The following is a 57,671-nucleotide window of genomic DNA, read 5'->3' on the forward strand; positions in this document are numbered from 1 at the left end:
ATGGCCAGGACACCGGCCACAGCCACGGCCATGCCGCCCCGGCGCCGACGCCCAGCACCGGGCAGACCGCCGCGGCCCAGCCGGACAAGGTCGTGGCCTCCGATGACGGCGGCGAGATCGCCAAGCCCGTCGCCGAACGCGATGACGCCGGCACCGTGGTCGGCGCGATGCAGAGCTCCAACGCCGTGCATGCCGAACAGGCGGTGGCGGTGGGCGGAGTGAAGGCCGTACCGGCCGTGCGCGCCACCGCGCGCAAGCTCGGCGTGGACCTCACCCGCGTGCGTGCCACCGGCAGCGATGGCGCAGTGACCATGGCCGACGTCAAGCAGGCCGCCGCCGATGGCAGCGCGAAGGTCGGCGCTGCGCCGGCAGCGGTTGCCGCTGCACCTGTTGCAGCCGCTGCCCCCGTGGCCGCTGCTGCGCCGGTGGCCCGTACCGCCGACGCCCGGGCGCCGTTGTCGGCCGCTGGCAAGCCGATGCGCACCCAGCCGCCCGGCGTGGTCGCCAAGGGCCAGCCGGAACCGCTGAAGGGCGTGCGTCGCAACATGGCGCGGGTGATGGCCGACGCGCACAGCAAGGTCGTGCCGACCACGCTGAACGACGATGCCGACATCCACGCCTGGGTGCCGGGCAACGACGTCACCGCCCGCCTGGTGCGTGCCATCGTGGTCGGCTGCCAGAAGGTGCCCGCCTTGAATGCGTGGTTCGACGGTGACGCGCTGACCCGTACGCTGCACGCGCACGTGGACGTGGGCATTGCCGTGGACACCGACGACGGCCTGTTCGTGCCCGCCCTGCGCAACGCCGACGTGCTCGATGCGCGTGGCATCCGCGAGGGCGTCAACCGCCTGCGTGAGCAGGTCGAATCGCGTGCGATCGCGGCGTCCGAACTCAGCGGCTACACCATCTCGCTGTCCAACTTCGGCATGTTCGCCGGCCGCTACGCGACCCCGGTCGTGGTGCCGCCGTGCGTGGCCATCGTCGGTGCCGGCCGTGCCCGCCACCAGATGACCCCGGTGATGGGCGGCGTGGAAGCGCACAAGGTGATTCCGCTGTCGGTCACGTTCGACCACCGCGCCGCCACCGGCGGCGAAGCCGCACGCTTCCTGCGCGCGATGCTGGATGACCTGGCGCTGGCCGTGTAGGTGTCGACCGTTGGTCGGCACGCCGATTGATGTAGCAACAACGGCCACCTCACGGTGGCCGTTGTTCGTTGAGCATCGGGCGGTGATGCTAGGGATTGGTGCAGCACACCCCACAACCGCAGCATTTCGTCGGCTTGTTGCCACAGCAGGTCAGCGTTTGGCCCGCGTCACCGCTGTCACTGCTACACAGCCGACCGCAACACGTATGGTTGGCGACTCCCGGCATCGAGGCAGGGTTGGCACTGTTCTCCCCCTCGCAGGATCGCGAGAGCCCAAGGTGATCCGCAGAAGGCCACTCCAGCGCGTGTGAGATCAGCTCTACCGAGGCACCCGTTGTCTGTTGCCCGGTGGAACCTGCGTCGCCATTGGGGGTCAGCAGGATCACCCGATCCAGCAAGCGCGATCCCGATCCAACCGCCCCCCGCCACAGAACAACCTGCATTGCCGCCGCATCGGCAGACATGGCGTCTGAACGCTCCAGAATGTCCAGTTCAAGCGTGTATGCGTCCTGCTCAGTACCAATCGAGAGCTGGACCGGCCCCTCAGCTGTCATCTGTACCGACGGTGCCATCACCTCCCGGCCCTCATCCATGACACGCAACGACAGGTGATGAACACCTGGGCCGGAGCTCGACTCCGCCTGGGCCGGGCTGACTGCGCCCACCGCGAGCAGGAGGAAGGCACCCGCCATCATTCGCACGTACGTTCCGAGCATATGTGAATCCTCGCTTGTTCATGACAAGCAACGAGGCTAGAGATTCACAATCGTGCTCGTCTCTGGGAATCCTCCGAATCTGTGCTTGGGATTTCCCTAAGGCGTCTCGAGCTGGCCAAGGAGCCGGTAGAGCCACCCCATGGGTGGCTGCTCTTGGATCCGGGACCGCGCAGCCACGCAGGGCGTAGCTCTACCGGGGGTGTCGGGCCCGTGGAGCGGCCCGGCGTCAGACCAGCTCGGCGGATCCGATCACGTGCACACCCGGGCGCGGCACCAGCGCCGCGTCCACCATCGCGGCGGCGATGCGCCCGGCCGGATTGATCCGCCAGGCGCGTGGCAGCACCGGACCCAACGCGCCCAGTACCAGGCTGGCCAGGTGCTCGCCGGTGCGCCGCTTGGCACGTTCACCACCAATCAGCCCCGGCCGCACCAGCGTCAGCGAGGGATAGCCCAGCGCGCGCAGGTCCTGCTCGAGCCGACCCTTGACCTGGTTGTAGAAGAGCCGCGATCCGGCATCCGCACCCATCGCCGAATTCAGCACGAACGCATGCGCACCATGGGCCCTGGCCTGCCCGGCCACCCGCAGCGGGTAGTCGTGGTCGATGCGGGCGAAGGACTCGCGGCTGCCGGCCTGCTTGATCGTACTGCCCAGCGCGCAGATCACCGCGTCCACCGCCCACCAGGCGGCATCGGCCGGCAGCTGTTCGAAGTCCACGACCGGGTTGAGCAGGGCGGGGTTGGCCAGGCCCAACGCGCGCCGCGTCGGCGCTACCACCGCGTCGCAGCGCACGTCGTCGAGCAGCTGCTGCAGTACCTGCCCGCCGACCAGCCCGGTCGCGCCCACCAGCATCACCTTCATCGCATACTCCAGCCGTCGGTTTGCCTACCATCGTGGCACAGCGCCGGGTTCAAGCCGGCGACCGCGGCGCCGATACTGTTCCAACGCTTCCACCCGTCCGGCCGCCCTGGCCGGTGCCCCGCCCAGGACCCGCCGCATGAAGGACCCGCACGACGCTTCTCCCAGCCCCGGTACTGCCGTGGGCCGGCTCCTGTCGCGGCGACAGGCGGCCAGTACCGTCGTGGACGCGGTGGTGGAGGCTCCCGGCCCCAAGGGCGGCAGCAGCGCCATGCTGCAGCGTCTGTTTGCCGGGGCCGAGCAGCCCGAACCGCTGCTGGCCGCCTTCGCCCACGGCATGTCCACCCTGCCCGGCGAACTGGGCGACATGGGCCAGCGCCTGCAGTCGGCGCAGCGCAGCGCCGACTGGGTCAGCTATGGCCGCGCGATGCGCCAGCTGATCGACAAGTACATCCGCACCATCGAGCAGGACAGCCCCGATGGCCAGCCCGACAGCCTGCGCCTGCGCGAATTGCTGCGCCACACCCTCGGCGTCACCGTGGCCAGCCTGCTGCAGAACATGCCCGAGCTGAAGGACGAGCCGGTGCAGATCGCCGCCGAGCTGCGCCAGTGGCACCCGGGCCAGCCGCTGCAGCCGCTGGAACTGCGGCTGCGCGAGCTGACCCACCAGATCGGCGTGCGCAGCGATGGCTGGCAGGAACAGCAGGAACTGCTGCTGAGCCTGTTTGACCTGCTGCTGGACAACATCGGCGAGCTGCTGGACGACAGCAGCTGGCTGCACGGCCAGGTACATGCGGTACGGTCACTGATCAGCGGTCCGCTGGATCGGGATTCGGTGGAACAGGCACGCGCCAACCTGCGCGAGGTGATCTACAAGCAGGGACTGCTCAAGCAGGGCATCTCCGACTCCAAGGTCGCCATGAAGAGCCTGATGGGCGGCTTCATCGAGCGCCTGGATGGCATGGCGGTCAGCACCGGCGAGTACCACGACCGCATCAGCAGCTACGCGCTGGCCTTGAAAGAGGCGCGCAGCATCGCCGACCTCAACCAGCTGCTGCAGGATGTGCTGCAGGACACCGGGCGCGTGCAGGAACAGGCGCTGCAGGCGCGCGACCACCTGGGCAACGCGCGCCGCGAAGTCGAACAGGCGGAGGCGCGCATCGCCGTGCTGGAACAGGAACTGCGCGATGTGTCCGGGCTGGTCCGCACCGATCCGCTGACCGGGGCGCTCAACCGGCGCGGCTTCGACGAACTGCTCGACCGCGAACTGGCCCGCGCCACCCGGCACGGGCATCCGCTGGCGCTGGCGTTGCTGGACCTGGATGACTTCCACCAGACCAACAGCAGCTACGGCCACCCGGGTGGCGACGCCGTGCTGCGTCACCTGGTCACGGTGTGCCAGCTGCTGCTGCGCAGTACCGACACCATCGCCCGCATCGGTGGCGACGAGTTCGTGCTGCTCATGCCGGAAACCCCGGGCGCGGACAGCATGTCCACCCTGCTGCGGCTGCAACGCTCGCTGGCGCAGCGCCCGCTGCAGCTCGACGGACAGCGCGTACCGGTGCATTTCAGTGCGGGGTTGAGCCAGTGGGTGCCGGGGGAAGACGCCGAGACCCTGCTCAAGCGCGCCGACGCGGCGTTGTATGCGGCCAAGCGGGTGGGCAAGAACCGCGTACAGGCCGGGTAGAGCCACGCCCTGCGTGGTGGAAAGGCCGCCGCCGAACGAACGCCAGCCACGCAGGGCATGGCATCAATGCGCGGCGGGTTTCCCGCGCAGTTTCTGGAACCCGGTGACCGCTGCCAGCACCACCGCACCGGCGATCACGCCGACGACGAGGTTCGCGCCCGCTTCCACCAGCCAGCCCCACGGCGCCACCTTGCCGGCGAGGTCCAGCACGAGGTGATGCACCACCGGCACGTTGTGCACCAGGATGCCGCCGCCGACCAGGAACATGGCCAGGGTGCCCGCCACCGACAGGAACTTCATCAACCACGGTGCCGACACCAGCAGCCCGCGACCCACGGCGGCCAGCGCCGCGCCCTTGCGCGACAGATACAGACCCGCGTCATCCAGCTTCACGATGCCCGCCACCAGCCCGTAAACGAACACGGTCATCCCCAGCGCGATAACCACCAGCGCGGTGACCTGGTTGAGGAACGGCGCGGCCGCGACCACACCCAGCGACAGCACGATGATTTCGGCCGACAGGATGAAGTCGGTGCGGATCGCACCCTTCACCTTGTCCTTCTCCCACGCCACCATGTCGACCTTCTCGTCAGCCAGCGCCTTGACCCGCGCCGCCTTCTGCTGTTCGTCCTCTTCCTTCGAATGCAGGAACCGGTGCGCCAGCTTCTCCACGCCTTCGTAGCAGAGGAAGGCACCACCGATCATCATCAGCGGCACCACGATCGGCACCGGGTAGCCCTTGGCTTTCAGCCATGCTTCCAGCGCGCTGATCGCCAGCGCCGCCGGCACCAGGATCGCCTTGTTGACCAGCGAGCCCTTGGCCACCGCCCACACCACCGGCAATTCACGGTTGGCGTTGACCCCGGTCACCTGCTGCGCGTTCAGCGCCAGGTCGTCGCCGAGCACGCCGGCGGTCTTCTTGGCCGCCACCTTGGTCAATACCGAAACGTCATCGAGCAGGGCGGCGATATCGTCAAGCAACGCAAACAGGCTGGCACCGGCCATGGCATTCCAGAAATCAAGGGGAGGCGCCGATTCTGACCGATCCGGGCACGTTCGTGGAAGATCACCCGGGTTCACCGCTCCACCACCGGCCTGCGGCGACACTGCGGATCAGTCCCGCCCCGGAGCCCTGCTTGAATACCACGCCTGTCGTCCCTGGTTCGCCGTCGCTGGTCAAGGGCATGAACCGCCGCAGCCAGATCCTGCGCCTGCTGCTGCGCTACCGCCATTCCGGGGTGTTCTCGGGCATGAACCTGGACGCCCGCGCGATCCACGACCTGCCGCCGGAAGGCAACCCGGAGCAGTTCGTCACCGACCTGGAGTCGCTGGGGCCCACCTTCGTCAAGCTCGGGCAGATGCTTTCCACGCGCCCGGACATGGTGCCGGTGGAATTCGCCACCGCGCTGGAGCGCATGCAGGAGAAGGTGGCACCGATCCCGGTGGAGCGCATCTGCGCCATCATCGAACAGGAGCTCGGTGCGCCGGTGTCCAAGCTGTTCTCCAGCTTCGATCCGGTGCCACTGGGCTGTGCGTCCATCGCCCAGGTGCACCGCGCGCAGCTGCACGACGGCCGCGACGTGGCGGTCAAGGTGCAGAAGCCGGAAGTCGCGGCGCAGCTGCGCTCGGACCTGGAAGTACTGCGCAGCTTCGCCCTGGCCGCCGACCACCTGACCCAGGTGGGTCGTCGCGTACGCCTGCGCGACTGGCTCAACGAATTCGCCAAGACCTTGATGCAGGAGCTCGACTACCAGGCCGAGGCCGAAAACCTGCAGCGCTTCGGCCAGCATCTCAAGCCGTTCAAGCCGCTGTGGGTGCCGCAGCCGATCTGGGACTACTGCAGCCACCGCGTGCTGACCATGGAACTCGCACAGGGCGTGCGCGTGGACATGATTCCCGACGTGCGCCGCACCGAGGAACCGATGGCGCCGCTGGCCGCCGCGCTGATCCGCGGCTACATCGACCAGATCTTCGTGCATGGCGAAATCCACGCCGACCCCCATCCCGGCAACCTGCGTGTCACCCCTGAGGGCCGCCTGGCGATCTTCGACCTGGGAATGGTCGCGCACATGCCGCCGCGCCTGCGCGAGCGCCTCTTGAAGCTGTTGTTCGCCGCGGTGGATGGGCGCGGGGAGGAGGTGGCCGACGAGATCATCGGCATCAGCACGCGGCTGGAATCATTCGACGAGGAACGCTACCTGCGCGAGACCGGCCAGGTCATCGCGCGCTACGCCGCCAGCGGCACCTTCTCCGAGGGCCGCGTAGTGCTGGACCTGGTCCGCATCGCCACCGCCAGCGGCCTGCGTACACCGCCCGAGCTCAGCCTGCTCGGCAAGGCGCTGCTCAATCTGGAAACCGTGTGCCGGCTGCTCTCGCCGGATCTCGACACCCGGCGCATCGTCGAGAAACAGCTCCAGCACGTGATGCGTGCGCGCCTGAAGAAGTCGCTGTCGGCCGCCAACCTGGCGAGCGAGGCGATGGAGGTGCAGCAGCTGCTGCGCGAGGGCCCGCGCAAGATGTCCGACATCCTTGCGCTGCTGGCAGAGAACCGCCTGCAGATGAAAGTGACCGGGCTGGAGGAATCGCGGTTGATGGAAAACCTGCAGAAGATTGCCAACCGCGTGTCGGCCGGCATCGTCACCGCCGCGTTGATACTGGCGGCGGCGATGATGATGAAGGTCGATACCGGCTGGCATCTGTTCGGTTATCCGGCGATTGCGTTCACGTTGATGTTGATCGGCGTGGTGCTGGGACTGGGCATCATCCTCAGTGCGTTGATTTTCGATCGGCGGGCAGGTTCGAAGGAAGAGCGCGGGCACAGGTAACGACGCAACGCCGACGGTGTCGGCGTTGCGTCTTCACGCATGATTTACACCTTGAGGCGCGATGCGTTGTAGCGCACCACGTGTGTCGCGCAACAAACATTTCAGTCAGGTTCGTGCAGGCATGATCCAGTCATCGGTCTGTCATGCAGGTGTGGTTGGGCAGCCGGTCGGATGGGAATACGCATTCATGCGTCCATCACCACCTGTCTCCGCTGCCGATACCGCCTATGCTCTGGATCCTGCTGCTGTCGCTGTTGCTGCTCACCTGCCTGTTGCTCGCATCCGGTCGTTGGGTGTGGTGGAAGGCCAGCCTGATGTCGCTGCTGCTGTTGACGCTCAGTGCGTGGTGGTTGATCAACAAACTCTCCGGCGATGGCCTGAATGCGGCCACGCTGTATCACCTGGGCGCCGACATGGAAGGCGCAGGTGTCGCAGACTTCAAGGGCTATATCGCCGGCTTCATCGGGCTGGCGCTGCTGTCGCTGCTGCCGCTGCTGGCCCCCCGCATCAAACGCTGGCATCGCACGGCGCATGGCCGTGGTGTATTCGCCGGGTTCATGGCCATCTGGGTGCTCGCCATCGGCGCCAGCCCGCTCTACCGCGATGGCCACCGCCTGTACCAGCAGATGCGGCCGGTCGACTACAGCATGGTCGCACCGGAATACCGCGTGCCGCAGCAGCCGCTGCGCAAGCCACGCAACATCGTGTGGATCTACGGCGAAAGCCTGGAGCGCACCTACCTGGATGAAACCGCCTTCCCGGGCCTGATGCCCAACCTCAACCGCTTGGCCGCGCAGTCGCTGGATGTGCGCGGGCTGGTGTCGGCCGAGGGTGGTGGCTGGACCATCGCGGGGCTGGTGTCGTCGATGTGCGGCGTTCCGCTGACCACCGCCCAGGGCGACGAGAACAGCATGGACCGCATGGGCAGCTTCCTGCCTGAAGCGGTGTGCCTGGGCGACTATCTCAAGCAGCAGGGCTATACCAACCACTACATGGGCGGTGCCAACGGGTTGTTTGCCGGCAAGGGGCAGTTCCTGGCCACGCACGGCTTCGACGCGGTCGATGACCTGGCCTGGTTCAAGCAGCAGAAGATCGGACGCTCGCATTTCTCCACCTGGGGCGTGCACGACGACGTGCTGCTCGACAAGGCCTACGATCGATTCGTGCAGCTCTCCAAGGCGGGCCAGCCGTTCATGCTGACCACGCTGACGATGGACACCCACCATCCCGCCGGTCATCTGCCGGTGGCGTGCAAGCGCACCCGCTACACGAGCGAGTACGGCAACATCGGCCTGCTCAACGCGCTCAAGTGCACCGACGGGCTGATCTCCAAGCTGGTCGATCGCATCCAGGCCAGCCCGTATGGCGAAGACACGCTGATCGTGATCGCCTCCGATCACCTGGCCATGCCCAACGACCTGAGCCAGGTGCTGGCCAAGCAGACGCGCGAGAACCTGCTGCTCTTCCTTGGCAAGGACATCGCCCCGCGCCAGCTGACAGCCACCACCGGTTCCACCCTCGATTCCGGCGCAACGCTGCTGAGCCTGATCGAGCCGGGCATCGACGCCATCGGTTTCGGTCGCTCGCTGCTGCATCCGGAGCGTTCGAACAGCGCCAGCGCCGCCGCGTTCCGCGACGATGGCAAGGACTTCCCGCGCTACCTCGCCTTCTCGCGCTCGCTGTGGCTGGGCGACAAGACCCGGCAGCTGCGCATCGACGACGACAACCAGGTGGTGATCGGGCTGCAGCACGTGCAGCCGCCGGTGCTGCTGGAGTACGACAAGCAGTGGGAGCTGAAATCGGTCTACCTGGAGAACACCTCCAAGCAGTTCGACCAGGCCGACCCGACCAACACCCTGGCCTATGTGGATCGCTGCACGGCGTTCGAGGATGGCTCGGCCGATGGCGACTGGTGCGCCATGCTGGTCAACCGCGACAAGGGCATCAAGCTCTACCGCGACGATCAGCTGCGCCAGGGCTTCGCGGTGGATGCCCCGCTAGATCCGTTCAACGGCCCGCGCCCGAGCATCCGCCAGGCGCACATGATCACGCAGAAGGGTCGCCGGACCCGCGCGGGCCAGTACATGCTGCAGCTGGTGGCCAAGCAGTCGCCCGACCGGGGGTTCTGGATCGAAGCGGTGTCGTCCAAGCGCAAGGTGGTCGTTGCCCAGCAGTGGGTCCAGCCCGATGCCGAAGGCCGGATCAACGTGCCGTTCGGCCTGGACCACGAGGTGGATGATCTTGAGATCCGCGCGTGGTTGAACCATGCCGAGAAACTGGCGGTGGACAATGTCGCGCTGGTGCCATCGCGGCGCGGCAACAGAGGCTGATCACGACGCGGCGGGCATTGGCGTAGACAGATCTGGGAGTGCGTGCAAAGCCTGACGCAGCAGCGGTCGGCACAATCGTGCGACCGTCGACGCCGATCAGGGAGCGCCCATCGTTCTCATCCCACCGCGAGCTGCGAACCCGACCGCGGCCGTCGTACCCGCGGCCACACCTGCCACAACTCCAGCACGGCAGATCACCCTCGAGGGGCTGCGCAATGCGCATCCTGCGCGCGTGGCGGCGTCGACGCCGTACCCGCAGGCACCGCTGTCGACCGGCATGGTCACGCTGCTGCGACGCTGCCCGCTGCTGCCCTCGGAGCTGACCGGGTTGGAGGGCCGGCTGCTTGAGCTGCTGATGCATGCGCCGGCCGACGACCTCGGCATCCATCTGTCCCACGTACTACGCGACCTTCCCGTGGGTGCCCGCGCCGAGGCGCTGCGGCATGCACTGACCGAACGGGCGGTGGCTCCCCTCACTGTCTCGACGGCGTGGCGCGACGAGTGCGGGCGTGTCGTCAGCGCCGTCGTCAACAGCCTGGGACGACTGCACGGACGACGCGCCACTGCGCTGGCCTTGTACGCCGTCTTCAATCTGGCTGCGGGGGAAGTGGGCACCCAGGTGCTGTTCTGGGCACAGCAGATCCTGGCGCTGCCTGGAATGCTGCGGGATGCGCGCGTGCTGCCGTGGCTGAGCTGGTTGTGCCAGCTTCCGCTGCCGACGCTTCGCGAGCACGTCTGGGGAGAAGCGCTGGCCGTCGGCGTGTCCGGCTGGCTGGAGCCACTGCTGGAACAGGCCGACGTTGCGCAGGACGCGCTGCACCGAAGTCTGCAGCTGCCCGCATCGCCACTGCGCCTGATGCTGCTCGGGAGCGTCTGGGCCCTGTGGTTCCGCCAGCAGCGGCACGCCCCCGCCGCAGAGCCGGTGACGACCGTGGGACGACACCTCGCGCGGCTTCCGGGCGGGCTTGAGGCGCTGGACCACGCCGGCACTGCAGCGCGCCGTCTGTTCGCGGCGCCCCCCCGGGCCATGGCCCTTCCCGTTCCCCTCCTTGCCCCGCCGGACCCGGGCGGCGCGACGTCGGCGGCGGAAACGGCGCGCCTGCTCGCACCGGCGCTACCGATCGTCCTGGCGGCGGCGACGGCGTTGCCCGCACTGCCATCCCGCGCTGCGCAGCGGCGCGCGGTCTACCTCGGCGCAGGACTGGCCGCCGCGACCGCGGGGGCAGGGTTCATCCGCTGGCAGCTGCACATCGCCTACACCGCCGCCGTTCAACACCTCGGCGAACAGATCGACGCGTCGCTGTACCGCGCGCCCGCGACACACGAGGCCTGGGCCTTGGGGGAGGCGCTGTGGCAGCGCATGGCGGTGCTGGCCGGCCCGGCCGGGTCCAACGCACCCACCGACCCCGCCGCGGTCGCAGCGCGTGTCCAGGTCGTCCTCGACCTCCCGGACGAGCAGCACGCGGGCAGCTACCGCCAGGCACTGCGCGCGGTGTGCGGCCTGGAAGAAGCAGTCAACGATGCAGTGCTCGATGCGGCGGCGGGGTGGGCGCTGCGGCGTTCGCCACGCGCGTTGTCGCCGCCCGTCTCCGTGCCCGTATTCCTGCTGCCGCGCGATGCGGCGCAGCACGAAGCCGCCTCACGCGACCGCGCCGGTCTGATCGAGGCGCTGTGGCGACTGCGCGACGCGGCATCGGCCGGCCACCCCTCGTCGCCGGCCCTGCATCGGTTCCAACCCGCCGAGGGCTCCCCGTTCGCACTGGCCGTTCAGGCAGTACGCCAGCGCCTGGTCGGGCTCTACTGCGACGATGACTTCATCAACACCCTGTACGCCGAGCGTACGCCGCCGGATTCGCTTGTGGTCACCCAGGGCGTCCTGACGGGTGCGCGCACCGGATCCGGGACCGTGGTGGTGCTGCATTCAACGTCAAACCCAACCGACGGCGCTGCATGGGCGCCCTCCACCACCGCACTGCTGACCCGGCTGCAGCGCGCGGTACTCGATGCGGGCACCTGTTTCGACAACACCGTTCCGGCCCGCCTGGACTGCGCACTGGGCTTCTACCTCGACCGCCCCGCACCGACCGCCGCGTTGACGGCGGGGGCACTGGACGTCCTCATCCACCGCCTTGAACAGGCGTTGCAGCAGCCCGTGCAGGGCCACATCACCCCGGCCAACGAGACGGCGTCGCTGGTGCGGCTGCACCAGCAGGTGCAGTACCTGAAATCCGTGCCCATCCGCGGGCTGGAACCCCCATGGGGCAGCTGGCCGCCAGACCCACGGTCGCACCTGGGCCACAACGTGGCACTGGCGCGTGGCCTGTTGCTGCAGCTCTCGCAGCATGCCGCGATGATCACCTTGTGCTGGCAACGGAATGCGGATCCATCGCAGCTGGTCTACCCGGCATCCGGTCAGGTGGTTGCCCGCGCGGTGGAGGGCACGCACACCGTGTCGTTGTTCGATGCCAGCGCCCCGCCGGCCGCACTGGACGCGCTCGGCACCCTCCTGCGCGGTCTTGCCACGCTGCTGCAGGCACCGGTGCGCTCGAACGGCCAGCTGCGCGTACCCGAGATGCTGGCCTACTACGGCGTCCCGCTGCCGGCGGTTCCCCTCGAGGATGCACAGTTCGATGCGTGCCTGGCGGGGCTGGAACGGCAGATCGCACGGCCGCAGGAACCCGTCGAAGCGCCCGCCCGCCTGAGGGTGGAGTGGAACGAACAGCAGGGGCCAGCGGAACGCCAGGACCATCAACAGGTTCTGGACCTGCTGTGGCGCCGCATTGAAGCGCAGCCGGCCGTGCTGGACAGTGCCCTGGCCGACCAGCATGTGGTGCCGGGTGAGAGCAGCCCACTGCACGCGGCTTGGCAGTCGGCGCAGCAGGCGTTGCGGGAGGTGTTCGAACAACCCGAATTGTGGCGGCACATGCGCCGCGTCAACGCTTCCTTCCATTCCCTCCGGGTCGGTGCCGACGGCGTGACCGCGCGGACGCGCCCGACCGGCCGGACGGTGCTGCTGGTCGAGCCGGCCACCTCCCTGCACCCGCGGCTGTCCGGGTTGCTCGACGTCCTGTACCGCACGACCGACCGACTGGGCCGGTTTTCCCCGGGCGACGCAGTGCCGCTCGCCAACGCACTGCAGTTCCACGGTGCCCTGCCAAGGCCCGGCGCGGCGCCCTGCACCGTCCCGCAGGTGTGCACGCAGGCCGTGCTGCTCGACGCCATCGCGCGGATCCACGAACGCTGGCAGCGCCATGCCCCGGCCCTGTCGGACTGGCACCAGGCAGGAAATGAGCTGCAGGAGGTGCGCCGGTTGCTCACCCACCGTCCTGGCTCTGCCGTGGCGCTGCATCGCCCTGGGCTGGGCACCACGACCATGACGGTCCTGCAGCCGGCCTGGCCAGCCTTTGCCAGGCTGTTCATCGACGCGGACGTGCAGGCATTGCTTGCCGCGGGAGGCGCGGGGCCAACGTGCGTCGTGGTGGAGGCGAACGGCAGCGTCCACCTGCACGGGGCGGATGGCACGCGCAGCCTGCTTGACCTCGGCCAGGCGGCGCTGGAACGCAGGGAGCTGGACGACGCCCTTCACCGGCTGCGTGATGTGGCGGGCCGGCTCGGCGGTCAGGTCCGCTCGGATGGACGGGTCAACGTGTCGGAGCTGCTGGCTGTCCATGGCGGCTGTGGCCCTCAGGAGCTGGACGCTGCGGATGGAGCGGCACAGTGCACCGAACGCCTGCTTGGCGAACTGCGCCTGGGAATGCGCGCGGACCTGGTCCACGCCGGCGATGTGCTTGACCCGGCTGGACATGAGCAGGTGCGCCAGGCCACGGCTGCGTTCATGGCGCAGCACGCCCCGGCTGGACAGCTCCTGCTGGAGTACCTCGGCGCGCCGCTGGTGGAGCGCGGCGAGCTGCGTTGGGACGAGCCGCAACGCAGCAGCCACGCGGTGGCGTGCATGGCGCGCAGCCCGCGTGCCCTGGCGTTGCAGACCGCGCTGCTGCAGTCGCTGGGCTGGTACCTGGGCAGCGACGCCGCGCCGGTCTCGCCCACGCTGCTGGCCAGCCTGACACGGGTGGCGATCGTGCTGGACCTGGGACCGCCCACTGACCGCGACGCCCGTATCCTGCTCGGCTATCGCCTGCACAAACCCTCCAACTGGGGCCGGACCTTCGCCGGGATCCGCCAGGATTTCCACGACTATCTGCGCAGCATGGGACGCATCCCGGCTTCACTGCTTGACCTGGCCGGCACGCTTGCCCTGCAGGACCTCGCCCCGGAGCTGCTCGGCGTCGACGTGCCGGACAACCTGGTGTATGCCAACACCATTGCGTCGATCAATGTCGTCAGTGGCGTGCATCTTGCCGAACGCATCCGCCGCGGACTCTCGCAACAGATGCGCTTCAGCGAACTGGTCACGTTGTCGGCGGACCTGAGCGGTGACAGCGAGGCGCCCGGCCTGGTCAAGCAGCTGGCGCTGCAGGCACGACGGCTGCCCACCCTGGACTGGTATGTGTTCCGACAGCTGGAGCTTCAGTCCGGCCAGCCGCCGGGGCTGCCGATCAATCGACGCATCGAGGCCGCATTGAAGGCGTTCGATGAGCGCGTGGCCGACATCGAACGCGCCATCGATGATGTGCTGGCGCCGTTGCCCTATCGCATGCAGCTGGTTCAGGCCGCGATCCACCGCGTGTTCCCGCGGTTTCCCGGCGTATTGGCGCGGCACGCGTGGAATTCAAGCACGTTCCTGCTGTGCAACGACGACGAGCCGTTCGGACGCCGCTTTCCCTTCCACGAGCTGGTCGCGGCCGGTGCGCTCCGCGATCCGCAGGCGCATTGGCGGCCGTGCCGCACCTTCGTGCTCAGTTCGCCGATCTACCAGGCCCAGGGCGACCCGCAGTACGACGCAGCCGTGCAGGACGCCTACCGGCAGATGCGGCCGGGCCTTGCCGCGCTGGACGACATCAATCACGTCTACCAGGCACGTTTCGACACCTACTTCCAGCGTGCGCAGCGGGGCTATGGCCTGCTCATCGAAGAAGCGCTGTACCAGCGCCCCGAGGCAGAGCGTGCGGCCCTGCTGCGTGGCGACGTGACGGTATACACGCTGCGCACGCACGTGCCCGACCTGGAGGCGCAGCAGGAAACCCGCGACGACACCGACCCCTATCGCGGCCGCTTTGGCGTGGTCTACACCCTGATGCTGTCCGGGAAGCCGCATCACTTCCAGCTGTTCCCGCTGCGCAGCCGGATCATTCCCCTGGCCGTGGAGGGCCCGCTGCCACTGGGCGGTGCATTGCACAGCCGCAAGGTGCGGTTGCGCAGTGGCAACGTCGCCACCGTGCGCGTTCGCCGTGGCACGTCATTGCCGGTGGACTGGCATGCGTACGCCACGGACAAGGCACCGGCCAACGGAACGTGGTCGGAGGTGATCGTCGATCCCCTGCCTTGGCCAGGCGCGGCGGCCGAGGGGGGCGTGGAGGGGCGCTCGCCCTTCCACCGGCTGGTGGACCCGGTCCAGCACACGTTCTTCTGGCTGGACCAGGCGGCGTTCCGCCGCGAAGGATGGGCGCCGACCAGCTTCGAGGCACACCTGGAGGACAAACCCCTCTGGCTGAAGACCGTCGATTTCTTCGTACCGTTCGTGGAGAACCTGCGCAGCATCACCTCCCGGAACCGCAACGAGTTCGCGATGGCGGCCTTCGGGCTGTATCTGGAATCGATCATCGTGGTGGGGCCGGTGATCGGGGGCGTCGTGAAGGTATTGGCCCGGCCGGGGATGCGGATGACCATGCCGCGGGTTGCCGAGCTGTCCCGCGTGCTGGCACGCGGCACCCTGGATGCGCTCAACCCGGCGGCGGGCAGCCTGGCGATGCTGCGCCTGGGGGTGGCCGTGGTTCAACGCACCGCGCGCGGCAACCTGCGTTTCCTGTGGCCCCTGATGGATCCGGGTCATCCGGCAGCGCGCGGCATCGGTATGCGCTGGGTCATGAGCGAGGGCATGGCCATCGCCAAGGACGGCAACACACTGGCCGCGTCGCTCTATTCAACCCGGATGCGCACGGTCGATGGCATTCCCAATGTCCTGGTCGGCCCGGTGCCTGTCGTCGTGGGGGGCCGCCCGTTGTACCTCACGGATCCGGCAACGCTCTCGCTCTACGGGCCACCGCTTGAGGAGCGGCTCGGCAGTGGCGGCGGTGCGGCGGGCGTGCTGTTCAAGGCAGGCAGCAGCGCGCACGCGCCACATGTCTCACCGGGGAAGGCACTCAAGCCGATCAAGCAGGGGCCCAAGGCATCGGAGGAGGAACCCGACGACAACCCGGCGCCGCTGCAGCCTCCGGGCGTGTTCCTGCCCGGCCTGCAGGGGCGCCGCCCCGCAGGCGAGCCCCCCTGATGCCCCTTGCTGCGGTCAGGAATCGGGCTGCGGCGGCGCCTGCCGCACCAGATGGATGTCGGTTGGCGAGGACAGCGCGATGCCGGCCGCGGCGAACTTCTGCAGCATGGTGAAGTACAGGTCGCTGCGCACCCCGTACACCGCGCGCGGGCCGGAGGTGTAGGCGAAGCTGTTGATCGCGATCTGTCCGTTGGCGATCGAGTCGATGAACACCGACGCCGCCGGATCGGCCAGTACGCCCACATGCTCGGCGTACGCATCGAGCAGGATCTGCCGCACCGCCGCCACGTCGGTGCTGAGCGGCACGGTGAACTGGATCTGGATCCGGCCCTGTGCATTGCCCATCGTCATGTTGCGGATGGTCTTGGTGATCAGCTCGGAGTTGGGCACGATCAGCGTGGACTTGTCGCCGACCTGGATCTCGGTGGAGCGCACGCTGATGCGTTTGATGTCGCCTTCCTGGTCGCCCAGCTTCACCCAGTCACCAATCTTGACCGGCCGCTCGGCGAGCAGGATCAGGCCGGACACGAAATTCTGGGTGATCGCCTGCAGGCCGAAGCCGATGCCCACCGACAGCGCGCTCACCACCAGCGCCAGTTTCTCCAGGCCGATGCCCAGCGCGGTCAGGCTCCACAGCACCGCCGCGATGATGCCCAGGTAGCGGGTGACCGTACTGATGGAGTTGCGGGCGCCGGCATCGAGCTCGGTATTGGGCAGGTAGGTGTCGGTGAGCCAGCGCTGGAAGGTCTGCATCACCGCCCAGACCAGCAGGAACGCCAGCACCGCATACAACACGCTGCTCGGTTTGAGCACCAGGTTGTCGCCGAGGTTGATGCCGTTGGACAGCGTATCCAGGCCGCTGAACAGCGCGCTCATGTTGCCGAACGGTGCGGTCAGTGCCATCACCGCGAACAGGATGACGCAGATCCGCAGCACGGCCGAGAGCAGCACGCCGGCCTGGATCACCCGCGACTCGCTCAACCCGGTGGTCAGCACCACGGTCCTGCCGACGCTGCTGGTGGGGCACAGCACCCACGTGGCCAGGTCGTCGGCGAACTTCATCAGCAGCGACGCGGCCATCAGCACCACCGCGCCCCAGACCAGCTGCTGCGCCACGAACAGGGCCAGGTTGAGGTAGCCCAGCAGGGTGGCGATCACGGCGGCGGCGACCACCACGTGACCCGCCAGCCGTGCGATGACGATCCAGCCACTGCGACGCGGCGGCCCCTTGCCCTTGCCGTCGGACTGCGCCTGCGCCTCCAGCTTCGCCGCCGCTTCGTCGGTCTGGCGGCGGTGCAGGCGCGCCAGCGACACCAGGATCGCGATGATGAGCCCCATGTAGGCAATGGCGATCAGCCCGTCGACCGCCACCGTGGTGATGGCGCTGGTACGCACGGCACGGTTGATCTCCACCAGCAGGATGCTGATCCAGGTCAGCCCCGCCGCACCCCACGCGTACTTGCGCAGCCGCCATGCGGCGGTGTCATCCAGATTGAGCAGGCGCCACGACGGGCGCTTGGGCACCAGCAGGCAGGCGCTCAGCGCGGCGATGAAGGACGCGATGAAGGTCGCCACCTGGAAACTGAAGGCCACTTTTTCCAAGCGCGGGGGGATCGCGCCGATGGCATCCAGCGACCCCACCAGCACCACGCCGGCCAGGCCGGGCAGCAGCGTGCCCACCACCAGCAGCCACACCGCCAGGCCGGAGCGGCGAAGGCGCCCATCCGGCGCGCGCTCGGACGCGGCATAGCGGCGCCCCACTGCGCGCAGCCACAGCCGCAACGGGAAGAACATCAGCAGCGCCACCAGCAGTCCGGTCAGCGGCGCGGTCCAGCCGTGCTGGGCGATCGCCTTGCCTGCGGTGCTTTCGCCCTGCCGGTACAGCGCCCCCAGGCGCTGCAGGTCGGCCGGGACGTCCTTGGCGAACTGCCGCCACAGCGACGGCGACAGCGGCGAGTTGACCTTGCGCGACAGCTCTTCGCTGAGCTGGCTCACGCGCATCTTCTCGATGTCCGCCCCCAACTGTTTGGCGTCCACCGAGAGCAGCTTTGCGCGGGCGATGGCCGAGGCGATGTCGGCGCGCTGCTGGGTCAGGGTCCTGCGCTGCTGGGCAAGCTCACGCGCCTCCACCGTACCCTCGGCCACGGTGCCCAGCTGGGTCAGGCGGGTGTCCAGCTGGTCCAGCTGCGGCTGCAGGCCGGCCTGCGCGTCGTCGGCGTCGCGCTGTACGCCCATCGCACGCTCGAACAGCGCAGAGAGCGTTTCGCGGGTCTCGGCATCCTGCAGCGAGGCACGGATCGACTTCAGGTCCTTGTCGGCCTGGGCCAGCTGTACCTTCGGGTCGGCGGCGCCGTCGTCAGGGGTCTGCGCAAGCGCCGCGGGGGCCATGCACAGCCAGGCAGACATCAGTACAGCGGCCAACGACCGCAGCAGGGGGAAACGATGACGGAAGGACAAACCAGCACCTACGGTTCACGCGGACCACCGCGCCTGCCCGGACTATAAACCGCTGCCCGTTCACACCGGGTATGCGCCTTCAATACTTCAGCCGAAGTTCCTCGACCTGTGGCTGCAGCGCGGCGTACCAGTCCTGGAACTCCTCTTCGCTGATCTCCTCGGGCGCGTACACCGCGACCTCGTCCCAGGCATGGTCGGTGGGCAGCGGCTGGCGCGGGCCGGCCCGCAGCGAATAGACCACCCCTTCGTGCTCCACGACCTCGTCCGCCGCCTCCCGCTGCTGGCGGGCAAAGCCGCTCGGGCTCGTAAGCAGGATCACCTGGTACATCCGCATCTCCTTCTACTGAATGATGGGGCGCCTCACGCCCGTCACACCAGCATAGCCGCGGCCCCCTCCGCGTGGCGTCACGCCATGGCAACGCATCGTTCCCGCGTCAGGATCGGCTTCACTCCGCCGTGGCATCGCTCCCGTCATCGTGGCCGTCCTCTCCGCCACCGTGCCTGCGATGAACACACATGCCGACCTGAAGACCGTCGCCGACCTCAAGCTGCCGCGCTACCTCGGCACCTGGTACGAGATCGCACGGCTGCCCATGAAGCACGAACCGGCCGAGTGCACCGACGTCACCGCGCACTACAGCCTGAAAGAAAACGGGCACGTTGCGGTCCTCAACCGTTGCCGGCTGGGCAATGAGATCGAAGAAGCCGAAGGCGAGGCCTGCGCGGTGGACAATGACAGCGCGCGCCTGGAGGTGAGCTTCCTGCCCAAGGGACTGCGCTGGATTCCGTTCACCAAAGGCGACTACTGGGTGATCCAGGTGGCGCCGGATTACAGCGTGGCCCTGGTCGGCAGCCCCGACCGCAAATTCCTGTGGCTGCTGGCACGCGAACCGCAGCTGGACGTGACCACCCAGGAGCACTACCTGGCGCAGGCCCGGCAGCAGGGGTTCGACCTCACCCCGTTGATCCACACCCCGCACACCGGCCACCCCACCGCCTGACCGCACATGGATCTCAAGAGCGGTTATCCCTTCTGGGCAGTCCGCAACGGGCTGATGCATGCGTTTCCGCCGCTGCGCGAGGACGTCAACTGCGATGTCCTGGTCGTCGGTGGCGGCATCAGCGGCGCGCTGATCGCCAACGAGCTGTGCGCGCACGGCCACGACGTGGCGCTCATCGAGCAGCGCGACATCGGCTGGGGCAGCACTGCGGCCAGCACCGCGCTGCTGCAGTACGAGATCGACACCCATCTCATCGACCTGGCCCAGCAGTACGGCGAAGAGGCCGCCGTGCTGGCCTACCGCGCCTGCGCCGAGGCGATACCGGCGCTGCGCGCAGTCGCGTCGGGCTTTCGCGGGGTCGACTGCCACCCCATGCAGAGCCTGTACTACGCGAGCAAGCGGCGGCACCGCGCGGTGCTGCAGGACGAGTACGCGCTGCGCCGCAGGCACGGCTTCGACGTGCGCTGGCTGGACGCTGACGCCGTGCGCGAGGACTACGGCATCCAGGCACCGGGCGCGATCCTCAGCGCGCTGGCCGCGCGGGTGGACCCCTACCAGCTCACCTACCGGCTGCTGATGCGGCTGGCCAAGGCCGGCTGCGCGGTGCACGACCGCACGGTGCTGCACACCCTGCAACCCACCGCGCGCGGGGTCACCGCCACCACGCCGGAGGGCGTGCGCATCCGCAGCCGCCACGTGGTGCTCGCCACCGGCTACGCCGGCCAGCACTGGCTGAAGCAGCGCGTGGCGCGCAACCGCAGCAGCTATGCCTTCATCACCGACCCGATCGACACCGCCCTGCTTGGGCCGCTCACCGACACCATGGTCTGGGAATCGGCGCGTCCCTACCTGTACATGCGCAGCACCGGCGACCATCGCCTGCTGGTCGGCGGCGAGGACGATACGGTCGATATCCCCGCACGGCGCGATGCCCGGGTGGCCGGCAAGACCGGCACCCTGCTCAAGCAGGTCGCCAGGCTGTTCCCGCACCTGCCGTTGCAGCCGGCCTTCTCCTGGGGCGGTACGTTTGCCGAGACCCACGACGGGCTGCCGTTCTTCGGCCCGCACCCGCAATGGGGCCCACGGGTGCTGTTTGCCATGGCCTACGGCGGCAATGGCATCACCTACTCCATGATCGGCGCGGGCCTGCTGCGGGCGCGGATTGAACGCCGACGCCACCCGTTGGCGGCGCTGTTCGGGTTCCAACGCCTGGTCTGAGGGGGCCGACCGACCGGCAGGCATCCGCCGTGGGTCGATAGTCCACCCAACGGGCCCCATGACAGGCATCATTCAACCAACGGCTGCTAGCGTCAGCGCTATCGGCCGCATTGCCTGCCCGGAGCCCACCATGATCCGCCCGCTTTCCCTGCTGTTGTGCCTGATGGCCCCCGGTGTTGCGCTGGCCCAGACCGCTGCCGGCGCCACCGGCCCGCAGTCGGCGACCGATCTTGACCTGTCGGTACCGCAGCAGCCGCTGCAGTACCTCAACGACCCCACCCTGCGTGGCGATCCGCCCGGCACCTTCTACGGCGACAAGACCGGCCGCCGCGCGACCCCGCGCGGTGCGGCGGCCAACGGCATTGCCGACGTCACCGACGACAAGCTGCGGGTCAACGGCAGCATCACCACCGGCATCGGCTACGCCAAGAACTTCGGCAATACGCACTACAACGCCGCCGAGTTGAACCTCAACAAGAACTACACCAACGACGACGGCAAGACCCGCAGCATGAACCTCAACATCCAGATCAGCGAGGGCAAGGGCCCGGGCTTCTATGGACCGTATGGCGGCGGGTATGGCGGCTATGGCCGCGGCTACTGGGACGGTCCCGGCCCGGTAGGCTGGTAACCGCCGCGTACGCAGCAACTACACGGCCGGGGCAACCCGGCCGTTTGCATGATGGCCGCGCGCGGCGCGGCTCAGTCCCACCAGCCGTCGCGACGGGTGGACAGCACGCGTCCGTCATGCCCGCTCATGCGCACATCCACGGGCTGGTTGCGGGCGTTGCGCGCCTCAAGCGTCCAGGTGGCGCCGTCGCGCTCGACCGACTCGATATGGGTCAGCCCGGCCTTGCCGGCCAGGGCCAGGATCTGTCCGGCATCCAGCACGGCGCGACCGCTGCGCGGGTCGAAGATTTCGCCCGTGGCCGGATCAATGATGACGTCGTCCACGCTGCCATCGGCCCGGGTCACATCGGCTTCCCACACGCCGTCGTCGCGCTCCAGCTCATGCACCTGGGTGTAACCGGCGGTGCGCAGCTTGGCCTGCACGTCGGCAGCGGAGAGATCGGCGGCAACGGCCGGGGCAGCGGTGAAGGCGGTCGCCAGGGCGGCGGCAAGGATGAGCGTGTTCATGGAGGAGTTCCTGAAAGGGCACCGGACCATCCCGGCGCCGCCAGTCTGGCAAGCGCACTTAAGCGGACCATGAGGGCCGCTGTTAGGCCACGTTTAAAGGCGCTGCGTATACCGTAGGCAGCCTTTCGCCGACCCCGCTGCCATGACCGCCCTGTCGCTGCTCCTGCCCCTGCTGTTGACCGCTGCCGCGCAGGAGCCCATGCGGGTGCTGGATGGTGGCGCGCGCCAGCAGCAGGCGGTGCGCGAGGCCGTGCAGCAGGGTCGCTACGTGCCGCTGGAGACGGTGGTGCGCGATGCGCTGCGCCGCTATCCGGGGCAGCTGCTGGAAGTGGAGCTGGACGACGGCAAGTACGAGATCGAGATCCTCGGCGCCAACGGCGTGGTGATGGAGCTCGACTATGATGCGACCAGCGGCCGCCTGCTGAAGATGGAAGAAGACTGATGCGACTCCTGCTAGCCGAGGACGATGCGCTGCTCGCCAGCCAGCTGCAGCTGCTGCTCGAGGACGCCGGTTACGTGGTCGTGCACAGCAGCGAAGGGCTCGATGCCGAGTACCAGGGCCAGGTGGAGGACATCGCCGCGGCGATTGTCGACCTGGGCCTGCCCGGCTTGGATGGGCTCAGCGTCATCGAGCGCTGGCGCCAGGCCGGACGCGATTTCCCGGTGCTGGTATTGACCGCGCGCGCGCGTTGGCACGACAAGCTGGCCGGTTTCGACGCCGGTGCCGATGACTTCCTGACCAAACCGTTCCAGCCCGAGGAACTGCTGCTGCGGCTGCGTGCCTTGATCCGCCGCAGTGCCGGCCATGCCAGCCCGCGCCTGCAGTGCGGCCCACTGCGGCTGGACGTCAACGCCGGCCGCTTCGAACTGGACGGGGTGCTGCTGCCGCTCAGCCCGCACGAACACCGCATCCTGAGTTACTTCATGCACCACCCCGACACCGTCATCAGCCGCGCCCGACTGGGCGAGCACGTGTACGAATCCGGTTTCGACCCCGATTCCAATACCCTGGACGTGCTGATCGGGCGCATCCGCCGCAAGCTGGGCAGCACCCTCATCCACACACACCGCGGCCAGGGCTTCCGCCTCTCGGCACAGCCATGAAGACCCGTTCGCTGCGCAGCCGCCTGTTGCTGGCCGGCGGCCTGGGCATGGTGCTGGTCTCCGCGCTGGCCACCTGGTGGCTGGGCGCGATGTACGAACGCTCGGCCCATGCGGCCATGGACCAGCGCCTGGGCAACGACCTGATCGCGGTGCTGGCGCTGGTGGAAGCCGACGCCCAGGGAGGCGTGCAGGTACGCGGGGAACTGGGCGACGAACACTACCGCCGGGTGTTTTCCGGTGCGTACTGGCAGGTGCAGGATGCGCAGGGCCGCCCGCTCGGCCAGTCGCGCTCGCTGTGGGATGACACGCTGGCCGCCCCTGCAGCGCTGCATACGGGTCCGGCGCAGGCCTTCGATACCAGCGGTCCACTGCAGCAGCCGCTGCGTGTCCTGGCCCAGCAGGTCACGCTGCCGCGTGCCGCCACGCCACTGCGCGTCATGGTGGCCACGGACCGCAGCCAGCTGGACGCGCAGGTAAGTGCGTTCCGCCAACGTACCGCGCTGGCCCTGATCGTGCTGATCGCCCTGTGGTTCGCGGTACTGGTCACCCAGGTGCACTACGGCCTGCGGCCGCTGGCCGAGCTGGGCCGCATCGCCGAACAGGTGCGCAACGGCGAGGACGTGCGCTTCCCGCAACGCGGACTGGTGAAGGAAGTCGCGCCGCTGGCGGGCGAGCTCAACGCCCTGCTCGATCACCACGGCCGCATGGTGCTGCGCGCCCGGCGCAGCGCCGAAGACCTCGCGCATGCCCTGAAGACGCCGTTGACCGTCCTCGCCAACGAGGCCGAAGGTGCCGGCAGCGATTGGCGCCAGACCGTGCGCGGCGAGACGGCGCGCATGCAGGCCAGCATCGACCGCTACCTGGCGGTGGGCGTGGCGGCCGACCATCAGCAGCGCACGCCGGTGGGCCCGGTGGTCACCGCGCTGTGCGGCCTGATGCAGCGCGTGCACACCGAGCGCGCGCTGGTGTTTGTGTTCGACCCGCAGGCGCAGGGCCTGTTCGCCGGTGCGCGCGAAGACCTGGAAGAGATGCTCGGCAACCTGCTCGACAACGCCGGCAAGTGGGCCGCGCACCGGGTCGAGGTGAAGGTGGCGCACATCGGCAACCGCATGCGCATCGAGGTGGGCGACGACGGCAGCGGCCTGCCCGACGAGCACCTGGACAGCGTGCTGGGTCGTGGCGTGCGCCTGGACCAGCGCGCGCCCGGCAGCGGGTTGGGGTTGGCGATCGTGGCCGATATCGCCGAGAGCTACGGCGGCACACTGGTGCTGCGCAATGGCAGCCCGGGGTTGCAGGCGACGTTGACGCTGCCGGCCGGTTGACGCGTGGGTGGCGTGGGCTGGGTGGCACATACAGTCGGCTCTACCCAGTCGGCTCTACCCCGTCAGCGCGCGTGCATCCACCAGCAGTCGATCGCGTCCAACACGATGTGGACGATCAACCCTATCCCGAACAACCGCGTCTTCTTCGGCACGCACAGCCCCGCGTACACGGCCATGGCCGGCGCCGTATGCAACGGGTGGAAACCGATGCTGCACCGGTTGGGCGCATAGATCGGATCGGCCAGCAGGTGGTCCAGGTCGATGATCCAGCCCAGCAGCAACAGCCCCCAGGCGGACAGGAAACGCTTGCGCCAGAACATCCACGCCAGCAACGCCGGCACGGCGGCATGCAGCAGCAGGTGGATGATCGCGCGGGTGCTCATGCGGAACACGGGTCGACCGCCACCGGCACGGTGCCGGCAGCGGTCGGGCGCATCAGGCCAGCGGCTCGTCGGACAGGTACGTGTAGCCGGTCAGGCCGGCTTCCAGCGCATCGGACAGTTCCTGCGCGCGGGCCGGCGACAGGTTCGCCGCAGCCACCCGCTCGGCATAGCTCGCCCGCAGCTCGGCAAGGCTGTAGCCCACGTAATCCAGCATCACATCGGTGGTATCGCCGCGGCGCTGCTGGGTGATGGCATAGCCATCGGCATTGGCCAGCACTTCCACCGCATCGGTATCGCCGAACAGGTTGTGGATGTCGCCCAGGATCTCCTGGTAGGCACCGACCATGAAGAAGCCGATCCGGTAGCTCTCGCCCGACTTCAGCGCGTGCAGCGGCAGCGACGTGTCCAGGCTCTCGTTCTCGACGTAGGTCTTCACCATGCCGTCCGAATCGCAGGTCATGTCCGCGATGATGCCGCGGCGCTGCGGCGCCTCGTCCAGGCGTTCGATCGGCACGATCGGGAACACCTGGTCGATCGCCCAGGCGTCCGGGATCGATTCGAACACGCTGAAATTGACGAAGTACTTGTCCACCAGGCGCTCGTTCAACTCATCCAATGCCGGGCGGTGGCTCTTCTCGTCATAGCTCAGCCGCGCGCGCACGGCGTGGGCGATGGCGTAGAACAGGTCATCGATGCGCGCACGCTGCGGCAGGTCGATCTGGCCCAGCGCGTAGCTGGACAGCCCTTCGGCATGGAAATGCTGGGCTTCCTGGAACAGTTCCACCGCCGGGCGCTTGTCCAGGTCGTCGTGGATCTCACGCAGGTGGCGGATCGCGGCCGGCTCGTCGTCGTGCTGGTCGGGCACGCGGCCTTCCTGCGCCTCCTCGACCTCCGACACGTTGGCGATCAGCACCGCGTGGTGCGCGGTCATCGCACGACCACACTCGGTGACGATGCGCGGCGGGGTCAGGCCATGTTCCTCGCAGGCATTGGCCAGCGGCTGCACGATGTTGCTGGCGTAGGAATCCAGGCCGTAGTTGATCGAGCAGAAGCTGCGCGAACGGGTGCCTTCGTAATCCACGCCCAGCCCGCCGCCCACGTCCACGTGGGTGATCTTCGCGCCCAGGCGCGACAGCTCCACGAAGTAGCGGGTGGCCTCGCGCATGCCGTTGGCGATGTCGCGCACGTTGGAGATCTGCGAGCCCATGTGGAAATGCAGCAGGCTCAGGCAGTCGGCGTATTCGGTGTCGCGCAGCGACTTCCACAGGTCCAGCAGCTGGCGCGGGGACAGGCCGAACTTGGCCTTGTCGCCGCCGCTGTTCTGCCACTTGCCCGCACCCAGCGAGGCCAGGCGCATGCGCACGCCCAGGCCCGGCTTCACGTCCAGCGCCTTGGACTCCTCCAGCACCAGCTTCAACTCGGAGGGCTTCTCGATCACGATGAAGGTCTGCAGGCCCAGCTTGCGGCCGATCAGGGCCAGGCGGATGTACTCGCGGTCCTTGTAGCCGTTGCAGACGATCAGCCCGCCCGGGCGCGACAGCGCCAGCACCGCCATCAGCTCCGGCTTGCTGCCGGCCTCCAGGCCGAAGCCCTCGCCGTGGTGGCTGGCCAGGGTGCCCGCCACGCCACGGTGCTGGTTGACCTTGATCGGGTACACCGCGGTATAGCCGCCGGCGTAGTCCCAGTCGGCCTGGGCCTGGCCGAAGGCGGACTGCAGCTTGCCCAGGCGCTGGCCCAGGATGTCCGGGAAGCGCACCAGCAGCGGCAGCTTGGCCCCGGCGGCACGCGCGGCGTCCACGATCTTCGGCAACGACACCACCGGGCCGTCCTGGCCAGTCGGTCTCACCACCATGTGTCCTGCCTGATCCACGTCGAAGTAGCCATCCGCCCAATGCGGAATCGAGTAGGTCTTGCGGGCTTGGTCGAGGGACCAATCGGTCATTTCAGTGGGCCTGGTTGGTAAAAAAGGGGGTGCATGATAACGCCTATGTGGCGACAGCTCCGTTATCATGCGCGCCCGCGCCCGTGCCCAGGTGGAAACCTGAACAGGCCGGACCCGTCCGGACGTGGCTAGCGCCACGCGGCCCCCGCCGCCAGCCCGGCTCCAACCCCCTTCCGAACAGGACCGCTATTCCATGACTGACAACAACAACTGGTACATCGAACATTTCGAGCGCACCGGCTCGGCCATCGGCTACCGCCTGACGGGCAAGCTCGATGAAGTGCAGTCGCCGTTCCAGAAGATCGAGATCTTCGCGACCACCGACTGGGGCAACCTGATGACCATCGATGGCGCCATCATGCTCACCAGCAAGGACAACTTCTTCTATCACGAGATGATCAGCCACCCGGTGCTGTTCACCCACGCCGCGCCCAAGCGCGTGGTGATCATCGGCGGCGGCGACTGCGGCACCCTGCGCGAGGTGCTCAAGCACCAGGGCGTGGAGAGCGTGACCCAGTGCGACATCGACGAGCAGGTCACCCGCATGGCCGAGAAATATTTCCCGGAGCTGTGCGACTCCAACGGCGACCCGCGCGCCGAGCTGATGTTCGATGACGGCGTGGCCTACATGGCCAACTGCCCGGCCGGCAGCGTGGACGTGGTCATCGTGGATTCGACCGATCCGGTCGGCCCGGGCGAAGGCCTGTTCAACAAGGCGTTCTATGAGAGCTGCTTCAAGGCGCTCAAGGACGACGGCATCCTGGTGCAGCAGTCCGAGTCGCCGCTGATGCAGCTGGACCTGATCAATGAAATGCGCACCGAGATGGGCAAGGCCGGCTTCCAGGCGTTCAAGACCCTGCCGTTCCCGCAGCCGTGCTACCCCACCGGCTGGTGGAGCGTGACCCTGGCGCGCAAGGGCCAGAGCAGCTTCGACTTCCGCCAGGCCGATTCGGCCTCCAAGTCGTTCGACACCCTGTACTACACCGCCGCCCTGCACACCGGCGTGCTGGTCACCCCGCCGTTCGTGGCGGCAGCCCTGAAGGGCTGACGCGGTAGGTGACGACCGTTGGTCGTCACACGCCCCACAAAAAACCCGCGCTGGCAAGACAGCGCGGGTTTTTTGTAGTGCCGGCCGCTGGCCGGCTCCAAGCAAACCCCGGCGATTACAACGCCCAGATCCCCGCAATCACCAGCAGTACCAGGCCCCACTTGATCGCGTGGTAGGCAAACGCACTGCGCGCGCGCAGCGCCTTGGCCTTCAGCCGCACCTTGTACACCCCACCAAAGGCCTTGTTGACCCCACCGGTCGGATCGCCCGGCAGGTTCGGCGAAGCGCCACCGGCCAGCAGCGTCGAGGCCACCGCGCGGTTGAACAGGCCCGGCAGGCCGAAGCGCAGCGGACGGGCGATATCGCAGAACAGGATCACCCGGTCATCCGGGGTCTCGTTGTGCGCGTGGTGGATGTAGGTCTCGTCGAACATCATCCACTCGCCATCGCGCCAGCTCTTCCTGATGCCGTCCACTTCGATGTAGCAGCCATCATCGTTCGGCGTGGCCAGGCCCAGGTGCAGGCGCAGCGAACCGGCGAACGGGTCGCGGTGCGGGCGCAGCTCGCTGCCCGAGGGCAGCTGGGCGAACATCGCCGCGCGCACGTCCGGCAGCGACTCCAGCAGCGCGGTGGTCTGCGGGCACAGCGTCCGGGCCGACGGATGCGACGGGCCGTACCACTTCAGGTAGAAGCGCTTCCAGCCACGGCGGAAGAAGGAATTGAAGCCGGCATCGTTGAAGGTGCTGGACGCGGCGATCTTGTCCGCTTCGCGCAGTGCCAGCGCCTCGTCGCGGATCACCTGCCAGTTCTGGCGGAGCGGCTCCAGCTGCGGGAACTCCTTGCCCGGATCCAGGAACGGCGTGGTCGGCACCTTCGAGAACGCGTACATGACCACATTGATCGGGGCCATGAAGCTGGAATGGTCGAGCAGCTGGCGCGACCAGCGCGCGCGCACCTTGCCGCGGTAGTGCACGTACAGCACGCACGCCGCGAACAGAACCACCACGATAATCTTGATCATCACGCATCCACCGGCCGCTGCCGGAACCCATCAGGGTGAAAAGGGGACGCAGGGCCAGAGCCGGCCTGCATCGGGGGGAGTCATGCGCGACAGAGCGTGCCGTCGGGTGCGGCGCGGCCGCGCATGCGTATTCAACTGGACTATGGTCCGCACCGATACGCCCCGGGTCAAGCGACCTCCCTGCAACGTTCAGATGCGGCCGGGAGACCTGTTCGTGGCGGGCGCAGGTCGCGCCGGCTCACCGCAGACCCGGTTGGTGCACCTCAACTACATGATTCTCATGCGGTTTTTTCGTTTTCGGACGTCTTCACCCGCCTTTAACGCGACAAACTGTTCCACGTCCGGTTATGACATTTTTCCGACAAACGCTGGTTTGGTGTACTCACGAGTACTAAAATTAACGAACTCCTGCCCTCTCCCATTCAGCAGCACCGGTACGCCTGACGCTTTGCGCCGACCACCGGGTCGCCCCAGAACGTCATGAATACAACCGTTGCTTCGTGTGTCGACGACACCGCCCCCGCCGAGCTGCTCAAGCGCGGTGAACGCCTGCTGGAACCCGATGTCTACCGCACCTGCCTCAACGGGCAGCCGGCCGTGGTCAAGGACTACACCCGCTATCGCGGCACCCCGCTGTCTCCGATCGCCCGCCTGCTGGTCCGGCGCGAGGCGCGCATCCTGCAGCGCCTGAGCGGCTGGAAGCACGCCCCGGCCCTGCTGGGCACCATTGGCGGCCTGGCGCTGGGCATGGAGTTCATTCCCGGCCAGACCCTGAGCGCGGCCCAGTCGGTGGGCATCGAGGTGTTTGAACAGCTGCAGTTCGCGCTCGATCGCCTGCACGCGGCGGGGATCACCCACAACGACCTGCACGGCACCAATGTGATGGTGAACGGTGGCGTGCCGGTGCTGGTCGACTTCACCTCGGCCTGGCGCAGCCCACGCTGGCTGCCGGTGCACCCGGTCTCGCGCCAGCTGCGCCGCAGCGACCGGAAGAACCTGTTGAAGATGCGTCTGCGCCTCACCGGCACCCGTCCGAGCGCCTCCGAGGCCGCGCAGGTCGCCGATCCGCGCTGGGTGGCCGGCGTGCGGGTGGCGTGGAAGCGCTTTTACCGGTGGTTCAAGGGCTAGAGCGCGTCCGCGTCCAGTTCGCCGGTGCGGATGCGCACCACGCTGCCCAGGTCGTACACGAACACCTTGCCGTCGCCGATCTTGCCGGTGCCCGCCGCTTTGACGATCGCTTCCACCACGTCCTCCACCTGGCCGTCGGTGACCGCCACCTCGATCTTCACCTTCGGCAGGAAGTCCACCACGTACTCGGCGCCCCGGTAGAGCTCGGTGTGGCCCTTCTGCCGCCCGAAGCCCTTGACCTCGGTGACCGTGATTCCGGTGACGCCGCGCTCGGCCAGCGCCTCGCGCACGTCGTCGAGCTTGAACGGCTTGAGCACCGCCATGACCATCTTCATCTGTTGGCTCCTGTCTTCGCGGCAGAGGATAACGCCTGTCCGCCGATGAACGCGATGCATCCCGACCCCACCACCCTGTGCGCTGCGGATTATCCTTACCCGCAACGCCTGACCAGCCTGATGGTGGTCACGGCCCGACAGGCCGAGAATGCCCCCACCAGCGGAGACACCATGATTGACCTCAACCAAATCGATGACCTGGCACGGCGCCTGAGCGACATGGTGCCCCCCGGGCTGCGCGAATCGCGCGAAGAGCTGCAGGCGACCTTCAAGAGTGCGCTGCAGGCCGGTCTGGCGCGGCTGGACCTGGTGACCCGGGAAGAATTCGACGTCCAGCGTGCCGTGCTGCTGCGCACCCGCGAGAAGCTCGACGCGCTGGAGAAGACCGTGGCCGCACTGGAAGCCGCTGCGCAACCGCCGGCCGAGCGTCCGGCCCCGTAAAGGAAACACCATGAGCCTGGCGCTGGTGCACAGCCGTGCCCGCGCCGGCGTCCATGCGCCCGCGGTCCGGATCGAAGTCCTGCTTTCCGGCGGTCTGCCGTCGGTACAGATCGTCGGCCTGCCCGAGGCGGCCGTCCGCGAATCGCGCGACCGGGTCCGTGCTGCCCTGGTCTGCGCCCGGTTCGAGTATCCCCAGCGGCGCATCCTGATCAACCTGGCCCCGGCCGACCTGCCCAAGGAAGGCGGGCGCTTCGACCTGGCCATTGCGCTGGGCATCCTCGCCGCCAGCGACCAGATCGACCGCCACGTGCTCGCACAGTATGAATTCCTCGGCGAGCTGGCCCTCACCGGCGAGTTGCGCGGCGTGGACGGTGCGCTGCCCGCCGCCATTGCCGCCGCCACGCTCGGGCGCACCCTGGTCGTGCCCGCCAGCAACGGTGCCGAGGCCGCCCTCGCCCAACATGCCGACGTCCGCGTGGCCCGCACCCTGCTGGAAGTGTGCGGCGCACTGGCGGGCCGTTCCCTGCCCCACGCGGTGCCGGCGCCCGTCACGCCACTGGCGGTGCCCGACCTTCGCGACGTGCGTGGCCAGCAGCAGGCACGCCGCGCCCTGGAGGTAGCGGCGGCCGGCGGGCACCACCTGCTGCTGGTCGGGACCCCGGGCTGCGGCAAGACCCTGCTGGCGTCACGCCTGCCCGGCATCCTGCCCGACGCCACCGAAGCCGAAGCGCTGGAAACGGCCACCGTGGCGTCCTGCACGGGCGCAGGCATCGACACCGCCCGCTGGCGCCATCGCCCGTACCGCGCACCGCACCACACCGCCAGCGCGGTGTCGCTGGTCGGCGGCGGCGCCTACCCGCGCCCGGGCGAGATCTCGCTGGCGCACAACGGCGTACTGTTCCTGGACGAACTCCCCGAATGGAGCCGCCACACCCTCGAAGTGCTGCGCCAGCCGCTCGAATCCGGCACCGTCATGGTGGCCCGCGCCGCGCGTACCGACGCCTTCCCTGCGCGTTTCCAGCTGGTAGCGGCCATGAACCCCTGCCCCTGCGGTTGGGCCGGCGACCGCAGCGGGCGCTGCCGGTGCAGCCAGGACAGCATCGCGCGCTATCGCGGGCGCGTCTCCGGCCCGCTCATGGACCGCATTGATCTGCACGTCCAGGTGCCCCGGCTGGAACCGAGCGAACTGCGCAGCGACGCACCGCCGGGCGAGACCAGCGAAACCGTCCGCGCCCGCGTGGTCGCCGCACGCGAGGTGCAGCTCACGCGCAGCGGAAAGCCCAACGCACAGCTGCTGCCGGCCGAACTCGACGAACACTGCCGGCTGCAGAGCGACGACCAGCAGCTGCTGGAAGACGCGGTGGAGCAGCTGCAGCTTTCCGCCCGCTCGATGCACCGCATCCTGCGCGTGGCGCGAACGGTGGCGGATCTGGCTCATTGCGACCAGATCTCCACCGCGCACCTGGCCGAGGCCATCGGCTACCGGCAGGTGGATCGGGGTGGGATGGGATGATGCAGGCCGTACGTGGGGGCAGAAGGTGGATGGCCTGACGCTGCCCACGTTGCTTGGGCGCCGTCCGCTGGACGGCCCCCGGGGTGACCATTCAATCGGCCACCCCGGTCCCTGTTACTGGAAGTCCAGCGACAACTCCACAAACATCGAACGGCCAAACGCGTTGTACACCCCCTGGTCGTAGTACGGCCAGTTGCCGTTGGTGGTGTCCACCGGCGGGCGCTCGTTGGTCAGGTTGTTGGCGGTCAGCAGTACGCTGGCGAGTGTGTTGATGCGGTAGTTGACCGTGGCGTTCCACGTCGTCCAGGGACCGATGTTGCGTTCCTCGCCCGTAGCATTCCAGGTGGGTGCGTTGCGGATGCCGTACACATTGGTGCTGAAGGCACCGAGGTTCCAATTGACGCCCAGCGTCGTGCGGTAACGCAGTTCGTTGGAGTTGCCGCAGCACAGCATGTCGTTTACCGGATCACCTTCCTGCTGCTGCAGCTCATGCTTCAGCGAGCGGTAGTAGCCCGCGTTCACCCCGAACTCGCCTGCGCGTCCCCCGCTCCACTTGAAGTCGCCCGAGGCCTGGATGCCGGTCTGGCGCTGCTTGGCCAGGTTGATCGGATACGAGAACACCTTGGACACGCCGTTGGGGTTGAGCGGGTCGGTGGCTGGCAGCCGCTGCACCTGGCCCAGGATCTGACGGCAGGTCGGCGAATTGATGTCGAACGCCACGTCGCCGTTCTCCGACGTCCCCAGGCGGCAGTTGGCTTCGGTGGCAAGGATGCTGTCAGTGCCGAGGATGGACACTTCGTTTTCGATCTTCACCGAGTTGTAGTCGACCGACAGGTTCAACGCGTTGTCCAACGCCGACCAGACGAAGCCGTAGGTGAACGTTTCCGCCGTGATGTCCTTCAGGTCGCGGTTGCCCGTACTGGAGGACAGCACCTGCAGCGAGGACTGCGGGCACTCATCGAAGTTCTCCGAGGTGTACCCGGCCTGCCGGCACAGGAAGGTGTCCACGTTGGTGGTATACCCACTGCTCTCGCGCGAGTACAGGTAGAACATGTCCGGCGAGCGGAACGCAGTGGCATAGCTGCCGCGCAGCAGCAGCGACTCGATCGGGCGGTATTCCAGGCCCAGCTTCCAGGTCGCCTTGCCGTTTCCGCCACCGCCCTGCAGGGAATACTTGTCGTAGCGTCCCGACAGGTTGGCGCTGAGGGTGTCGAAGACCGGCACCTGCAGTTCGGCCCCTATCGCGTACAGATCACGCTGGCCTTCGGCCGAAGTGCCTGCGGTCTGGCCGCGGAACAGCACGGCGGCATTGGGGTCGGCCGACTGGTTGAAGAACTTCTCGCGGGTGCCCTGCACGATCATCGCGAAGCCGACGTCGCCGGCAGGCAGGCCGAACAACGCCGTATTGGTCACCAGCGCGGTTACCCCGGTGCGCGACGCCGACGATTCAGCGCGGTTGGTACCGCTGAACTGGTCGTACTGCTGGCGGGTCAGGGGCTGGTACAGCACGTCCAGGTTCGGTGCGTACGCGTCGTAGCCGTTGACCTTGCCCAGCTGCGGACCGAGGTAATAGTCATCAATCCCGCCGGTCGCCAGGAAGTCGGTGGATTTGCGGGTGACATCGGTGCTCGACCGGTTCACGTAGACGTCGTAGTCGAATCCGGTGTCACCCAGTCCACCGCGTGCGCCGGCGGTGATGTTGAGCGAGCGGGTATAGACGCGCTGGTCCTTCGCATCCATGCCCACTTCCTCGGGAGCATAGATGCGCTGCCACTGCTCGTAGTTGCCGCTGGTCTGGTTGTAGAAGGTCTTGTTCCAGAAGGGACTTCCGCCGGAATAGGTCGGCCGCCCGAAGCTGAACAGGATGTCCGAGTACAGCTCGGTGGTTTCGCTGAGGTGGTAGCGCAGGAAGGTCGTGGCATTCACATCTTCGCTCGTGTTGTAGAGCGTAGCGGTGCCGACATTGTCGGGGCTGCCGCAGTAGTAGCCGGTGCCCGCCGCGTTGCGATGCGCGTACGTGGTGCTTCCGCCGAACAGATTTGACAGCGGCGCGCAGGTTGCCTCGCCCGGGTCGATGTAGCCATTCGGGGACATCTGCATGCGCAGGAAGGTGCGCGAGGGGTCCTGCGGGCCGGTCGGGCTGTCGTTGACGCTGTCGATGTAATCGCGGTCGGATGCGAAGATCGGTTTCTGTCGGGTGTATTCCAATCCGTAGCTGACATCCAGGTCGCCGAACGAGTGCCCGTTGCTGAAGATGAAGCGCTGGCTGGAGCCGCCGCCGTCACTGTAGCCGCCGGCGCGGTAACGGAAATGCGCGCCTTCCACCTTGTCCTTCAGCACGATGTTGATGACGCCCGCGACGGCCGATGACCCGTACACCGACGACTGCCCACCGGTAAGCACGTCGATGCGTTCCACCATGCCCAGCGGAATGTTGGCGATATCCACGATGCTGGTGTTGCCGTTGTAGGCGAGCGGATAGCTGTTGAGCGGCCGTCCGTTGAGCAGCGTCAGCGTGTAGCTCGGGTCCAGCCCGAACAGGCTGACCGTCTTGGCACCCGGGGTGTAGAAGCCGGTGCCCTGCGAATCCTGCACTGAGCCATTGGCCATGGGCAGCGAGCGCAGCGCGTCGAACACCGTGGTGAAGCCCTGCGCCTCGATCTGCTCTGCGGTGATGGTGGTCACCGGCGAGGGGCCTTCTATCTGCGCGCGCGGTATCAGCGAGCCGGTCACAGTGACGGTATCGAGCTGACGGGTGGTCGGCGGGGTGCCGTCCTCGTCGGGCGGGGCCGCCTGGGCCCGTGCGGCCAGGGGATGGATCAGTACGGACGACACCAGCAACGACAGCAACGTGCGCTTCATTTTGCAGATCTCCAGTACGAGGTCTCCCGGCGCCGGAACGGGGCAGGAGGGTCGGGTGTGCAGGGGATTCCGTGAGGCGTGGGGCGCAGTTGTTCTAGATCGATCTAAATGCGTTGTCAATAATTTGAAATGAAACCATTTTCCAGCACTTGGATCGAACTAAATGGCACTTGCGACGCGCCGTGGCCCTGTTGCAGGATCAGCACGGTTGTCGCGCCCCACGGCCGCCGATGATGCGCGTTGCCCACCACGTCCTGGAGTGCCACCTATGCGTTTGCGCCGTTGTCTGATCGTCCCTGTCATCGTTGCGAGCCTGGCGTTCCCTGTCGCACACGCGGCGGAACTTCAACAGACCCGCGATGGGGTCACCCTGGCCTATCAGGACACGAGCGGTTCAACGGCGGCGGACGTGCGTGACCGCATCATCGCCACCTTCTTCGCCACCTATCCGCGCGAACGGCGCGATTTCCATCCTTCGGCGCCATCCACGGTGCGCATTGTCATGGACCCGTCCTACGACGGTGTCGCCTACGTGGGTGAGAAGGACCAGTCGGCCACCATCACCATCAACCCGCGTTGGCTGGAGAAGCATCCCAACGACACCGACCTGGTCACCCACGAGGCCATGCATATCGTGCAGGGATACCCGGGCTACGCCAGCGAACAGGCGCCCTCGTGGCTGGTGGAAGGCATTGCCGACTTTGCCCGCGACCATTACGGCGTCGACAACGGTGCCGGCGGCTGGGCATTGCCCACGCAGGTCAAGCCGGAGCACAAGGTGGACAGCGGCTACCGCGTCACGGGTGCCTTCCTCAAGTGGGGTGAGGCCGCACATCCGGGACTGGTCAAGGCGCTGGACGCGGCGCTGCGCAGCGGCCGCTATACGCCGTCGTTGTGGAAGCAGCATACCGGTGAAGACTTGCCGACGCTGTGGGACGCGTATGTCGCGCAGCGGGGTGGTACGGCTCGGGGCGCCTGATCGCCGGGGCCGCGCGTGGAAGCGTTGCTCCGTTTACGGGGCGCTACCGATGTGGTGCGCCTTGCAGCACAAACCGCTCGATCGCCAACGCCACGCCATCTTCTGAATTCGTCGCCGTCTCATGCAACGCGGTGGTCTTCACCGCGTCGATGGCGTTGCCCATCGCCACGCTGGTGCCGGCGTACTGCAACATGCTCAGGTCATTTTCCTGGTCGCCGATGGCCATCACCCGGCTGCGGTCGATCCCCAGGTGCTCGGCCAGTTTCTGCAGGCTCGGCCCCTTGCCTGCACGGTGGTCAAACACCTCCAGGAAGAACGCGGCGCTCTTGAGCACTGCGAAACGCTCGATCAGCGCGGCCGGCAGGCGCAGGATCGCGGCGTCCAGCACCGCCGGCTCGTCCACCATCATCAGCTTGGTGAAGGTCATCTCCGGATCCATGTCCTCCACGCGGCGGTATGACAGCGGCACGCGCGAGAGGTGCGAGTCGGCCACGGTGTAGAGGCTGATGTCCTGGTTGGGCGTATACAGGCGCTCGTTGTGGAGCGCCTGGAAGTGCACGCCAAGGTCGCGCGAAACACGTTCGCAGAACAGGAAGTCATCGAAGCTGAGCGGATACTCCACCACCACCTCACCGGTGGCCACGCGCGTCACCAGCCCACCGTTGCAGGCAATGCAGTAGTCCTCGCTGCCGTTGATGCCCAACTCGTCGAGGAACGGCGCAAGGCCCGACACCGGGCGACCGCTGGTGAGCACGACCCTTACGCCCTGCTCGCGGGCGTGGGCGATGGCCTGCTTCACGCGCGGCGTGAGCCTGTGCGCGGGATCGAGCAGCGTGCCATCCATGTCGATGGCGACCAGTTCGATAGCCGGCGGGTGACGCCCCATGTCCATCACGTTCAACGTTGACCACTGCAGAACACGCTGCCACGGCAGCCATGGCCGATAGTTTACTGCAGCGGTCCGTGGACAAAGAAAAAGCCAGCCAGGTTGCCCTGGCTGGCCTCATCACCACACGTGCAGCGGGTCAGGGCCTCAGCGGCCCATCGCGACCTTCTGGTGCTCTTCCTGCACCTGGGTCTGCTGCTGGCTGTTGTTGCTGCCCAACAGCTGTGCACTGGTGTGCTCGACCGACGGTGCCTGGCTCAGGTCCACCGCGGCGCGGTAACCCGGGGTGGTGCCCATCACGAAGGCCTTGCCGTCCTGTACGGTCACGCTCTGCAGCTTCTCCGGCGAATCGATGCCGGCCTGCTTGGCCTGCAGCGTGACGTTGGCCGCCGCTTCGTTGGAGATCACGCTTGGCAGCTGGCCACGAATGGCGTTGTGCAGCGGCGTGTCCGGGTGGCCCTTGTCGCCAAGCTGCGGCCCGGTGGCAGTGCGGGTGTCGGCGCCGTGCGACTGCGCGGCCGCCAGCTTGCCCAAGGTGTCGCGGCCAACCACGCCGTCTTCCTTCAGGCCCTGCTGCTTCTGGAAGGCCAGCACCGCTTCGCGGGTGTTGTCACCGAACTTGCCATCTTCGGCAAGCGGCTTGCCCTCGGCGTCGCGGACGCCCAGGCGGTTCAACTCGCCCTGCAGCTTGCCCACCTCGTCGCTGCGGTCGCCCTTGCGCAGGGTGCCGGCCGGTGCATGGTCATGGTCGTGCGCATGGCCATGCTTGCCCGCTTCCTGCTGGACGCCTTTGTTCCAGTAGGTCTCCGGGTTGATCAGCTTCCCGGACGGATCCTTCATCTGGTAGTGCACGTGCTGGGCGTACTGGTTCGCGCCCTGCGGGCCGCGACCGCCCATGGTGCCAATCGCATCGCCCGGCTCCACGTGCTGGCCCACCTTCACCTTGGTGTCCTGCATGTGCAGGATCTGGTGCGAGATGCCGTCGGCATCCTGGATCATCACGGTGCCGTACTTGCCGCCCACCGAGGTCACGGTGCCGGCGATGGGCGCGTGCACGGTCGGGTGCTGCAGGTTGCGGCCGGTCTGGCCACCCACGTAGTTGAAGTCGCTGCCGCCATGGGCCTTCTCGCCGCGGTGCTCACCGAAGTGGCCGGTGACGTGCGGCTTGACGCCGTTCTGCGGCGGCAGCATCACCTGCATGGTGTGGTCGTACGAGCGGGCCTGGCCGGCGTGCGCCTGTGCGGCGGCGCCAGCAGTGGCCGCGGCAGCCGGCGCGGCCGTCTGCGGCTGGGCCGGTGCATGGGTCTGGCCCGGTGCGTGGCCCTGCGTCTGGCTCAGGCGCTGGTTGACGAACTGTTCGTACTCATCCAGGTGCGGTGCGACCTTGCGATGCGACAGGCCCAGGCCGCCGTAATCCTTGGTCGGGCCGTCGTGGTGATACTTGTAGATGTAGTCTTCGCCCTGCCCACGGTCGCGGGCGAGGTTGCGGTTGTCGACAAAATGCGCCACCAGCGCGTCGGACTGTGCGTCGACGTCGAAACGGTTGGCGTTGTTCAGACCGTAGTGCTTGCCGGTCCTGTCGATGAACTGACCCAGGCCGGAGGCCGAGGTGGTGCCAGCAGCGGCGTCGGGATTGAAACCCGATTCAACGCGGGCGATGGCCAACACGTGCGCGGTTTCGCGCGGGGTGAGGCCGGCTTCACGCGAGGACTCGATCAGCGAGTCGATGACGCGCGACTGTACTTCGGGGGACGCATCACCCCAGCGGCGGGATTCGCCGTGCAGGGGACGGCTCTCGTCGATCGGCTCGCGGTAGTGGCTCCACGATTCGATCTGGCTGCTGCGGTAGGCCGCGCCAGCCGGCTGCACCATCTTGGTGTAAATGTCGTTAGGCATGTCTGTGCTATCCATTCTATGAGAAAGAGGCTTTCCTTAAGGGGTACCGCTCCTTTGAAGCGTATTGACCAACGGTCAATACCTACCACGGTGAAACGCATCGACGTCCGGTCGATACCTGCTTCAGTCTTCGATGTAGTCCACCTCCGGGTGCGTGATGCCGAGCTTGGCGATCAACTGCGAGTACTCGTCATTGTTGGGCGACTGTGCGTCGGCGTCGCCGCGCAGTGGCGGGTTGCTGTGGGTCAGCTGCTTGCCGTCGGCGTCGTACAGGTAGAACCATTCGCAGAACGCGCAGCCGAACGGCAGTTCGCCGTACTGCACCACGAAATACGAAGTGCCCTGCGTGTCCTCTGCGCAGGCCAGGCCAACGGCGGTGTAGTCACTCATCTCCGCCGGGGCGTCGATGGCACGGCGCTGGCCGTCCTTCTCGATCTCCAGGCGGGTGCGGGTGGCTTCGCCGTCCTTGGCCGGCAACGCGGTCAGGTGCAACCGTGCACCTGGGCATTCCTTGTGCATGCCTTTCTCTTCTTGCTGTGTGGGTGAAGGGGTAGCAGCCGCGGTAACCGCAGGCACGGCGGCGGGAGCCGGAGCGGCGGCGGTGCCGGCCTCTCCATCCGGTGCACTGCACGCGGCCAGCAACAGGGCCAGGGCCAGGGCGGGTGCGAAACGCAACGTGGACATCACGAGCTCCTCAGATCGACTCGTCGACCATGCGCACCAGCTGCCAACACGGGCGCTGGGCGAAATAGTACGACTGCTGGTTGCTGGTGTCCGGAGTGCGGATCAGCACCTTCATGCTGCCATCGTTCTCCTTGCTTACCTGCATCTCGCGGCCCATGCCCTTCAGGCCGGAGGGGTTGGGCATCACCGGCCAGGTGACCTCGCTGAGGGGGACCTTCTCGCTGACCAGCGTCGGCTCATCCTGCGCCTCGGTGTCGTAGCGCTCGCTCAGCAGCGGGTCGGCGACCGACGTCTCCTGCAGGGCGATCTCGCGGCCGAAATGCGGCAGGAACGTGTCGAAGTCGGCGTAGGCGCAGGTGCTCGCTGCGTCGGCGGTGGTGGCCAGGGCTGCCGGCGCGGTGGCGGCAGGCGCGGCAGGCGCGGCAACCGGCGCAGCGGCCACGGGTGCGGCGGCATCGATCGGGGCAGTCGGGGCGGCGTCGGGCTTGCACGCGGCCAGCAGAACGCTCAGCGACAGGGCGAGCAGCGTCATGGAACGATGATGGGACAACGGATCCTCCTGATTCGTGTCGTGGCGCGGATCACACTACGCCGGGGCGCGTAGCATAGCGGCGCGCCAACGCCATGGCGTTCACATGCCGGGCACGCACCGGGTCATTCGCGTCATGCGTGATGGCTAGCACACTGTAGATGTGAACTACATCACATTATAACGGTGACCCTTTCCTTCTCCCAACGGTCGACGTCAGGCTTTTGACATCGCGGCATCGTGGTGACCCTGGGATACTCTGCAACACGTACTGCGGCACACTGAACAGGCGTGGCAGGTGAGCATGGCCAGTACATTTTCTGGCCAGGAACACGTAGAAGGACCGTTGTCCGCGTAAGCGGCCGGGACCACAGTGCCGGAGTGGCTCTCCCCAAGGTACCGCCGTGGAACTGCTGACCTCCCCGCCCCGCCCTGATCCCACCCAGGCGGACCCTGCGCTTGCCCCGCTGCTGGAGGTGGATGCCCGGCTGGCCAAGCTGGGCAGCAGGATCCGCGTGCTGTCCGGGCTGGCGTGGCCCATCGAGTTGGAGACCCGCTTCCTGGACGCCTGGCGCGCCGGCAAACCGCAGATGCCCGCCCCGCCGACCCAACCGGTCGACCACGCCGACACCATCGGCGCGCTGGACCACATCCTGCAGCACGTGGACCGGGGCCATCCGGTGGGCGACTGGCTGTTCCGCACCGCCTGGAGTTACCGCGTGGCCGCCATCATGCTGGCCAACATCGGTACCCCGCGTTTCACCGAGTGCTCCACCCTGCTGTACGGCCAGCCCGCCACGCAGTACCGCTCGCAGGCCACCACCACCGCGCAGTCGGCGGCGCAGATGCTGGCCATCACCGATCAGCTGATCGGCTCGCAGTACGTGCCCCGCATCCAGTACGACATCCCTGCCCCGGACTTCTCCGTGCTGTTGCGCCAACGGATCGAGCCGTTCTTCACCGATGACCCGGTCAAGGTGGTCCTGGATACGGAGCTGGCCTCCAAGGCCGCCGCTGGCAGCAAGGTCATCCGCCTGCGCGCCGATGCCCTGTTCTCGACCTTGGACCTGGACCAGCTGGTCGAGCACGAGGCCTTCATCCACTCCGCCACGCTGCTCAACGGCAAGCACCAGCCCTGGCTGCGCTGCCTGGGCGCCGGCGCACCGCGGACCACCCGTACCCAGGAAGGGCTGGCGACCTTCTCGGAAATCATCACCGGGGCCATGGACATCAACCGGCTGCGGCGGTTGGCGCTGCGCGTGGTACGGCTGCAGGAAGCGCTGGAAGGCGCGGACTTCATCGAGGTGTTCCGCGCATTCCTGGCGGCGGGGCAATCAGAGGTGGACAGCTACCGCAGCGCGGCCCGCATCTTCCGCGGTGGCGACGTGCGCGGCCGGGTGTGCTTCACCAAGGACGGGGCGTACCTGGAGGGGCTGCTGCTGGTCACCGCCTTCATCAAGCGCGCCCTGCATGAGAATCGCGGCGATACGCTGCGCCTGATGTTCTGCGGGCGGGTAGACCTCGGCGACCTGGTGACGCTGGCTCCCTATCGTGAGACCGGGCTGATCGCAGCGCCCCGCTATGTACCGCCGTGGGCGCAGCACCCCGAGCGGGTGCTGGCCACCTTGGCGTTTTCCACCGCCGCCCAGGCCATGCGCGTGGACACCTTTGACCTGCAGCGTTTCTCGGCCTATGAAGATGAGCTGATGGCAACCGCTGAAGCATGAAGGCCCCGCCGAAGCGGGGCCCTCACGTGTGGTCGGTACAACCAGCCGTCACTCTTCTTCGTCCTTCCCACCCTGCTGCTGATTCTGGTTGCGCTGCTGCTGTTCCTGCTGCTGTTGCTGCTGTTGGCCGCGTCCGCGCTCCTGCTGCTGACCACGCTGGTTCTGGGAACTCTGATTGTGCTGCTGGCCCATGTCGCATCTCCGGATGCCGCGGGCGGAATGCCGCGGTCGGAGCAATCGTGTGCAGCGCAGGGTTAAGGCCGCGTGGCAATATCCATACGAATTCGTCAATTCCGCCCGGTACGGAATCCGCAACGTCTGCGTTTTCAATGGCCTATGTGCGATCCCGGCATGCTTATGCCGTGATGTCATTCCCTGATGACGTTCGCCGGCAGCCAGCGTAGTCATCACCCTGAACACGGATGTCTACGCAGGCCCGAGTGACTGCATTCTGCGCACGGGATGAATCGCGATTGATCGGCACTCTGCAGCGACCAATCCCGAGATACGCAACCTTTCAAGAATCCAGCGATCCGTTCCAGTTCCCAGGGACGTTGTGCACCATTCCGAATGGTGCGGAGCGCCCCATTGACGCTCCATCCTGCGCCACGCATGGTTGGAACCCATGAACACCCTGCATCCGATTCTGCGACTGGCGGAGATTGCGAACGTGCGCCAGCGACACCCTTTCCCGGGCGTGATCACCAACATGGCCGAACGCGTCAGGAGCAGAGGATTACCGCCCCTTTGTTTCATGAGGAATTCGCTTCTTCCTCACGCGGGCCTCCAGCTCCGCCACAACGTCCGGAAGTGATGTTCCGCAGATGCGCGCCAGATCTCTCAGCTCGATCACATCCAATCGGCGGCTTCCGCGCTCCACGTCACTGACGTTTGACTGCGTGACGCCCAGCCTATCTGCGACTTCGCTCTGTGTGAGGCCCGCCTCCAGGCGCATCGCGCGCACAAGATCAACAAGCAGCGTGTATTCGGGTCGATGGATGGTCTTTGGCATGGCCGCGCATATTGATAGGGCGGCTTCAAAAGCTATATCTAATTTCCCAATATCGGAAAACGGGATATGATGTCGTACTTCCAACGCGGTGAGGCTTCCATGCCCGTATGGTCCAGATCAGCTGACACGTGCTTCGCATGGAATCCATGAACTCCCTGCATCCGATTCTGCGCCTGGCCGACGTTGCCAGCGTGCGCCAAGGCCACCCCTTCCGGGGCGCGATCGTCGACGTTGCCGATGGACCGGTGCGGGTGATCCAGCTGAAGAACGTGACCGCCTGCGGCGTGCACGATGCGGACGCACTGCTGCGTACCCGTCTGCGCCCACGCAAGGTGCCGGAGTGGGTGCGGGATGAGGACGTACTGCTCACCGCGCGCGGCAACCAGCCGGTGGCCGCACTGCTGTGTGCACCACCACCGGACACGGTGTGCAGCCCGCACCTGTACGTGGTCCGGGTCACCGCCCACGACGCGGTGCTGCCCGCCTTCCTGGCCTGGCAGCTCAATCAGTCACCGGCACAGGAACACCTGCGCCGGCAGTCCGCCGGATCGCGCCAGAAGAGCCTGCGCAAGGCGGCGGTGGAGCAACTGCCACTACGGTTGCCGCCACTGGCCCAGCAACGGCGCATCGTCGCCATCGCACGTGCCGCGCAGGTGGAGTGCTGCCGCTTCGAGGCACTCATCGCCGCGCGACGCCAGGAAATCGCGGCCGTCGCCGCACGCCTGCTCTGAAGGAGAACCACATGAGCCGCACTCCCCTGCGCGGCGTGCCTGCCACGCTCGCCGCACTGACCTCCGCACGCGATGCGCTCGAAGGCGCGGGTAGCGAAGAGACCGCCACCCACCTGCTGCTCGCCTTGCTGCTGCTGAAGATCGCCAGCGATACGGCCGATCCGGATCCGCTTCCCGTGCACAGTGAACAACCTGGCACGGTGCGCACCATGCCCAGGCTGGAGGCGCCTGGCGAGGCGCGCTTTGAACGCCTGTTCCAGCAGCGCTACTCACCGGGCAATGCGCCGCGGCTCATGGCCGCGCTGCGCCTGCTGGCCCAGGCCAATCCAGCCAGGTTGGGCAACCTGTTCCCGGCCTTGCAGCTGGAAAGCGGACTGCCTGCGGATGCGGAGCAGCGCGATACGGTGCTCAGGCGGTTGTTCGACCGCTTCTCCATTCCCGCGTTGGACTTCCGGGGGCGGCTGAGGACCTACCGCCCCGATATCGGTGAAGCCGTTGACCGGGTACTGGAGCGTTCGACCGCACAGCGGGGGAGCGCGGCCAAGCCGCCTTCGGTTCCGGACGCATTGGCGTGGTTGATGACGGCGCTCACCGATCCAGGCAGGGACGAAGCAGTATGCGACCCCGCCTGCGACGACGGCCGCCTGCTGCTGGCGGCGGCACGCTGGGTCTGCGACGCCCATGGCGGGCACAGCCGGCTCGGTGCGCGTCAACAGCTGCTGTGCGGGCAGGAGCGCGATCCCCGGCGCTGCGCCGTTGCCCGCCTGCGCCTGCTCCTGCATGGATTGGGGAATCCGTACCTCCGTGCCGGAGATCCGCTGGATGAGCCGTTGCTCGAAGCAGGTCGGCTTCGGCGCTTCCACGTCGCCCTCGCGTGCCCGCCGCTGTCGTTGCAGTGGTCGCCCACACGGGGATTCAGTGATCCCTACCTGCGCTTCATGCACGCCATCGTGCCGCGCCAATGGGCGCACGCCGCGCTGATCCAGCACATGCTGGCCACGCTGGACCCGCAGTACGGCCGCATGGCCGTGGTGGTGCCACACGGCGTGCTGTTCCGCGACGGTGCGGAGGCCAGCCTCCGCCAGGCGTGGCTGGATGCGAACCTGGTGGAGACGGTGATCGGGCTGCCCGACCGGCTCTTTGCCGGCACACCCGTGGCCACCGCACTGGTGGTGATGCGCACGGTCCGCCGCGACGCTGCCGTGATGTTTGTCGACGCGGCGGTGCTTGCCAGACCCGCTGGTCGCGGGCCACGACTTGACGCGGCGGGGGCCGCGCGTCTGCACCGCATCTGCAGCGAGCGCGTCAATGTGCCGGGAATGGCGCATCTCGCCAGCGCGGAGGAGGTTGCGGCGTCAGGCGCCAATCTGAGCATCGCGCGTTACGTGCAGCCCGCGCCGGTTTCCTGCGATGTCACCGACCTCGCCGCACTCCGCGCGCGGCGCGTCGCATTGACGGCGGAGCTCAACGAGATCCAGCAGGCGCTGAATGCCGAGCTGGATGCGCTGACGAGTGAACTCTTCGAGGCAGGGTGATGACGTGCGGCATGCCGGCTCACGCAGACTTCGATCGTCTGCGGCTATGTAGATTGATGAAGCCATCGAGCAAATTGTGCGCACTGCATCGGGCCAACGCAGGAATCGGAATGGTGCACACAGCGTGGCGCGCAGGTGATCGAACACACTGCTGCCATGCATATCATTGGCCAGCATCACCGCGCTGACGGCGCAGCGCTTCTCCTGGCCGCGGCGCCAAGTCCATGAGCGCCACGTTCCCGAATGACGGTGTGGTGCGGTCCGTGCGCGGCTGGCTGCAACGCCTGGGATGGAGTCACCTGGCGAGCGATCAGCTGGCCCCGCTGCGCGACCCGCACGACAGCCACCTCCTCATGAAGCGCCTGCTGCCGTGGTTGCGGCGCTATCGGTTCCAGTGGGCCGGTGAGCGTGTGCCGCTGGCGCCCGATTCTCTCGCGCTGATTGTCGACCACGTCGAGGCGTGTTGCCACCTGCTGGACTGGCGCAGCGCCAGCAATGCGGTTCACCGCCTGCTGCAGGAGGGCGTCCCCTCCGAACAGTCGCTGCCCGACGGCACCCTCACCACGGTGATGGTGCAGCTGCTCGACTGGGAGCATGTCGGCCGCAACCACTGGGACGTGGCCGAGGTCGTGCACGGCCTGCCGTTCTGCGGCGCGGCCGACGTCCGCGAACTGGTCGGCTTCGTCAATGGCCTGCCGCTGGTGGTGCTGGCGTGCGTGGAGCGCGACCGGCAGGGTCGCTGGGGCACCACCGCCGACGGTATCGAGCACCTGTGGCGTGGGATGCGCTCCGGGAGTGTCGCTCCGCCTCCCCCGCAGGCACAGCTGCTGTTGAGCCTGGACCGCCGGGGCGGCCGCTATGCCACCGTCGGCACGTCGCGTCATGCGTGGGTGCGGTGGCGTGAGCACGGGTGGAATCCGACCCTGCAGGCCCAACTGCGCGCGGCAACGGTGCCCTTTGCGGACGGGCCCCTTCACCCGCCCCGCTCGGCCCATGCAGAACTGCTGTTCGGTCTGCTGGCCCCTGCCCGGCTGTTGCAGCTGCTGCGCGGCTTCATGCGCGTCGGCACCGGCGGCGTTCGGCACGTTGCCCGGTCCGCACAGTTCTTCGCCGTGCAGCAGGCACTGCAGGCGCTGCGCACGGTGGATGCCGACGGCCGCCGCAGCGGCGGGCAGCTGTGCCTTGCGGCCGGCTCAGGCCTCCAGCTGACCCGCCATTGGCTGTTGCGCGCCGTGGCCGCCGACCCGTCGCTGCGGGGCCTTCGCGTGCTGCTGCCGGTCACGCGCAGCATGCCTGCGGCGCCGGACCGACGCCGCAGGCGTCGCGACCCGCTGCCGGGCTCCCGCCTGGACGGGTTCCTTGCCGGTGCCGGGCCGGCGTCGCTGGAGCTGACGCTGAGTGCCCTGCGCGGCTGGGCGCGCCGCACCCTCGAACCGCAGCCCAGCGACGATCTGGTGCTGCTGGTGGACGGCGACCTGTGGGAGAGCGACCCGGTCGCGCTGCGTCGCGTGCGGCGCTGCCTGCCCGGCGCCACATGGCTCACACTCGTCGCACAGCCTGTCACCGCGCCCGCCGCCGACCTGGACCCAGGTCCGCTGCTGTTCCAGTACCCGCCGCAGCAGGCCGTCGAGGATGGCGTCGTGGCGCCCGTGTGGACCGACCGTTCGATCGCCGTTGGCAACGGACGTCGCGACGCCGGCGCGCGCGAACCCTGCAGGGCGGCGGCCATCGGCCAGCACTTCCATCGTGTCATCCGCCTGGCCGAACGCGACCTGCGTGCAATGCTGCTGGCAGCGGATGCGCAACAGGCCCAGAACTACCAGCGCGCGTTTGCGTCCGAGGGCAACCTGCGCGTCCAGGTCATCGCGTTTGATCCAAACGGCCTGCCGGAAGATCGCGCCTGCAGTGCTCCCCCGCCCGAGGTGGAGCTGCTCATCACCTACGGCACGCTGCCTGCGGTGCGGGACCCGCGGCTGGCCCTGCTGTATGTCGACCGTGCGTTGACGGGTGTCGAGCGCCTGCGCGCGATCAGCCTGACCACCTCACTGCATCCGGACAAGCAGGCATCCCTGTTGATCGAGCTGCACGATGGGCCTGCGCACGGCACGGGATCGGCACCGGAGGGCCCCCTCTCGGCCTGGCTGCCCCTGCCGGTGGCGGCGGACCCGCACGACCTGTCCGCCCGGTACAAGCGTCTGCGCGCCTTGATGCCGGACGGCATGGGCGACGACTTCCATGCCTGCCGCGACCACCTCGCCCCCAACTGGGCGTTGAACCGGCATGGCGGCGATGTGGACCTGCATCGCCGTCGGCGCGACCTGCTGCACGTCCGGGTCACGGCCTTCGGGCAGCGGCTGCAGGTGGTGACCTCTTCCAACGCCGCCTTCAGAGGGGCGCAGTCGGCAGCACTGGGCACGCAGTACCGCCGAGAGCTGCACCGGTACTCGCTGCTGCGCGACGCGGCGAGCCACGAGGCACGGGAGCTGGGCCGCTATGTGGCCGAAGACGTGCGGGTGCGCCACTGGGCGCGTGAACAGGCACCGCAGCTGCGTGAACTGGCGGCCGACTACCAGGTACTGCGCGCGATCGAACCGCCCGAAGTACCGGCCGCACAGCGCGCGAACCAGCTCTACACGCAGCTGCGACTGCGCCTGGACGATGCAGGTGAGGAGCCACGGTTCGTGGACGAGGGCCGGCGTTCGCTCTGCCAGGTGCTGGCCGACCATGCGGACCCCCACGCACGCCTGCAGGCGCTGACCGTGCTGGAGACAGCACTGCAGCGCTCTCCTCTCGACCCCGGGAATGCGCCACCACGCTCGCGCGGGACCCTGTTGCTGGAAGGCGTGCTCGATGGCGCGTTGGCCCCGCCGCTGTGCGACTCGATGGGCAGCCGCATCGATGCGCTGGTGGCGGCGGCGCGGACCGTGCTGCCCGGCCTGCCGCAGGTGTTCAGGGAAGAGGTCCGCGAAGAGCTGCAGCGCGTGTTTGGCAGTTGCCTGGACGACGCCCAGCTGCAGGCCGTGGTGGACGCGGTGCTCGCCCGCGCGCCTTACTGGCCCGCCACCGACTGAGCACCTCGCCTGCCGGGTGCAGGTTTACGGCATGGTCGCCCCGGCCAGCGCGGCGGCGATGCCCGCGAACAAGGCCGCGCCCACCCAGTTGTTGTGCAGGAAGGCCTTGAAGCACGGATCGCGCTCGCGCTTGCGGGCGATCCAGAATTCATAGGCGATCAGCCCGGCGGCGACGGCCACGCCCAGCCAGTAGTAGAGCCCCAGCTCGCCGCGTACGCCCACCAGAGCCATCGTGCCGAGGAACAGCGCATACAGGATGCCCTGGATGACCAGATCCAGATCGCCGAACAGGATCGCAGTGGAGTGCGAGCCCATCTTGAGGTCGTCGTCGCGATCGACCATGGCGTACCAGGTGTCGTAGGCGGTGGACCAGAGGATGTTGGCGCCATACAGCAGCCAGCCGATCACCGGCACCTCGCCCTGGATGGCGGCGAACGCCATCGGAATGCCCCAGCCGAAGGCCATGCCCAGGTATACCTGCGGCAGATGGGTGTAGCGCTTCAGATAGGGGTAGCTGGCGGCCAGGAAGATGCCGATGAAGCTCATCCCGATGGTCAGCGCGTTCAGGGTCAGCACCAACGCAAATGCCACCAGCATCAGGCCGGCGAACAGGACCAGCGCCTCACGTCCGGACACGCGCCCACTGGCCAGCGGGCGGTCCTTGGTGCGCTTCACGTGCGGGTCCAGCCAGCGGTCGGCGTAGTCGTTGATCACGCAGCCGGCCGAACGCGTCAGCCAGACGCCGGCCGTGAACACGAACAGGGTCCACAGCGGCGGCAGCCCACCGGACGCCAGCCACAACGCCCACCAGGTCGGCCACAGCAGCAGCAGGGTGCCGATCGGGCGATCGGCGCGCATCAGTTTCCAGTACTGGCCCCATCGCGACGGCGGGGCACCGGCGGGGGCGTCAAAACGTTCATAAGCCATGCGTAAAGGATACCGCCAAGCCCGCCGCCGGGCGTCGCACGGCCCGTTTCACCCCGGGGGGCAGACCTGCGCCGCGTTTACGGATAGAATGCCCGTCCCGCACCGCCTCATGGCGCTGCGATGCCCGCCCCGGCCTGGCCGGCGGCACGGCAGTTGCAACATGCGCTCGTAGCTCAGCCGGATAGAGTAGTGGCTTCCGAAGCCATTGGTCGGGGGTTCGAATCCCTCCGGGCGCACCATCTTTCCTCCCTTATGCATCTCTGCTCGGATCGCTGGGATGTTGCGGTGCGTCTCAGTGAGAGCGACGCGTCTGGCGCAAGATCTTACTTTGGGTCAACCATAGGCCCCCCACTTGGGTAGACTCACCGCCATGGGCGTAGCCATGCCAGCGCAGGACACCTTCGGACTCGGTCTCTACTCTTATGCAGATGCCGCGAGGTTCATTGGTGGTAGCCCGGCCGAGCTTCGACGTTGGTTGAAGGGATATGGCACGCGGCGCGACGGTCAGTTGATTTCGCATCCACCGCTGTGGTCCTCCCAATGGAAAGACACGGGAATTGAAGGCATAGGCTTCCGTGACTTGATTGAGTTGCGCTTTGTGCGCACCTTTGTGGCCCATGGCGTACCACTGAATCTGATCCGTCGCACGATCGACGAATTGCATGAGCGGCTTGGCCGGGAGTATCCGTTTACAAGTACCACCTTTAAAACCGACGGAAGTCGGATCTTTATGGAATTGATCAGCGACAGCGGTGATCCTGCGCTGGTTGATGTGGTCAAGCGGCAGGACGTAATCCGTAAAGTTATCGCACCATCGTTGCGCGAGGGCATCGAACTGAACGTGGATGACCACGCCGCACGCTGGTTCCCTCTGAAGGGTTCACGTGCAGTCGTGTTCGACCCTGACCGAAGGTTCGGACAACCAATATTGACCGAATCTGGCGTCCCAACCATCGCCATCTGTGAAGCTTTACGAGCGGAAGGCGGAGACGAACAGCGAGTCGCCCGTCTATACGAAATTCCTGTAGCGGCCGTGCGAAAAGCCTTAAAATTTGAGCAACGGTCCGTTTCGTGAAAGCCCAGCTCGACGAGAACCTGCCTCCCTCGTTGGCAAGGGCGATTCATCAGATCGCCCAAGTGCATGACCACGAAGTGGTTCACGTCCGTGACTTTGCAAGTACTGGAACCAAGGATCTCACCCTTTTCGAGCTATCGATCCAACAAGGCGTTCGGATACACGTCACGCAAGACCACCATCACAGACGTCAGCCAGAGCGCGAAGCAATTGCCCGACTTGGGCTGACTGTGTTTGTTCTTGCCAAAGGTTGGGATACGCTCAGCCACTATGATCGGGCGGCGAGACTTTTGGAATGGTGGCCGAAGATAATGCATGTCGCAGAGCTCACGACCCCAGGTTCTCTATTCAAGGTTCCGCATAAGCGCGCCTCCAGCGGAACACTAAGCCAGGTCAAATCCACCCAATGAATTGACCTGTACTTGTACATTGTGCTCCAGGCTGCCGTGCCTACTCTCAACATACTATCGATCACATTGGCGATCGGCGCATGCTTACCCACAGCGCTTTGCACCGCGGCTCGGCCATCACTCCAGGTGAAACACGGCTGTAGCTCGGCCGGATAGATCAATGGCTTCCGAAGCCATTGGCCGGGTGTTCGAATCGGGTCCGCCATCTTCTCCGTTTCGCCGAAGTCAGCGCGTCCGGCGCGCGCCGTGTGGTTCTTTGCGTGTTCGAGGCTGACACACATTTTCACACCGAAGGCCAGTTTGAGAGCCTGCCGAAATGTACAGTCAAACTCGACATTCTGTCCGGAACGCAAACCGTGGGCCAACTCCCCGACATGTAGCTTGGCCACCCCGGGACTACAGCGGCTGCACCGGGGTGGGGGATGCTGATCAATACGTCCCGTCGAACGCAAAGATCGGCTTGCGCTGCTTCCATAGCCCGGCGGTGAAATCCGGGAACTCCAGGGTCTGGAAGCGGTTGGCGATGGACTGCTCCGACAACGGAGTGATCGCGCTCCAGGTGATGGCATCGTAGATGTCGATCGGCATCGGCGCCTTGGCCTTGAGCGCTTCGACGAACGCGTGGATCACGAACCAGTCCATGCCGCCATGGCCCGCGCTGGCGGCGGTGTCGGCGTGCTGCTTCCACAGCGGGTGCTCGTACTGGTCCTGGTAGGACTGGAACGGTTCCCATTTGTGCGGCGGGCTGCGCCCTTCGATGTGGATGGACTGGTTCACATCCATCCACAACCCCTTCGTGCCCTGTACGCGGAAGCCCATCGAGTACGGGCGCGGCAGCGAGGTGTCGTGCTGCAGCAGGATGGTTTCGCCGTTCTCGCACGCCAGCGTGGTGGTGACGATGTCGCCGAGCTTGAAGTTGACCTGGGTGCTGGGATGGGTGGTGCCCCCGCTCTTGGCCACGGTGTACTCGTGCAGGCCGCGCGCCTTGCTGGCGAACGCATTGATATGGGTGAAGCGGTTGCCGCGGTTGATGCCGGTGTACATCGCGCACGGCCCGATGCCGTGGCTGGGGTACAGCTCGCCGTTGCGGTCCACCGAATGCTGGGTGCGCCAGCGCGCCTCGGACCAGGCCTTGGGGCCGAACTCCACGCCGCTGTCGTACGGCTGCGACGGATCGCCGGAGTTGAACTTCACCCCGCGCAGGTCATGCTGGTAGCCGGCCTGCAAGTGCACCAGTTCGCCGAACAGGCCCTTGCGCACCATCTGCAGCGCGGCCATGACGTCGCGGCGGTAGCAGACATTCTCCAGCAGCATGTACGGCGTGCCGGTGTCGAGCTGGGTCTTGAGCACGTCCCAGTGGTCCTGCAGGGTGATGCCGGCGACCACTTCGCAGCCCACCGGGATCTTCGCCTGCATCGCCGCGATGGCCATCGGCGCGTGGTACTCCCACGGCGTGGCGATGATCACCCCGTCCAGGCCGCGCTGCTCGAGCAGACGCTTCCACGCGTTGCGGTCGCCGTCCTGCCCGTAGGCAGTGGGTGCCTTCTTGCCGGCCTTGGACACCATGTCCAGCCCGCGCTTGAGCATGATCGGCTCGATGTCGCACAGCGCGATGACCTCGACATCGTCGCGGCGGACCAGTTCCTTCAGCAGCACCTGGCCTCGCATGCCGGTGCCGATCAGGCCCAGCCGCAGGGTGCGCCCGCGCGCCCAGGCGGGGGTTTCCGGCAGCAGGCTGGTGGCGGCCAGGGCCGCACCGGCGGCAATGAATTCCCTACGCTTCATGAAACGTTACCTCCTCAAGAGCCGCGCCGGCTCGCACCGGCGCGGTGAAAGCATCAGAACTTGTAGCCGACCTGCAGACTGTAGCTGCGGCCGAAGATGCTGGCATAGTCACTGGAGTCACCCAGGAAACTGTTCGGGTCGTAGAACGGCAGGCGGTTGAACAGGTTCTTGACCGTGAAGCCCAGGCTCCAGTGGTCGTCCGGGCGCCAGCCCACGCTGAGATTGGCGGTCCACCACGACGGTACGCCGTCGCACTGGGCCGGATTGACCGGCAGGTAGCCGGCCGTGCAGGTGTCCGGATTGTTGTCTTCGGCGTCGATCTGGTCCCACGCCCACTTGGTGGTGCCCACATAGTTGATGAAGAAGCTGGTGGTGACCTGCTTGTAGGACCAGTCAGCGTTCAAGGTCGCCCGCAGACGCGGGTTGCCGTAGTAGCCGATGGTGTTGCCGTAGTACCAGCGGGTTTCATCGTCGGTGTAGGTTTCCTTGCGCCGCGCGATGGTGGCGGCCATGCCGATGTTCAGTGCGCCCCAATCGCCCAATGAGAAGCGACTGCGCGCATCGATGTCGAAGCCGTCCACCAGCGTGCGGCCCTGGTTCTTGTACTGGCCCACCACGCTGGCCACGTTGCCCACGCTATAGCCGGGCAAGGTGGACGGACAGCTCACGCCGCTGACCGGGTCCGCACACATCGCTGCCAGTGCGGCCTGGTTGGCGCGGTCGGACTCGGTGATCGGAGACCGCGTCATCGACAGGATATCTTCGTCCTTGCTGTAGTCCGGCGCGGCGATTTCATTGCGACGGTAGATGAACCAGTAGTCCGCCGACACCGACAGCCAAGTGGCCGGCTCGAACACGAAGCCCAGCGTGGCGATCTTCGCCTTCTCCGGCTTGAGGTCCTGGTTGGGCTGGGTCATGCGCGCCACGGTGCGGCTGCAATCGCTGTTGAGCAGGGAATTGCCCAGGTCCACATCGCCACTGCGGCCGGACTGCCGCAGCAGGTTGGCGATCGCATTGGTTTCGGCGCAGCGGATTTCATCGCGATAGCCACCGAGCTGGGCGAACACGCCGCCGGTGCCGGCCTCGGCGAGGCTGGGGGCGCGGAAGCCTTCGGAGTAGGTACCGCGTAGCAGCAGTTGCGGCAGCACCTGGTACTTCAGGCCGATCTTCGGGGCCAGGTTGGCGCTGAAGTTGGGATACTTGTCCACGCGCAGGGCGGCATCCAGCTCCAGCTTATCGCTGAGCGGGGCTACCGCTTCGGCGAACAGTGCGTAGGTGTTGCGCTTGCCATCGAACCAAGAGCCGCCCTGCTGGGTGATCAGGCCGTTGGCCGCATCCGGATTGCCAGGCGTGTAGAAGGTTTCGCGCGTGGCGTTGAAGCCAAAGGCGGCGCGCACGTCACCGGCGGGCAGGCTGAACAACGGGCCTTCGACTTTTCCGTCGAGGGTATGCAGGCGCGTCCACGACTGGATGTCGAAGGTTGGGAAGGCTTCGCGGATCAGCGCGGCATTGGCTTCACTGATCTCACCGAACTTGTAGGCAGGGTGGTCGGAAATGATCACGCGCCCGGTGCCTGGATCGACGCTGTACGGGCCGAAGGCGCGCTCGAAGCCTTCGAGGTTCACGTTGGTCGTCTGGTAGGTCACCGAGTGGGTACCCGCAGTTGCGAAGGCGGTTTCCCAGTTCCAGTCATCGCCCAACGTGCCACGCAGGCCGGCGAGCACGCGGTAGCTCTGGTCGGTATTGCGCTGGCCGAAGTGATTGGCACCCACGTCCTGCAGCAGGTACTGCAGGCCGACCACGCCACCCATCAGTGCCTTCAGCTCCGGGCTGGCGAGGTTGTACTCGTTGTTCGGCCCCAGGTACGGGTACAGGAACTGGTTTACCGTGGTGCCGGTGTTGCGCGAGAACCAGCTGGTTGGATTGCTCGTGGTAGTGCCGTAAGCACGCGGCGTACCACCGTTGGCGGTCAGGTCGATATCGGTATAGGTGGCCTCGGCAAAGGCCTCGGTGGTTTCACCGATCAGGAAGTGCGCGTTGACGTAGGCGGTATTGCGCTCGGTCTTGGCGCCCGCGTCGATCTCGTTGTTCATCCACGTCTGCCAGATGCATCTCGGACCGGCGGCTTCGGTGGTGAGCACGTTGTTGCAGCCCGGTGCGGCTTCCTGCACTTTCGCGCCGGTAACCGGATCGAAGGCAAAGTAGCTGCCGGGGTTGAACACGCCCGGCTCGCTGCCGGTGCCCAGACGCAGATTCGGGATGTAGTTTGGATTGTTGACGTAGTACTGGCTGGGCCGCTTGTCGTAGAAGTCGCTGATCGGAATCGCGTTGCGGCGGTACAGGTTCACCGAGGCGTAGACGTTGTAGCGGTCCTCATCCAAGTCGCCGAAGCCGGCGGTGATGCTGCCCTGCTGTTCGCCATAGGAGTCAATGCGCGAGGACCTGTCGGCAGTGACGTTGATCTCCGCACCCTGGTATGAGCGCTTGGTGATCACGTTGATCACGCCCGCCACCGCGTCGGTGCCGTACACCGCCGAGGCACCGTCGGTCAGCACTTCCATGCGTTCGATGGCGGCGGCCGGAATGGCGTCGATGTTGACGAACTGGGTCTGGAAACCGGCCGGCGCACCGTAGTACGACAGACGACGCCCATTGAGCAGCACCAGCGTGCCCTGTGCACCCAGGCCACGCAGGTTGGCCTGCGAGGCACCGTCGGAGCCGGTGAACAGCGAGCGCGAGTCCTGCTGGCCCGGGCGGGCGGCAGGCAGGTTGTCGAGCACCTGCAGCAGCGTGCGCGCGCCCATGTTCTCGATGTCCTGCTTGCTGATGATCTGCACCGGCGAGGAGGTTTCCACATCGCTGCGGCGGATGTTGGAACCGGTGACCTGCACGCGCGACAGTTCGGTGGCGTTGGCCTTGGGCGTGCCTTCGGCGGCGGTGTCGTCGTTCTGGGCAAACGCGGGACCGGTCACGGCCAGGGCGAGGCCCAGCGCGACGGACAAGGGTGTAGCGGGGATGCGGCGATGGCGATGGCGTTCGGTCAACATCTTTGGCTCCTTGTACATTCCGCAGCGTGGGGCTGCCTTGGGTGGGTTTTTTCGGGCAACAGTCCCCCACACCACGGCCGGCAGGCCGTAGTCGGGAAACGGTGGAGAATCCTTTTCCGGGATGCGCTGGTGCGGTGGGTTACGGCGACACGATGCTGGCGGTATCGCCCTCCTGTCCGATCAGTGCGGCGTTGGCCCAGTTGCCGCAAACCTGCGCGGGGTGTTCGCCCTGCGCACCGAGCGTGCGCAGGCTCAGGGTGTGCAGGCCGCGGATATCGAGTTCGGGCTTGACCACACCCGGTGCCTTCACCAGGCCGCTGTCATACAGCAGGTGGCCATCGCCCCAGACCTGGAACTGCATGCCACCCGCGCTGCGGCAGGCGTCGTCGATGCCCAGGTCGGCGCGCAGCAGGCGCCACTGGCCGTTGAGCTGCAGGTCGATGCGGCTGGCCGGACCCACGCCCAGTCCACGACGGAACAGCAGGCCGTTCATGCGCATGGGCTGCTCGCCCTGGAAGGCGTGATCGGCCCGTACCTGCATGCTGGCGGCGTTCGGCAACGCAAGTTCGGACAGGTAGCGCTGCTGCGCCGGTCGCTCCGGTACCTGGTGTTCGAGGATCTGGAAGGTGGACAGGGTGATCGGACCGACGTCGCGCGGCTGCAGTGCATCCACCGCACGTGCGACGTTGCCCAGCGCGGCGGTCACCATGGGATCGCTGCCCGCGGCGCCGTCTCCTTCCGGGTTCTGCACGCTGAGCACGCGGAAGCGCAGCAGGCGGCCGGCGCGTGCCGGGAAGTCGATCTGCTGCGCGCCCTGTTGCAGGGTCAGGCGACCGCGCTTGATCGGCTCGCCCCACTCGCCATTGCTGTCGCCCAGGTAGATCTCGTAGTCACGGACCTGCCCGCTCTTCCAATGCGGATCGTTGCGCGGTGCCAGTACGATGCCGTCGATGAGGCGGCGTTCGCCGAAGCCGATCACCCATTCGTGCGCGCCGGTGCGCACCGCCTGGTTGCGCACGGTGCGGAACCAGGTGGCCGGGTCGTCGTCGAACGCCTTCTCCAGTTCGTAGCCACGTTCTTCTGCCGGGCGGTTCACCACCAGCAGGCTGTCGGCGGGCAGCGCGCGACCCAGTACCGGGGCGGCGGGGAACACGTCGGCGGCGGCGGCGGCGGCCAGCGCGATGTCAAGCTGGAATGCCAGCGGCTGGCGGATGTCGGTGGGCGCGGTGCGCACATGCACGGTGCCGCGTCGTTCGTTGGCATCGAAGTACCAGCCTTCCGGCGCGGCCTGCCACGCGGCGGCATCGGCCAGCAGCGGCAGCGCGCGGCCATCCAGGCTGACTGCCACCGGCTTCTGCCGGCTCAGCACGCGCAGCGCATAGCGGCGCTGTGCCAGCTGGCCCTGGTACTGCCCGCGCACTCCCTCGATGCGCACCTGCACCGGGCCACTGCCCTGTGCCGGCGCCTGCACGCTGATCTGCTGCTGGCTGGATTCGCCCTTCTCGTAGCGGCGCGTGCTGCCGTCATCTTCGTACAGCGTGTACTGCGAGCTGCCCTGCGGATACAGATCGAAGGTCACCTCATCGAGCGGCTTCTGGCCGTCGTACAGCATCTCCGGATACATCGGAATGATGGCACCGGCACGCACGAACAGCGGAATCGTGGCCAGATCCACCGCACGGTCCAGCTGGCGCCCGTCGGCACCGGCCTGCAGGACGCGGCCATCCCAGTAATCGAACCAGCGCCCCTGCGGCAGATGGATGTCACGGCGCCAGCCGCGGCTCGCGGCCTGGCTGCGGTACACCGGCGCCACCAGCAGGTCGCGGCCGAGCAGGAACTGGTACTTGTAGGTTTCGGTCCACGCGCTGGGGTCCTGCGGGTAGTCCCACATCAGCGCGCGCAGGATCGGCGCGCCGGTGGTCGCGGCCTCGTGCGCCAGCCCGTACATGTACGGGGTCATGCGCATCTTCAACTTGAGGTAGTCGCGGTTGACGCTGCGGTAGGGTTCGTCGAACCACCACGGGTGCTTGCGTGCGCTGCCCGACCAGCCGGACATGCCCATCAGCACCGGGGTGAAGCTCTTCCACTGCAGGTCGCGGGTGAAGGTTTCCGCGCTGCCGCCGAAGATCGCATCCACGTCGCCACTGGCGTAGGCCATGCCGGACAGGCCCGAGCCGACCAGGGTGGGAATGTGCCAGCGGATGTAATCCCAGCTGCTGCTCTGGTCGCCGGTCCAGGCCACCGCATAACGCTGGATGCCCGCCCAGCCCATCACCGTCCACAGGAACGGGCGCGAGTCGGAATGGTGCAGGATGCCGTTGAAGGCGGACTGGTTGGCATCCATCGCGAACTGGTAGCCCTTGCCCGTCCAGGCCACGTCCAGTTTCTGCACGCGGCTGCCGGCGGTGCCCACTTCCCAGGCGATCTTGTCCACCCCGCTCTCGGTCCACAGCCCGGTTTTGAAGCCGTAGCCGGCCAGGCCCGTCACTGTTTCCGGCAGGGCTTTGTAGCCGCAGCCG

The 57,671-nt window shown here is 67.2% G+C and carries 43 protein-coding genes and 1 tRNA gene (2 of these 44 cut by a window edge); 23 read left to right on the forward strand and 21 right to left on the reverse strand.

Annotated elements, in window-relative coordinates; translation table 11 throughout:
• Positions 1-1,145: the 3' portion of a dihydrolipoamide acetyltransferase family protein gene (locus RT456_RS09070; RefSeq protein ID WP_313345408.1), read on the forward strand. Its footprint begins 265 nt before the window's first position; 1,145 of the gene's 1,410 nt are visible here — the last part of the coding sequence; its start codon lies beyond the left edge, outside the window; its stop codon occupies positions 1,143-1,145.
• Between the two features lie 88 nt (positions 1,146-1,233).
• On the opposite strand, the gene RT456_RS09075 is transcribed toward RT456_RS09070, so the two are convergent.
• Together RT456_RS09075 and RT456_RS09080 are read right to left on the reverse strand one after the other, a co-directional pair.
• Positions 1,234-1,860, reverse strand: a complete 627-nt coding sequence (locus tag RT456_RS09075; RefSeq protein WP_313345410.1) for a hypothetical protein — start codon at positions 1,858-1,860, stop codon at positions 1,234-1,236.
• Between the two features lie 226 nt (positions 1,861-2,086).
• Positions 2,087-2,719, reverse strand: coding sequence for an NAD(P)H-binding protein (locus tag RT456_RS09080; RefSeq protein ID WP_313345413.1), 633 nt, complete (start codon positions 2,717-2,719; stop codon positions 2,087-2,089).
• A 136-nt stretch (positions 2,720-2,855) separates the two neighbouring features.
• Between RT456_RS09080 and RT456_RS09085 the strand changes: the two genes are divergently transcribed.
• On the forward strand, positions 2,856-4,403 hold the full coding sequence (locus tag RT456_RS09085; protein WP_313345415.1) for a GGDEF domain-containing protein: 1,548 nt from the start codon (positions 2,856-2,858) through the stop codon (positions 4,401-4,403).
• Positions 4,404-4,466: 63 nt separating this feature from the next.
• On the opposite strand, the gene RT456_RS09090 is transcribed toward RT456_RS09085, so the two are convergent.
• Positions 4,467-5,408, reverse strand: a complete 942-nt coding sequence (locus RT456_RS09090; protein ID WP_313345417.1) for a DUF808 domain-containing protein — start codon at positions 5,406-5,408, stop codon at positions 4,467-4,469.
• A 179-nt stretch (positions 5,409-5,587) separates the two neighbouring features.
• Here RT456_RS09090 and RT456_RS09095 point away from each other — a divergent pair, with 179 nt between their 5' ends.
• From RT456_RS09095 to RT456_RS09105, 3 genes are all read left to right on the forward strand, one after another.
• Complete coding sequence (locus tag RT456_RS09095; protein ID WP_313345615.1) at positions 5,588-7,228, forward strand: AarF/UbiB family protein; 1,641 nt, start codon at positions 5,588-5,590, stop codon at positions 7,226-7,228.
• Positions 7,229-7,455: 227 nt separating this feature from the next.
• Positions 7,456-9,558, forward strand: coding sequence for a phosphoglycerol transferase I (locus tag RT456_RS09100; RefSeq protein WP_313345420.1), 2,103 nt, complete (start codon positions 7,456-7,458; stop codon positions 9,556-9,558).
• Positions 9,559-9,790: 232 nt separating this feature from the next.
• Complete coding sequence (locus RT456_RS09105) at positions 9,791-15,946, forward strand: hypothetical protein (RefSeq protein WP_313345423.1); 6,156 nt, start codon at positions 9,791-9,793, stop codon at positions 15,944-15,946.
• Positions 15,947-15,961: 15 nt separating this feature from the next.
• Here the strand turns inward: RT456_RS09105 and RT456_RS09110 are convergent, their stop codons facing one another.
• Together RT456_RS09110 and RT456_RS09115 are read right to left on the reverse strand one after the other, a co-directional pair.
• A complete protein-coding gene (locus tag RT456_RS09110) occupies positions 15,962-18,352 on the reverse strand; it encodes a DUF3772 domain-containing protein (RefSeq protein ID WP_313345426.1) in 2,391 nt (796 codons plus the stop codon).
• Positions 18,353-18,482: 130 nt separating this feature from the next.
• Positions 18,483-18,731 carry a hypothetical protein gene (locus RT456_RS09115; RefSeq protein ID WP_313345429.1) on the reverse strand — a complete coding sequence of 83 codons (249 nt, stop codon included), beginning with the start codon at positions 18,729-18,731 and terminating at the stop codon, positions 18,483-18,485.
• A 178-nt stretch (positions 18,732-18,909) separates the two neighbouring features.
• Here RT456_RS09115 and RT456_RS09120 point away from each other — a divergent pair, with 178 nt between their 5' ends.
• The 3 genes from RT456_RS09120 (at position 18,910) to RT456_RS09130 (ending at position 21,253) form a co-directional block, all read left to right on the forward strand.
• Positions 18,910-19,404 (forward strand): lipocalin family protein, encoded by a 495-nt coding sequence (locus tag RT456_RS09120; RefSeq protein WP_313345431.1) that lies wholly within the window; start codon positions 18,910-18,912, stop codon positions 19,402-19,404.
• 6 nt (positions 19,405-19,410) lie between these two features.
• Positions 19,411-20,622: an FAD-dependent oxidoreductase gene (locus tag RT456_RS09125; RefSeq protein WP_313345433.1), complete on the forward strand. Its 1,212-nt coding sequence runs from the start codon at positions 19,411-19,413 to the stop codon at positions 20,620-20,622.
• Positions 20,623-20,752: 130 nt separating this feature from the next.
• On the forward strand, positions 20,753-21,253 hold the full coding sequence (locus RT456_RS09130) for a hypothetical protein (RefSeq protein ID WP_313345436.1): 501 nt from the start codon (positions 20,753-20,755) through the stop codon (positions 21,251-21,253).
• A gap of 71 nt (positions 21,254-21,324) precedes the next feature.
• On the opposite strand, the gene RT456_RS09135 is transcribed toward RT456_RS09130, so the two are convergent.
• Complete coding sequence (locus RT456_RS09135) at positions 21,325-21,759, reverse strand: PepSY domain-containing protein (RefSeq protein ID WP_313345439.1); 435 nt, start codon at positions 21,757-21,759, stop codon at positions 21,325-21,327.
• 199 nt (positions 21,760-21,958) lie between these two features.
• Between RT456_RS09135 and RT456_RS09140 the strand changes: the two genes are divergently transcribed.
• Genes RT456_RS09140 through RT456_RS09150 form a run of 3 tightly spaced genes read left to right on the forward strand, consistent with a single transcriptional unit; the run spans position 21,959 to position 24,185 of the window.
• Positions 21,959-22,201, forward strand: coding sequence for a PepSY domain-containing protein (locus tag RT456_RS09140; RefSeq protein WP_313345618.1), 243 nt, complete (start codon positions 21,959-21,961; stop codon positions 22,199-22,201).
• Positions 22,201-22,863, forward strand: a complete 663-nt coding sequence (locus RT456_RS09145) for a response regulator transcription factor (RefSeq protein ID WP_313345442.1) — start codon at positions 22,201-22,203, stop codon at positions 22,861-22,863. Before RT456_RS09140 ends, RT456_RS09145 begins: the two co-directional genes overlap by 1 nt.
• Complete coding sequence (locus RT456_RS09150; protein WP_313345445.1) at positions 22,860-24,185, forward strand: HAMP domain-containing sensor histidine kinase; 1,326 nt, start codon at positions 22,860-22,862, stop codon at positions 24,183-24,185. The genes RT456_RS09145 and RT456_RS09150 overlap by 4 nt, the downstream gene beginning before the upstream one ends.
• A gap of 62 nt (positions 24,186-24,247) precedes the next feature.
• Here RT456_RS09150 and RT456_RS09155 read toward each other — a convergent pair whose 3' ends face one another.
• Together RT456_RS09155 and speA are read right to left on the reverse strand one after the other, a co-directional pair.
• Positions 24,248-24,568 carry a DUF6122 family protein gene (locus tag RT456_RS09155; protein WP_313345448.1) on the reverse strand — a complete coding sequence of 107 codons (321 nt, stop codon included), beginning with the start codon at positions 24,566-24,568 and terminating at the stop codon, positions 24,248-24,250.
• A 52-nt stretch (positions 24,569-24,620) separates the two neighbouring features.
• Positions 24,621-26,510, reverse strand: a complete 1,890-nt coding sequence (gene speA, locus RT456_RS09160; protein WP_313345451.1) for an arginine decarboxylase — start codon at positions 26,508-26,510, stop codon at positions 24,621-24,623.
• Positions 26,511-26,703: 193 nt separating this feature from the next.
• Here speA and speE point away from each other — a divergent pair, with 193 nt between their 5' ends.
• On the forward strand, positions 26,704-27,558 hold the full coding sequence (speE, locus tag RT456_RS09165; protein WP_313345453.1) for a polyamine aminopropyltransferase: 855 nt from the start codon (positions 26,704-26,706) through the stop codon (positions 27,556-27,558).
• A gap of 115 nt (positions 27,559-27,673) precedes the next feature.
• On the opposite strand, the gene RT456_RS09170 is transcribed toward speE, so the two are convergent.
• Positions 27,674-28,579, reverse strand: a complete 906-nt coding sequence (locus RT456_RS09170) for an aspartyl/asparaginyl beta-hydroxylase domain-containing protein (RefSeq protein WP_313345455.1) — start codon at positions 28,577-28,579, stop codon at positions 27,674-27,676.
• A 480-nt stretch (positions 28,580-29,059) separates the two neighbouring features.
• On the opposite strand from RT456_RS09170, the gene RT456_RS09175 reads away from it, so the two are divergent.
• Positions 29,060-29,707: a kinase gene (locus RT456_RS09175; RefSeq protein WP_313345458.1), complete on the forward strand. Its 648-nt coding sequence runs from the start codon at positions 29,060-29,062 to the stop codon at positions 29,705-29,707.
• Here the strand turns inward: RT456_RS09175 and RT456_RS09180 are convergent.
• Entirely contained in the window at positions 29,704-30,042 is a 339-nt protein-coding gene (locus tag RT456_RS09180) for a P-II family nitrogen regulator (protein ID WP_313345461.1), read from the reverse strand. The two genes, RT456_RS09175 and RT456_RS09180, sit on opposite strands and share 4 nt — an antisense overlap.
• Before the next feature lie 171 nt (positions 30,043-30,213).
• Between RT456_RS09180 and RT456_RS09185 the strand changes: the two genes are divergently transcribed.
• Together RT456_RS09185 and RT456_RS09190 are read left to right on the forward strand one after the other, a co-directional pair.
• Positions 30,214-30,483, forward strand: a complete 270-nt coding sequence (locus RT456_RS09185; protein WP_313345621.1) for an accessory factor UbiK family protein — start codon at positions 30,214-30,216, stop codon at positions 30,481-30,483.
• A 10-nt stretch (positions 30,484-30,493) separates the two neighbouring features.
• Complete coding sequence (locus tag RT456_RS09190) at positions 30,494-31,996, forward strand: YifB family Mg chelatase-like AAA ATPase (protein WP_313345464.1); 1,503 nt, start codon at positions 30,494-30,496, stop codon at positions 31,994-31,996.
• 114 nt (positions 31,997-32,110) lie between these two features.
• On the opposite strand, the gene RT456_RS09195 is transcribed toward RT456_RS09190, so the two are convergent.
• Positions 32,111-34,858 carry a TonB-dependent receptor gene (locus RT456_RS09195; RefSeq protein ID WP_313345467.1) on the reverse strand — a complete coding sequence of 916 codons (2,748 nt, stop codon included), beginning with the start codon at positions 34,856-34,858 and terminating at the stop codon, positions 32,111-32,113.
• Positions 34,859-35,126: 268 nt separating this feature from the next.
• On the opposite strand from RT456_RS09195, the gene RT456_RS09200 reads away from it, so the two are divergent.
• Entirely contained in the window at positions 35,127-35,837 is a 711-nt protein-coding gene (locus RT456_RS09200) for a basic secretory protein-like protein (RefSeq protein WP_313345469.1), read from the forward strand.
• A 43-nt stretch (positions 35,838-35,880) separates the two neighbouring features.
• On the opposite strand, the gene yidA is transcribed toward RT456_RS09200, so the two are convergent.
• From yidA to RT456_RS09220, 4 genes are all read right to left on the reverse strand, one after another.
• Entirely contained in the window at positions 35,881-36,729 is an 849-nt protein-coding gene (gene yidA / locus RT456_RS09205) for a sugar-phosphatase (protein ID WP_313345623.1), read from the reverse strand.
• Positions 36,730-36,870: 141 nt separating this feature from the next.
• Entirely contained in the window at positions 36,871-38,619 is a 1,749-nt protein-coding gene (locus tag RT456_RS09210; RefSeq protein WP_313345472.1) for a peptidoglycan-binding protein, read from the reverse strand.
• A gap of 123 nt (positions 38,620-38,742) precedes the next feature.
• The gene (locus RT456_RS09215; protein WP_313345474.1) at positions 38,743-39,303 is read right to left on the reverse strand and encodes a hypothetical protein; all 561 of its coding nucleotides are present in this window, start codon (positions 39,301-39,303) and stop codon (positions 38,743-38,745) included.
• A 10-nt stretch (positions 39,304-39,313) separates the two neighbouring features.
• On the reverse strand, positions 39,314-39,835 hold the full coding sequence (locus tag RT456_RS09220; protein WP_313345476.1) for a hypothetical protein: 522 nt from the start codon (positions 39,833-39,835) through the stop codon (positions 39,314-39,316).
• A gap of 401 nt (positions 39,836-40,236) precedes the next feature.
• Here RT456_RS09220 and RT456_RS09225 point away from each other — a divergent pair, with 401 nt between their 5' ends.
• Positions 40,237-41,559, forward strand: coding sequence for a flavohemoglobin expression-modulating QEGLA motif protein (locus RT456_RS09225; RefSeq protein WP_313345478.1), 1,323 nt, complete (start codon positions 40,237-40,239; stop codon positions 41,557-41,559).
• Positions 41,560-41,607: 48 nt separating this feature from the next.
• On the opposite strand, the gene RT456_RS09230 is transcribed toward RT456_RS09225, so the two are convergent.
• Positions 41,608-41,751, reverse strand: a complete 144-nt coding sequence (locus RT456_RS09230; protein ID WP_313345481.1) for a hypothetical protein — start codon at positions 41,749-41,751, stop codon at positions 41,608-41,610.
• A gap of 544 nt (positions 41,752-42,295) precedes the next feature.
• Positions 42,296-42,571 carry a helix-turn-helix transcriptional regulator gene (locus RT456_RS09235; protein WP_313345483.1) on the reverse strand — a complete coding sequence of 92 codons (276 nt, stop codon included), beginning with the start codon at positions 42,569-42,571 and terminating at the stop codon, positions 42,296-42,298.
• A gap of 146 nt (positions 42,572-42,717) precedes the next feature.
• Here RT456_RS09235 and RT456_RS09240 point away from each other — a divergent pair, with 146 nt between their 5' ends.
• The 3 genes from RT456_RS09240 to RT456_RS09250 all read left to right on the forward strand — a co-directional run bounded on the left by RT456_RS09240 (position 42,718) and on the right by RT456_RS09250 (position 47,908).
• Complete coding sequence (locus RT456_RS09240) at positions 42,718-43,302, forward strand: restriction endonuclease subunit S (protein ID WP_313345485.1); 585 nt, start codon at positions 42,718-42,720, stop codon at positions 43,300-43,302.
• Positions 43,230-44,837 (forward strand): N-6 DNA methylase, encoded by a 1,608-nt coding sequence (locus tag RT456_RS09245; protein WP_313345488.1) that lies wholly within the window; start codon positions 43,230-43,232, stop codon positions 44,835-44,837. The genes RT456_RS09240 and RT456_RS09245 overlap by 73 nt, the downstream gene beginning before the upstream one ends.
• A 224-nt stretch (positions 44,838-45,061) precedes the next feature.
• Positions 45,062-47,908 (forward strand): type I restriction endonuclease, encoded by a 2,847-nt coding sequence (locus RT456_RS09250; RefSeq protein ID WP_313345491.1) that lies wholly within the window; start codon positions 45,062-45,064, stop codon positions 47,906-47,908.
• A 24-nt stretch (positions 47,909-47,932) separates the two neighbouring features.
• On the opposite strand, the gene ubiA is transcribed toward RT456_RS09250, so the two are convergent.
• Positions 47,933-48,835 carry a 4-hydroxybenzoate octaprenyltransferase gene (gene ubiA / locus RT456_RS09255; RefSeq protein WP_313345493.1) on the reverse strand — a complete coding sequence of 301 codons (903 nt, stop codon included), beginning with the start codon at positions 48,833-48,835 and terminating at the stop codon, positions 47,933-47,935.
• Positions 48,836-48,997: 162 nt separating this feature from the next.
• Here ubiA and RT456_RS09260 point away from each other — a divergent pair.
• The 3 genes from RT456_RS09260 (at position 48,998) to RT456_RS09270 (ending at position 50,320) form a co-directional block, all read left to right on the forward strand.
• Positions 48,998-49,074 (forward strand) — tRNA-Arg (locus tag RT456_RS09260).
• A 131-nt stretch (positions 49,075-49,205) separates the two neighbouring features.
• Entirely contained in the window at positions 49,206-49,910 is a 705-nt protein-coding gene (locus tag RT456_RS09265) for a DUF433 domain-containing protein (RefSeq protein WP_313345496.1), read from the forward strand.
• Complete coding sequence (locus RT456_RS09270; RefSeq protein ID WP_313345498.1) at positions 49,907-50,320, forward strand: DUF5615 family PIN-like protein; 414 nt, start codon at positions 49,907-49,909, stop codon at positions 50,318-50,320. The genes RT456_RS09265 and RT456_RS09270 overlap by 4 nt, the downstream gene beginning before the upstream one ends.
• Positions 50,321-50,749: 429 nt before the next feature.
• On the opposite strand, the gene RT456_RS09275 is transcribed toward RT456_RS09270, so the two are convergent.
• From RT456_RS09275 to RT456_RS09285, 3 genes are all read right to left on the reverse strand, one after another.
• Positions 50,750-52,105, reverse strand: a complete 1,356-nt coding sequence (locus tag RT456_RS09275) for a Gfo/Idh/MocA family oxidoreductase (protein ID WP_313345500.1) — start codon at positions 52,103-52,105, stop codon at positions 50,750-50,752.
• 53 nt (positions 52,106-52,158) lie between these two features.
• Positions 52,159-55,152 carry a TonB-dependent receptor gene (locus RT456_RS09280; RefSeq protein ID WP_313345503.1) on the reverse strand — a complete coding sequence of 998 codons (2,994 nt, stop codon included), beginning with the start codon at positions 55,150-55,152 and terminating at the stop codon, positions 52,159-52,161.
• A 139-nt stretch (positions 55,153-55,291) separates the two neighbouring features.
• Positions 55,292-57,671: the 3' portion of a TIM-barrel domain-containing protein gene (locus RT456_RS09285; protein WP_313345506.1), read on the reverse strand. 977 nt of this gene lie beyond the right edge of the window; the window shows 2,380 of its 3,357 coding nt (coding positions 978-3,357); the start codon falls outside the window, past its right edge; it ends in the stop codon at positions 55,292-55,294.

The organism is Stenotrophomonas sp., from assembly GCF_032099025.1.
Classification (GTDB): domain Bacteria; phylum Pseudomonadota; class Gammaproteobacteria; order Xanthomonadales; family Xanthomonadaceae; genus Stenotrophomonas.

Excerpts from the sequence above, each read along its gene's own strand:
- RT456_RS09090 (WP_313345417.1), bottom strand. The coding sequence starts at position 5,408 with ATGGCCGGTGCCAGCCTGTTTGCGTTGCTTGACGATATCGCCGCCCTG.
- RT456_RS09195 (WP_313345467.1), bottom strand. The coding sequence starts at position 34,858 with ATGAAGCGCACGTTGCTGTCGTTGCTGGTGTCGTCCGTACTGATCCAT.
- RT456_RS09275 (WP_313345500.1), bottom strand. The coding sequence starts at position 52,105 with ATGAAGCGTAGGGAATTCATTGCCGCCGGTGCGGCCCTGGCCGCCACC.
- RT456_RS09265 (WP_313345496.1), top strand. The coding sequence starts at position 49,206 with ATGGGCGTAGCCATGCCAGCGCAGGACACCTTCGGACTCGGTCTCTAC.
- RT456_RS09145 (WP_313345442.1), top strand. The coding sequence starts at position 22,201 with ATGCGACTCCTGCTAGCCGAGGACGATGCGCTGCTCGCCAGCCAGCTG.
- RT456_RS09085 (WP_313345415.1), top strand. The coding sequence starts at position 2,856 with ATGAAGGACCCGCACGACGCTTCTCCCAGCCCCGGTACTGCCGTGGGC.
- RT456_RS09185 (WP_313345621.1), top strand. The coding sequence starts at position 30,214 with ATGATTGACCTCAACCAAATCGATGACCTGGCACGGCGCCTGAGCGAC.
- RT456_RS09250 (WP_313345491.1), top strand. The coding sequence starts at position 45,062 with ATGAGCGCCACGTTCCCGAATGACGGTGTGGTGCGGTCCGTGCGCGGC.
- ubiA (WP_313345493.1), bottom strand. The coding sequence starts at position 48,835 with ATGGCTTATGAACGTTTTGACGCCCCCGCCGGTGCCCCGCCGTCGCGA.
- RT456_RS09100 (WP_313345420.1), top strand. The coding sequence starts at position 7,456 with ATGCTCTGGATCCTGCTGCTGTCGCTGTTGCTGCTCACCTGCCTGTTG.
- speE (WP_313345453.1), top strand. The coding sequence starts at position 26,704 with ATGACTGACAACAACAACTGGTACATCGAACATTTCGAGCGCACCGGC.
- RT456_RS09230 (WP_313345481.1), bottom strand. The coding sequence starts at position 41,751 with ATGGGCCAGCAGCACAATCAGAGTTCCCAGAACCAGCGTGGTCAGCAG.
- RT456_RS09220 (WP_313345476.1), bottom strand. The coding sequence starts at position 39,835 with ATGACGCTGCTCGCCCTGTCGCTGAGCGTTCTGCTGGCCGCGTGCAAG.
- RT456_RS09080 (WP_313345413.1), bottom strand. The coding sequence starts at position 2,719 with ATGAAGGTGATGCTGGTGGGCGCGACCGGGCTGGTCGGCGGGCAGGTA.
- RT456_RS09115 (WP_313345429.1), bottom strand. The coding sequence starts at position 18,731 with ATGTACCAGGTGATCCTGCTTACGAGCCCGAGCGGCTTTGCCCGCCAG.
- speA (WP_313345451.1), bottom strand. The coding sequence starts at position 26,510 with ATGACCGATTGGTCCCTCGACCAAGCCCGCAAGACCTACTCGATTCCG.
- RT456_RS09210 (WP_313345472.1), bottom strand. The coding sequence starts at position 38,619 with ATGCCTAACGACATTTACACCAAGATGGTGCAGCCGGCTGGCGCGGCC.
- RT456_RS09095 (WP_313345615.1), top strand. The coding sequence starts at position 5,588 with ATGAACCGCCGCAGCCAGATCCTGCGCCTGCTGCTGCGCTACCGCCAT.
- RT456_RS09235 (WP_313345483.1), bottom strand. The coding sequence starts at position 42,571 with ATGCCAAAGACCATCCATCGACCCGAATACACGCTGCTTGTTGATCTT.
- RT456_RS09140 (WP_313345618.1), top strand. The coding sequence starts at position 21,959 with ATGCGGGTGCTGGATGGTGGCGCGCGCCAGCAGCAGGCGGTGCGCGAG.
- RT456_RS09170 (WP_313345455.1), bottom strand. The coding sequence starts at position 28,579 with ATGATCAAGATTATCGTGGTGGTTCTGTTCGCGGCGTGCGTGCTGTAC.
- RT456_RS09135 (WP_313345439.1), bottom strand. The coding sequence starts at position 21,759 with ATGAACACGCTCATCCTTGCCGCCGCCCTGGCGACCGCCTTCACCGCT.
- RT456_RS09200 (WP_313345469.1), top strand. The coding sequence starts at position 35,127 with ATGCGTTTGCGCCGTTGTCTGATCGTCCCTGTCATCGTTGCGAGCCTG.
- RT456_RS09125 (WP_313345433.1), top strand. The coding sequence starts at position 19,411 with ATGGATCTCAAGAGCGGTTATCCCTTCTGGGCAGTCCGCAACGGGCTG.
- RT456_RS09215 (WP_313345474.1), bottom strand. The coding sequence starts at position 39,303 with ATGTCCACGTTGCGTTTCGCACCCGCCCTGGCCCTGGCCCTGTTGCTG.
- RT456_RS09130 (WP_313345436.1), top strand. The coding sequence starts at position 20,753 with ATGATCCGCCCGCTTTCCCTGCTGTTGTGCCTGATGGCCCCCGGTGTT.
- RT456_RS09075 (WP_313345410.1), bottom strand. The coding sequence starts at position 1,860 with ATGCTCGGAACGTACGTGCGAATGATGGCGGGTGCCTTCCTCCTGCTC.
- RT456_RS09110 (WP_313345426.1), bottom strand. The coding sequence starts at position 18,352 with ATGTCTGCCTGGCTGTGCATGGCCCCCGCGGCGCTTGCGCAGACCCCT.
- RT456_RS09175 (WP_313345458.1), top strand. The coding sequence starts at position 29,060 with ATGAATACAACCGTTGCTTCGTGTGTCGACGACACCGCCCCCGCCGAG.
- RT456_RS09155 (WP_313345448.1), bottom strand. The coding sequence starts at position 24,568 with ATGAGCACCCGCGCGATCATCCACCTGCTGCTGCATGCCGCCGTGCCG.
- RT456_RS09180 (WP_313345461.1), bottom strand. The coding sequence starts at position 30,042 with ATGAAGATGGTCATGGCGGTGCTCAAGCCGTTCAAGCTCGACGACGTG.
- RT456_RS09150 (WP_313345445.1), top strand. The coding sequence starts at position 22,860 with ATGAAGACCCGTTCGCTGCGCAGCCGCCTGTTGCTGGCCGGCGGCCTG.
- RT456_RS09280 (WP_313345503.1), bottom strand. The coding sequence starts at position 55,152 with ATGTTGACCGAACGCCATCGCCATCGCCGCATCCCCGCTACACCCTTG.
- RT456_RS09240 (WP_313345485.1), top strand. The coding sequence starts at position 42,718 with ATGAACTCCCTGCATCCGATTCTGCGCCTGGCCGACGTTGCCAGCGTG.
- RT456_RS09120 (WP_313345431.1), top strand. The coding sequence starts at position 18,910 with ATGAACACACATGCCGACCTGAAGACCGTCGCCGACCTCAAGCTGCCG.
- RT456_RS09190 (WP_313345464.1), top strand. The coding sequence starts at position 30,494 with ATGAGCCTGGCGCTGGTGCACAGCCGTGCCCGCGCCGGCGTCCATGCG.
- yidA (WP_313345623.1), bottom strand. The coding sequence starts at position 36,729 with ATGGACATGGGGCGTCACCCGCCGGCTATCGAACTGGTCGCCATCGAC.